This window comes from Streptomyces sp. 2A115 (assembly GCF_052245575.1).
Lineage (GTDB): Bacteria > Actinomycetota > Actinomycetes > Streptomycetales > Streptomycetaceae > Streptomyces.
This window is the reverse complement of the sequence record NZ_JBQQCG010000021.1, coordinates 1-56,915: the sequence shown is the minus strand read 5'-3', so window position 1 is coordinate 56,915 and position 56,915 is coordinate 1. Positions and strand designations below refer to the sequence as shown.

Sequence of the window (56,915 nt, the reverse complement as noted above, 5' to 3'; positions counted from 1 at the left end):
GACTGGCTCCCCTCCGTCGTGCACCCCGACCTGGAGAAGGGGGACCGGCTGGTCACCGGGGAGTCCGGGACGCCGCCGGTCAAGGCCCTCGACCGGGACGGCGGCGAGCTGACCGCCGCCAAGTACCCCTCGCTGGGCACGGTCCTGGACGGCCTGCGGGAGAAGTACGGCAAGAAGGCGGGCGGCAAGGCCGGGATCGAGCTGCGGGTGATCCGTGCGGGGTCGTCGGCCGGGACCGACTCCTCCGCGTCCCCCTCGTCCTCCGCCGAGGACGGCGACAACGAGAAGAACCCCGACAAGACCCTGCTGGAGCTGAGCAAGGGCACCCCGGGCACGGTCCGTACGACGCTCAGCCCGGGCCTCCAGGCCGCCGCCGAGCAGGAGGTGGGCAAGAAGTCCAAGGCGTCGGCGGTCGTCATCAGACCCTCGAGCGGCGAGATCCTGGCCGTGGCGAACTCCGGCCACGGTTTCAACATCGCCTTCCAGGGCTCGCTGGCCCCCGGCTCGACGATGAAGATCGTGACGGCGTCCATGCTCATCGACAAGGGGCTCGCGTCGGTGAACAAGGAACACCCGTGCCCCAAGTACTCGACGTACGGCGGCTGGAAGTTCCAGAACGACGACAAGTTCCAGATCAAGAACGGCACGTTCAAGGCGAGCTTCGCGCGCTCCTGCAACACGGCCTTCATCAGCCAGGCCAAGGAGCTCGGCGACGGCGACCTGACCGAGCAGGCGCAGCAGGTGTTCGGGCTCGGCCTGAACAACTGGGCCATCGGGGTGCCGAGTTTCGACGGCGCGGTGCCGGTGCAGTCGGATGCCCAGAAGGCGGCCTCACTGATCGGCCAGGGCGGGGTCCGGATGAACCCGCTGAACATGGCGTCGGTCGTGGCCACGGCCAAGACGGGCACCTTCAAGCAGCCCTACCTGGTGGCTCCGACGGTCGACGACCGCACCCTGGCCAAGGGGTCCCGCTCCCTGTCCGCCTCCACCCAGTCCCAGCTCCGCGAACTCCTCCAGTACACGGCGGCGTACGGCACGGCGGCCGAGGCCATGGCCGGCCTGGGCCCCGACTTCGGTGCCAAGACCGGCTCGGCGGAGGTCGACGGCCAGAAGAAGCCCAACGGCTGGTTCACGGCGTGGAAGGGCGACCTGGCGGCGGCGGGCGTCGTACAAGAGGGCGGTCACGGCAGCGAGTCGTCCGGGCCGATCGTGGCGGCGCTCCTGAAGGCGGGCAGCTGAAGGGCCTGTTTCTGAACCCCCGCCTGCGCTCTGACGGCCCGGTCGGTCAGTGGGTCACGGGGGCGGCGGCCATGTACGTACGCCGCAGGAAGCGGATCAGGGCCTTCGAGTCGAACTGCACGACCTCGACGCCGTTCGGCGAGTGGAACTCCATGACGGCCTGGACGCGGCCGCACGGCCAGATGTGTACGTCACCCGCGGTGACCGGGACCCGCAGCCCCTCTTCGAGGAGGTCGCGGGCGAAGACCCACTCGTGGTGGCCGGGCAGGGTGATGTGGACCTCACGGGGATCGGCCTCGGGGTCATAGCGCAGCGCGACCGGGACTGCGGGTGGATCCTCCGCTGCGTCCGTGACGATGTGGGCGCGCGCGTACTGCTCGACGGCGGACATCGGTGGCTCCTTCGCCTGTGGCACCCGTTGCGGACCCGTACCCATGGATGGCCCATGGGGAACCTTTTGAGAACTCTTTGAGCTCCTACCTCTCCAATGTCGCATATTTTCCGGAATGCGCCCCCGAGTCCCCCTCGGGGTCTATTCATGGCCAACTCGCTCTTGCGAACGGTTCGCAACAAGGCACTATCATCGTCGGGTGCATGTGCCTGACGGATTTATCAACGCCCCTGTCTCCGTGGCCTCCGGAGCGGTCGCCGCGGCGGCCGTCGCGGTGAGCCTGCGCGGTGCCCGGCGCGAACTGGACGAGCGCACCGCACCACTCGCGGGCCTGGTCGCCGCCTTCATCTTCGCCGTGCAGATGCTGAACTTCCCGGTGGCGGCCGGGACCAGTGGGCATCTGTTGGGGGGTGCGCTGGCCGCGATACTCGTGGGCCCTTATACCGGGGTCCTGTGCGTCTCGGTCGTCCTCCTCATGCAGGGCATCCTCTTCGCGGACGGCGGCCTCACCGCACTCGGCGTGAACATCACCGTCATGGCGGTGGTCACGACGGTCGTGGCGTACGCCGTCTTCCGGAGCCTTGTAAAACTCCTGCCCAAGAAGCGCCGTTCCATTACCGTCTCCGCCTTCGTCGCCGCCGTGCTCTCCGTGCCGGCGGCCGCCGCGGCCTTCACGCTCGTCTACGCGATCGGCGGCACCACGGACGTCCCCATCGGCCAGGTCCTCACCGCGATGGTCGGCGTCCACGTCCTCATCGGCATCGGCGAGGCCGCGATCACCGCGCTGACGGTCGGCGCGGTCATCGCCGTACGGCCGGACCTCGTGTACGGGGCCCGCGGCCTGACCGTGCCGCTCAAGCTGCGCGTGCACGGAGAGCTGGTCGACGCCCCGGCCGCCGAGCCCGTCCCGGCCGCCGCGCGTTCGCACCGGAAGGTCTGGCTGACCGGCCTCGCCGCCTCCCTCGTCCTCGCGGGTTTCGTCAGCTTCTACGCCTCCGCGAACCCCGACGGCCTGGAGAAGGTCGCCGCCGACAAGGGCATCGACGCCAAGGTCGAGGACCACGCGGCCGCCGACTCCCCGCTGGCCGACTACAGCATCGAGGGCCTCACCGACGCCCGGATCTCCGGCGGCCTCGCGGGCGTGATCGGCGTGGGCGTCACGGTCGTCGCGGGGACGGGCGTCTTCTGGGCCGTACGCAGGCGCCGTACGAGCGAGACGTCCCCGTCGTCCGTGGCCGACGTCGCCGAGAACGCCTGACATGGGCGCCGGCCACGCGCACAGGCTCTACCGCCACGGGCACTCACCCGTGCACGCCCTGCCGCCGCACACCAAGCTCGCGGCCGTCTTCGCCTTCGTGCTCGTCGTGGTGTCGACCCCGCGCGAGGCGGTGTGGGCGTTCGGCCTGTACGCGCTGCTGCTGGCGACGGTCGCCTACGCGGCCCGGATCCCGGCGGGCTTCCTGCTGAAGCGGTTGCTGATCGAGGTGCCGTTCGTGGCCTTCGCGGTGCTGATGCCGTTCGTGGCGCAGGGCGAGCGGGTCGAAGTACTCGGCCTTTCGTTGAGCGTGAACGGACTGTGGGGCGCCTGGAACGTGCTGGCCAAGGGCACCCTCGGCGTCGCCGCGTCCGTACTGCTCGCCTCGACGACCGAGCTGCGCGAACTGCTCCTGGGGCTCCAGCGGTTGAAGCTGCCGCCGCTCCTCGTGCAGATCGCGTCCTTCATGATCCGCTACGGGGACGTCATCACGGACGAGATGCGGCGCATGAAGATCGCGCGGGACTCGCGCGGCTTCGAGGCCCGTGGAGTCCGTTCGTGGGGCGTCCTCGCCAAGTCCGCCGGTGCCCTCTTCATCCGCTCGTACGAGCGCGGGGAGCGGGTGCATCTCGCCATGGTCAGCCGGGGGTACGCCGGTTCGATGCCGGTCATCGACGAGGTGACCGCGTCCCGGGCGCAGTGGTCGTACGCCTTCGCCCTGCCGTTCGCGGCTCTCGTCGTATGCCTGTTGGGATGGATGTTGTGACACATTCGCCGGAAGTGACACATTCGCTGGGCGACACCCCCTCGCTGGAGGTCTCCGGCCTCGCCTTCGCGTACCCGGACGGGCATCAGGCGCTCTTCGGCGTGGACTTCACCATCGGGCGCGGCGAGCGAGTCGCCCTGCTCGGGCCGAACGGCGCCGGCAAGACCACGCTCGTGCTGCACCTCAACGGCATCCTGACCGGCGGTGCGGGGACCGTGACCGTCGCCGGGCTGCCCGTCGGCAAGAAGCACATGGCGGAGATCCGGCGGAAGGTCGGCATCGTCTTCCAGGACCCCGACGACCAGCTGTTCATGCCGACCGTGCGCGAGGACGTGGCCTTCGGGCCCGCGGCCGCCGGGCTGAAGGGGCCGGAGCTGGAGACGCGGGTGCGTACGGCGCTGGAGCGCGTCGGCATGGAGGCCTTCGCCGACCGACCGCCGCACCACCTCTCCTTCGGGCAGCGGCGCCGGGTGGCGGTCGCGACGGTCCTGGCGATGGAGCCGGAGATCCTGGTCCTCGACGAGCCGTCCTCCAACCTCGACCCGGCCTCGCGGCGCGAACTCGCCGACATCCTGCGGTCGTTGGACGTGACGGTGCTCATGGTGACGCACGACCTGCCGTACGCCCTCGAACTGTGCCCCCGCGCCCTGATCCTCAGCGAGGGCGTGATCGCCGCGGACGGCAAAACCGGCGAACTGCTCTCGGACGAGGAGCTCATGCAGGAGCACCGTCTGGAGTTGCCCTTCGGCTTCGACCCGCGCTCCGTGACAATGGGCGCGTGACGAACGTAGAGGACTCAGATTCGCCGGCCGGGTCGCTGCTGCTCGACGAGCAGCTGTGCTTCGCGCTGTACGCGGCCCAGCGCGCCGTGACGGCCGCGTACCGTCCGCACCTCGATGCGCTCGGGCTCACCTATCCGCAGTACCTGGTCATGCTGGTCCTCTGGGAGCGCGGCGAGCTCACCGTCAAGGAGCTGGCCGGAGCCCTGCGGCTCGACTACGGAACGATGTCGCCGCTGCTCAAGCGCCTGGAGTCGGCCGGGCTCCTGCGCCGGGAGCGCTCCGCGCGGGACGAGCGGTCGGTGCTGGTCGCGCTCACCGGGCGGGGTGAGGAGCTGCGGGAGCGGGCGGAGTGCGTGCCGTCCGCGCTGCTGGCCGGTACGCGGCTGACGGGGGCCGAGGTGGAGCGGCTGCGAGAGGATCTGCGGCGGCTGGCGGCGCGGGTGCAGGCCTGAGCTTGGGTTACCCGCGGTTTCTACCCCCGGGTAATAACCGACCGGAATCCGCAGATACATTGTGTGCGATGTTCTTGTGCACTCTGTTTCCATCGGCGTTTCCGTCTGCCCGGGGGTGAGGCGATCCATGACCCACACTGTTGAGCTCGACAGCCGTCCCACGAAGATCATGTACGTGGCGGAGGCCACCGCGCACGGGGGCCGCGAGGGCTACGTCACCAGCCAGGACGGCCAGCTGGATCTCAAAGTGGCGATGCCTCCCGCGCTCGGCGGAGACGGCAACGGCACGAACCCGGAGCAGCTCTTCGCCGCCGGCTACAGCTCGTGCTTCCACAACGCGCTGGTCCTCGTCGGCCGCCGCGCCGGCTACGACCTGACCGGTTCGACGGTCGCCGCGAAGGTGGGTATCGGGCCCAACGCACACCAGGGGTACGGCCTTGCGGTGGCCCTGAGCGTCTCGCTCCCCATCCTCGACCAGGACATCGCGTCGAAGCTCGTGGACGCGGCCCATCAGGTGTGCCCGTACTCGAACGCGACCCGGGGCAACATCGACGTGTCGATCCTGCTGGGCTAGGAATCCTCGGTGGTGGGTGCGTGTTGCACCCACTGTCGTGGGTGCGCGAGACAGGAGTACGGGCGTGGACGTGAACGGCACAGTGGCGGAGGGCTTCGAGCCGGTCAGGGACGCGTTCGTGCGGAACTTCGAGACGCTCGGGGAGCTGGGCGCGGCCGTCGCCGTGTACCGGGACGGGCGCAAGGTCGTGGATCTGTGGGGCGGAATCCGGGACGTCGACGGCACAGCGGATTCGGCTCCCTGGGAGCGGGACACCGCGCATGTCGTGCACTCGGCGACGAAGGGCGTCGGAGCGGCTGTACTCCTCCTGCTCCATGAGCGAGGGCAGCTGGACCTGGACGCTCCGGTGGCGGAGTACTGGCCCGAGTTCAAGGCCCGGGGCAAGGAGCGGCTGCTGGTCCGGCACGTGCTGTCGCACCGCGCCGGCGTACCCGTGGTGGACCGTCCGCTGACCCCGGCCGAGGCCGCGGACCCGGACCGTACGGCCGACGCCATCGCGGCGCAGGCCCCGATCTGGGAGCCGGGGACGGACCACGGCTACCACCCGCACACGTTCGGCTGGATCCTCGGCGAACTCGTCCGCCGCGTCACGGGCGGCCGGGGCACAGGCGAGTGGATCGCAACCGAGATCTCCGCCCCGCTGGGCCTTGACCTGTGGGTCGGCCTGCCGGAGACGGAGGCCCACCGGGTGGGCCGCGCGGGCAGGATCAGCCCTCCGGAGTCGGGGAGCTCACTGCGCACCCGCCCGAAGCGGGCGGTGGCCGAGGCCTACAAGGACCCGTCCTCCACGACCTCCCGCGCCTTCGCCGCGATCAGTCCGCCCCCCGACGACAACGACCCCGCCTACCGCGCGGCGGCCCTGCCCTCCTCCAACGGCATCTCGACGGCGGACGGGCTGGCCCGCTTCTACGCCTCCCTGACCGGTGAAGTGGACGGTGGCGAGGGCGAGTTGGGCGGCACGCGCCTGTGGACCCCGGCCACGGTGGACCTGGCCCGGGCCGAGGAATCCGCGGGCCCGGACCGCACCCTGGTCGTCAGCACCCGCTTCGGCCTCGGCTACATGCTCCACGGCTCGGCTTCCCCCCTCCTGGGCCCGACGTCCTTCGGCCACCCCGGTCGCGGCGGGCCGCTGGGCTTCGCGGACCCCGAGTCGGGCATCGCCTTCGGTTACGTCACGAACGGCTTCCGCAAGACGGTGACGGCGGATCCGCGGGCGCAGGCGCTGGTACGGGCGGTGCGGGCCTCGCTGTGAACCTGTCGCTGTGAACCGTCAGCCTCAACCGGCGTGCAGCTCTTCTTTTCTTTCTCGATTTTAGGGAAGTAAGGCCTCATGGAACAAATCTGAGTGAATAGACGCCTTGATCTCCACAAGCAAAGAGAATGGACCCGTCGGGGGACCAGCAGTAGTCCAAGAGGCGCCCTTCTGTTCGCATAATGGTTACAAGGCTACCTTCCATCCAACTCCATACCTGAAGAATGCGCGCCTCATTCAACGTTGCCAACCATTCTCCGTTCGGCGAAAGTGCCGGTCGTCTTGATGTCGCACCGAATGCAGCAAAGATTTGTCCGCTACTGATTTCCGCCATCTTCACTTGACTATCGGTAAGGCTGACGAGCCAGGCGCCATCCGGGGTGACACTCAAATCCTGTGCCGGGTACGCAAACTGTCGGGTAAGAGCCACAGAATCAGAATCAATGTGCCAGATCTTGACGTCCTGATTAGTACCAGTGGCGAACCAGGCGCCATCCGGCGCGAATGCGATAGCGTGCACAGTTTTGTCGCCTGTAATGTTATGGAGCAGCATACCGAGTCGGTTCCAAGCGTATATGCCACCCCCTTCTTTGCCAGCCAGAACCTTTATTCCGTCTGGACTGATAGCTACGGCGCGAAAGTCACTTGCCTGAGTAAGAGTTTCAAGCAGGACGCCCGAGGTGTCCCAAAGATGGACACCATCCTCGCCTACTGTAGCTAGCCATGTACCATCCGGAGAAAATACTAAATCTTCGATCATCGCCGAATGCCCGAGCCGCACAGTCCGCTCTCCGGTGGATTGCATCCTTATCTCCACCTGCCCATTTGCGTCAATGGTGGCGAGGGTACCTCCGGTCGGCGCCGCTATTACACGCTGTATCGAGACTGGCGAGTTCGGCGCGGCCTGTGGTTCGATCTGGGAAGCGTGCTCCCAAATTCGGATTGCATTCCCGCCAGTTGCAAGCCAAGTACCGTCAGGCGCAACAGCTGCCGCACCTATAAAGTCTTGATACCCCGTCAGGTAGGTCCTCAGGTCCCCCGTTGCAGCATCGAATATGCGTGCCAGTGCATCGTTGCTCGTGATGGCAAGCCAAGTGCTATCGGTAGAAATAACTACGCTATGCGTTGCCCCGAGGTCTTGAGTAAGAGTCGCACTGAATTCGCTACTTCCCGTATTCCAGATTTGCACTCCATCGCCGCTAGCAGCGGCAGACCAGTTGCCGTTGGGTGCGATCGCGACGGAACGTATCACGCCCCGTCGCCTGGGAAGTGTACGGGTGGTCGATCTAGTGGCCGTATCCCAGACCTGAATATCACCATCTGCATTTCCCGTAACTATCCAGGAGCCATCCGGCGAAATCGCAAGGCACATCGTCCAATTGCAGCGCAGTAGCGCATCAACGGAGGAGGAATTAATGTCAACGATTCGGACACCGTCGTCGTATGCGGCAGCAAGCCATACCCCGTTGGGACCGACACGAATGTCTCGGATATCGAGGCTTGTGCCGCAATCAATAATCGCGAGTTCTCCGCTTATAGGGTTCCATGTTCTGACAGCTGCCCCGTCCGCGATGGCTATACGCGATCCGTCAGGGAAAATATCAAGCGCGACTATATTAGGGGTGTCAAGTTGGGCAAGGAGCTTTCCGGATGCGACCTCCCATACTTCCACTTTTCCGCTGCCGATTGCGGCTAGCCATCTACCATCCGGCGCAGAGGCCATCGCGATGGTGCCGCCAGTATTTTCGGTCAGAGTCCGCAAGAGGTCCGGGTTAGGCAGGTCCGGCGGCGGCCACCCGTTGAGTAGTTTTGGCTCGCTGGATTGTTCCTCTTGTCTCACGACGACTTGGTCATGCCATTCGTCAATGGCTTCGAGTCTGCTGCAAAGTACGTAAAGGAGGGCAGACGAGGGATCCGTTGGTTGCAACAGATGTGCTATTCGCGCCAGATCTCGTGCACGGGTAGTGGCCGCGGCAGTCGGAATCATCGCAAGGTCGGACCAGGGCGCTGTAGGGCCTCGCTGGAGTAGACGTGCTTCGATCCAGCGGAGGTTACTAGCGAGGGTCTCGGCTTGTAGGACTCTCCCTGCCGCAAGAAGGTGGTCTATTGTGTGGTCAAGCATGTAGCTGTCGGTTTGTTCCCACCATGCCACAATGGCGTCGGATGACACAGTCGCGACCGAGTAACAAGGAAGCCTTGTCGCGATCCCGTTGAGAAATACGTCGTTGACCTCGGTCAGGTGCTGAGCACCCATTTCGCTTCTCATGTAGTCGCGCAGGACATCATGGATTTTCACTTGACCGCCATTCTCCGGATTAAGGGAGACAAGAGAAAGCCCATTTAGTGTGTGGCACAGGCCTCTCGAATCCGACTCGGTGAGACTGTCGGTGGCGCGCCAAAGATCAGACACCAAATTTACGGGTATGTCTTCATCTTCCGAAAAAACGCCTAGCTCCAGGAACCGCGCATAGCCGCCAGGGGGCAGTAACTGCGTTGCGGCTTCTACGGTTGCACGTACGGCTGTACTTCGGCGCTTTGGATCGTCCAGGTCCACCGGTGCAGTTGGGTCGTCAACTCCGGTTGGCCCCTCACTTTGTATGCGCTGCGCCGTGCTGGACGCTGCTAAATTTGGGTCCATCCCACTAGCAATTTGGGCAGCAATAATGCGGTTCGTCAGGCGCAACAGCAGCGCCCAGCGGCCGGTGAGTGCCAGAAGTTGATCTTTGACCTCGGGTGACAGTTCCGGCAGATTGCCCGTCAGTACAGCGTCGGCCTGCACTGAAGGCATCTGATCCACCTGGATCCGCTCGGCATCGACTGGTAGAACGGCGGGAATGCGTGTTGTGATAAGGCGTACGCACTGTGCTCCGCCCAGCAGGAATGGAGCGAGTTGTTCTGGTTCCCAAATGTCGTCCAGAACCAACAAGGTGCGCGGGCGCTGGTCTAGCAGTCGGCCAAGGTGTGCGCCAGCAAGCTCTGGATCGTCGAACGGTGTCGTATCGCCTGTAATATATCTTGTTACTTCCGCTACTTTTGCGGAAATTGCTGCTCGATCGCGTACGCTGCGGCCCACAGTCACAAAGTAGATGCGGCCCTGGAATCGCTTTTTCACCTTTGGGCTTGCGCAGACAATCGTTGCCAGGGTTGTTTTGCCGAATCCCCCAGCGCCTTCCAGGGCCGTTGTGAGGCCTACGGAGCCCGCTGAGCGTCGTCGTGTACACACGAAATTAATTGCGCGGTCAGCCTCTGAACGTCCAACAACCCAGCCGGGTACCTCTGCCACCGGCGGGGACGGAGGGTCACCCATGATCGGGGCTTGAGATCCCGATCCGCCCAGTCCCGCGAGCCAAGCAAGGACGCCGACTGCGGCTCCGATGACGCTCGCAATGGGATTCGCCGCATCGAATCCTCCACGCAACACGACCACGCACAGCCACGACAGGCCAGCAACGCCTACCCCGAAAGCGGCAGCCCTCTTCCATCTCCCCCCGGACCTCATGACGTCAGATGTTACGAGCGGTCTCGCCGTGATGCCATGTCCAGGGAGGATCGACACCGCGGCAAGTTGGTCGGCTTTGCTCGAACGCCGGACGACTCATCCATGAGCTCAGGCGCGGGACGAGGCCAGGGTGTATCGGAACAACCTCATCCAGCCCCCTGGCCGGCAAGGTTATTACCGCATGAGCACGACTTGACTGAGGACTCGCGAAGGGCCGCGATGGGGGCGAGTTTCGGCGCGGGGCTGGGCCCAGAAGACCAGGCCGTACGCCGCCACGGACAGGGCCGCGCCAAGGAGGCCGAGGGTCGCGAACGGGCGGAGGACGGTGACGAGTTGGCCGCGCCAGCGGTACACGGCGTACGCCGGGATCGTCACGCCCTCCATCGCCATCAGCCAGGCGATGTAGCCGAGCGCCGAGCCGGAGGCGCGCACCCCGAGCCCGTCGACGACGGTGTACGCAGCGATGGACAGGCCCGTCGCCAACGCTGCCCCGATCGCCGCCCAGTTGGGCCGGTGTCTGCTCAGCCCCCACAGGGCGACCCCGGTGAACCCGGCACAGGACAGTGCGATGCCCGCCGCCGCCCAACCGTTGGGGACCTCGTGCGCGAAGACGGCCGCGAGCGCGGTGACGACGAGGGGCGCGGTGCCGCGCGCGATCGGGTACGCCTGCCCGAAGTCCCCGAGCCGGAACGACCGCATCAGCAGCACGTAGTAGGCGAGGTGGATCACCGCCGAGGCGAGCAGGTACGGCCACGCGGCAGCCTCCGGGAAGACGACGAACGGGGTCATGGCCAGCCCGATCAGCATGCCGCCGCCCGCTATCAGCGTGAAGCCCACCAGCTTGTCGGTGATCTGGTGGGCGATGGCGTTCCAGCTTGCGTGGGTGACCGCGGCGAGCAGGACGGCCGCGGTCACCAGCGGGGTCACGGGTTCTGCTCGCGTACGTCCACCAGGGTGGCGCCAGCGTGGGCGATCAAGGTTTTCGGTTCCATGGGGAAGACGGTGTACGGGGTGCCCGCGGCGGCCCACACCGTGTCGTGGTCCAGCAGCGAACGGTCTGCCAGGACACGGGTCTTGGTGCGGTGCCCGAAGGGCGGGACGCCACCGATCGCGTACCCGGTCGTCTCCCGTACGACGTCGACCTTGGCCCGCGTCACCTTCTCAACGCCGAGTTCCCGCCGCACGAGTTCGAGGTCCACGCGGGAGGCCCCGTCCATCAGCACGAGGACCGGGGTCCCGTCCGCCGCGAAGATCAGCGACTTGCAGATCTGGCTCAACTCGCACCCGATCGCGGCGGCGGCCTCGGCGGCGGTACGGGTCGCGTCCGGGAAGCGGCGGATCTGTGCGTGGAGTTCACCGAGTCCCAGTTCTTCGAGGGCCTCTGCGAAACGGGGATGGGCGCCTGATTCCGAAGGGGTCATGCACGGCAGGTTAGCTGCCGGTTACATGCGTCACGAACGAATTCCAGGTGGTGGGGGCGACGGTGAGGTGGGGGGCGGTGGGGGTTTTGGAGTCGCGGATGTGGATGGTGGCGGGGGCTACGGCTATCTCGACGCAGTCGTCGCCTTCGCTGCTGCTGCTGAAGCTGCTCTTGAACCAGTGGAGTTCCGGGGTGCTCATAGTTCTCCCAGCGCTTTCTCAATGAAGGCGTGTGACTCCCTCGGTGAGAGAGCCTGAGCTCGGATGATGCCATACCGAAGTTCGAGGATCCGGAGCTGCCTGAGGTCCGAGACCGGGCGACCGTTGAACGCGCCATCGGAGCGCCCCACTGCGGATCCGTCCTCGAACTTCAGCAACTCGATCAAGCCGCTCATGCCGGGGTGGCCTTCGTGGCGGGTCGGCATCACCTGGATCTCGACGTTCGGCAACTTGCTTACCTCCAGCAGGCGTTCGAGCTGTCGGCGCAGCACCATTGTCCCGCCGATCGGGCGTTCGAGCGTCACCTGTTCCTGGACAAAGCTGAGTTCAGGAGCAGGCGAGCGCTCGTAGATGGAGTGCCGTCCCATACGCGCCGCAACCATGCGCTCCAACTCGTCCTGCGAGTACGCAGGCCGCCTCACTCCGAGCAACGCCCGCGTGAACTCCTCCGTCTGCAGCAACCCATGAATGTTGTGGTTGCTGTACAACGAGACCTCGACCGCCCGGTCCTCCAACTCCTTCAGCTCGCGCACCTTCTTCGGATACCGAGCCTTCTCCATGTCCTCCCTGAACGCCTTGAGATGCCCGCCCGCGTTCAGGATCTCGTCCGCCCGGTCCAGAAACTCCACCCGGGGAATCCGCCTCCCGCGCTCGATCTTGCGGACCATGTCCTCGCCGTACCGCATGACATCGGCGAACTCGGCCACCCGCATCCCGGCGCCCTCCCGGCAGAACTTGACCAGGCGCCCCACGGCCTCGACCAACGGCGCGCTCTCGTCCCCCGGTTCAAGGTCCCAGTCGGCCTCGTCCACACCTTCGCTGCTGCCCATAGCCACCCACCTCCAACGCGCACCCGTACCCGTACGACACCCGAGACAGCCAAGACAGAACGAGACAAAGCCCGGACAGTCTCCATACGCACAGGCGTCATCGCAGGTCAGCGTAAGCAGCATCCGCCACGCTGTGTGACATGAATCAGCGAACCGCCCAGGCCGAACCGGAACTCGACTGCACCGTCAGCAACTTCAGCGTGCTGCTGTCCCCCACGCCATGCGGCGCCCACCTCGCGCGCCTGCTCGCCGCCGAGCAACTCCGCACCTGGGAACTCCCGTTGGACGCCGCGAGCCACATCGTGGCCGAGCTGGCGGCCAACGCCGCGACGCACGGGCGGGTTTCGGGCCGCAGCTTCCGGCTGGCGCTGTACGTGGTCGGTGACACGCTCCGTATCGAGGTCACGGACACCCGCGGTGACCGTCTACCCCGGCTCGGCTCACTGCAGCCGGACACCGAGTCGGGCCGCGGCCTCCTCCTTGTGGAGGCCCTCGCCGACCGCTGGGGCGTGACATCGGGATCGGCACCGCGCAAGACGGTCTGGGCCGAGATCACCCTCGTACCCGAAGCGGCTCCCACCGGATCGCGATCCGACCGGTCTCGGTGAGCCGAGCGGCGGGCCTCCACGTGATCAAGGATTTAAATCCCCCGGGGAAATCCCCCCACCAACCCCCTCCAGCCTCCCGTGAGCGCCCGTCACTCGCATGGGTGACATTTGCCAACTTGACTGGAATTTCCGGAGGTTGGCAGCCCTATGCTCGCCGCGGCAAGACAGGCACGACAACCTCAGAAAATGCATCGGCCCCCGGCCGGGACTAGCGATCCCGATCGAGGGCCTGACCACCAAGGAAGAAAGCCCCTTCCCGATGGATACCCAGCACCCTAGCGCGCCCTCGTGCGCGCCGCCCGCCAATCCGCGCGGCGTCACCCACATCAACGTCCGCCAGACGACGCGCTACACGGTCGTCGGCAACCACCTCGCCCAGCACCGGCAGTTGAGCCTTCTGGCGATCGGACTCGCCGTCCACATCCAGTCGCTGCCGTCCAGCGCCCGCGTCGACATCAAGACGCTCGCCGCCCGCTTCCCGGAGGGCGAGACCCGCATCGCGGCAGCCCTGCGGGAGCTGGAGACCCACGGCTACCTGGCGCGTAGCCGCGAACGGCTCCCCAGCGGGCGTGTGGTCACGCGAACCGTGTCGTACAACCAGCCCCGGGCCGAGCCCCAGGCGGGCGGCGCCCCCATCGACGTACGGCGAGACGTACGACCAGACGCACAACGGGACGAACAAGAAGCAGCCCCGGAACCCGCCGCTCCCGCTCCCTCTCCCAAGCCACCCCTGCCACCGCCTCCCATTCCTGAGCCCGAGGTCCACGACCTGGAGAGCCATCGCATCGCCACCGACCTGCTCGCGGCCCTGCACCGCGACGATCCCCGCCTCCTGCTCGCCGAGCGCGACGTACGCCGCCTCGCGCCCGGCGTCGCCGCCTGGCTGGAACGCGGGGCCGCGCCCGAGGCCGTACGCCGGACGCTGACCGCGAACCTCCCCCAGGAACCGTTGCGACACCCGGCCGCGCTCCTCGCCCACCGCCTCATCGAGCTGCTGCCGCCGCCTGTTCCCGTCGTGCGGGAGACGCCCCGCCCGCACCCCTTCCAGACCTGCGAGGACTGCGACCGTGCCTTCCGCGCCCCGGAGCCGGGCCGCTGCCGCGACTGCCGATCCGATCAGAAGGAGGCCGCCTAGCATGGACGTGACGATCCTTGCCCCTGGGCACAGACTACGAGGAGCGAGCGCCATGACCATCGCCCCGGACAACGCACGGCCAGACAATCACCACCGTTACCAGGCGATGCGTGAGTTCCTTGAGTCGATGGACGACACGCTTCCCGGCAAATTCGAGATCACCAGGGAAGGGATCGTCCACGACATGATGGCGCCCATCGGCCCGCACGAGATGACCACACTGCACCTCCGGAAGCGCCTCGAGAAGGTCATGCCGGAAGAGCTGGTCGCTCATACAGGCACGCCCGACGTGGAAGCCGAACCCGAGGGCATCATGCGCCACCCCGACGTCATGGTGATCGCCATGACGGACATGGATGTCCCGGGTTCCTTCGATCCACGCACGCTGATCGCCGCCATCGAAGTCGTATCCCGCTCGAACCCGGACAACGACTGGGTGGGCAAGGTGCGCGACTATCCCCTGCTCGGTATCCCCGTCTACGTGATCTTCGACCCTCGCACCGGAGACGGCGCCGTTCTCTCGGACATCCACGCAACCCCGGACGGCCCGCGCTACGCCACTCGCAAGGACTTCGTGTACGGCGAGGACGTCACCATCGGCGAGTGGACGATCTCGACCGAAGGCCTGCCGCGCTACACGAAGCGGTAGCGCGGCAGGCCGGTCAGGTGAGGATGCTCCTCAGATCAAGCGAGGGCTCAGACGCGAACCAGCTCCCGGTCCTCGTCCGGGTCCACGTTCTCGCTGTCGTGGGCCCGCAGTCCCTCACCCTCGACGTCCACGTTCGGCAGCGCCCGGTCCAGCCACTTCGGCAGCCACCAGGCCTTGTCGCCGAGCAGGGCCAGGACCGCCGGGACGATGGCCATGCGCACCACGAACGCGTCGAAGAAGACGGCGATCGCGAGGCCGAAGCCGATCATCTTGATCATCGAGTCGCCGGCGCCGATGAAGCCGCCGAAGACGGCCATCATGATGATCGCGGCGGCGACCACGACCCGGGCACTGTGCCGGAAGCCGGTCACGATGGCCTGGCTCGGCGTCTCGCCGTGGACGTACGCCTCCCGCATGCGGGTCACGAGGAACACCTCGTAGTCCATCGCGAGACCGAAGACCACGCCCACCATGAAGATCGGCATCATCGACATGATCGGGCCGGTCTCCTCGACGCCGATCAGACCGGCGAGCCAGCCCCACTGGAAGACCGCGACCACGGCACCGAGCGCGGCGAGCACGCTCAGCAGGAAGCCGAGGGCCGCCTTCAGCGGGACCAGGATGGAGCGGAAGACCACGATGAGGAGGAGGAAGGCGAGGCCCACCACCAGGGCCAGGTACGGGACCAGCGCGTCGTTGAGCTTCTGCGAGAAGTCGATGTTCATCGCGGTGGTGCCGGTGACCAGTACCTCCGCGCCCGTGTCGGCCTTGACGTCGGCGCCCTGGTCACGGATGGCGTGCACCAGGTCCTCGGTCTGCGTCGAGGACGGCTTGGAGTCCGGGATCACGGTGATCGTCGCGGTGTCGCCGGCCTTGTTGAACGCCGCCGGGCTCACCGTCACGACGTCGTCGAGGCCCTTGATCCTGTCGACCACCGTAGTGGCGGCCGCCTGGGGCTCGTCGCTGTTCTTGGCGTCGACCACGAGCATCAGGGGGCCGTTGAACCCGGGACCGAAGCCCTCCGACAGCAGGTCGTACGCCCGGCGCTGCGTCGTGGAGGTCGGCTGCGCGCCGTCGTCGGGCAGGCCCAGCTCCAGCTGGGTGGCCGGGACGGCGATCACACCCAGGCCGACCACACCGAGCAGCAGCACGGCGGCCGGACGGCGGATGACGAAGTTCGCCCAGCGGGTGCCCATATTGGGCCTGGTCTGCTGCTTCTCGGACTTGTTGGCGTCGGCCGGCTTGCGCTTCACACCCGTCGGGCGGATCTTCTTGCCCGCGTACCCGAGCAGCGCCGGGATCATGGTCAGCGCGATGAGGACGGCGACCACGACCGTGCCCGCCGCCGCGAGGCCCATCTTGGTCAGCATCGGGACGTTGACGACCGCGAGGCCCGCCAGCGCGATCACGACCGTGAGGCCGGCGAAGACCACCGCCGAGCCGGCGGTGCCGGTGGCGCGGCCTGCCGCCTCCTCGCGGTCGCGGCCCTCGGCCAGTTCGGCCCGGTAGCGGGAGACGATGAACAGCGCGTAGTCGATGCCGACCGCGAGACCGATCATCAGGGCGAGCGTGGAGGTGGTGTCGCCGAGGTCGAGCGCGTTGGCGAGGGCGGTGATGGTGGAGACACCGATGCCGACCCCGATGATCGCCGTCAGCAGCGGCAGTCCGGCCGCGACCAGCGAGCCCAGGGTGATGACGAGGACGACCGCGGCGATGGCCAGGCCGATGATCTCGCCGATCGCCCCCATCTCGGCCCCGGCCTCGAGCGCGTCACCTCCGACGTCGACGGTCAGCCCGGTGGCCCGGGCCTCGTCCCCGGCCTTCTCCAGGGCGTCCCTGGTCGAGTCCGCCAGCTCCATGCCGGGGACTTCGTACTTCACCGACGTGTAGGCGACCGTGCCGTCCTTGCTCACGGCATTCGTCGTGAACGGGTCGGTGACGGAGACGACTTCGGAGCCGTCGCCCAGTTCCTTGACGGTCTTCTCGACGGTCGCCTTGTTGTCGGCGTCCGTCATCTTCTCGCCGTCGGGCGCCTTGAAGACGATGCGCCCGGTCGCTCCGTCGGCGCTGCCGCCGGGGAAGCGCTGCTCCAGCAGGTCGAAGGCCTTCTGCGCCTCGGTGCCGGGGATCGAGAAGGAGGTGGTTCCGGCGGCGGGCGCGCTTGCCGCGCCGACGCCCGCGAGGGTCAGCAGGGCCACCCATATCAGGACGGCGAAGTGCCGTCGCCGAAAGGCGAGTCGGCCGAGTTTGTAGAGGAACGTGGCCACGAGGGCGTACTCCCGGTCAGGTCGGTGATGGCATCAGGGCAGGGGTCATCAGCCCGACGACGTGAGCGATCGCGTCAGGTGGAACTGGGGACTTGCTTGGGGAGGGCCCTCGAAGGGGTTGTCGAGGAAGGGGAGGGGAGGATCAGGCGCTGAGGGCGGGGAGGATCACAGCGTCGATGTACGAGCGGAGGAACTCCTGCGTCGGCGGCTGGTCGTCGATCATCGTGCGAGCCGCGAAGCCGCCGATCATCATGTGCAGCACGTAGTCGATCGCCGGGTTGTCCGGACGGACCTCGCCCCGGTCGATGCCGCGCTGCACCACCTGGCGGATTTCTTCCATCTCCGGCTCGATGAGCAGTTCCCGGAACGCCCGTAGGAGATCCGGGTTCGCGTGGATCGCCACGGACACGCCCCGCATCAGCGCGGAGTTCTGCTCCATGGCGCAGTCGTCCTGGCGGAGCACCACCGCATGCATGTCGCCCCGCAGGGACCCGGTGTCGACGTCCGCGGTGCTGCCCGGCTTCATGTGCCGCATCGCCTTCACGACCAGCTCAGGCTTGCCGCCCCACTGGCGGTAGAGGGTGGCCTTGCTGGACTTGGTGCGGGCCGCCACGGCGTCCATGGTCAGGGCGTCGTAACCGACCTCCCGGAGCAGGTCGAGCACGGCCCCGTACAACTCGGCCTCACGCTCGGGCGTGATCCGGCTGCGACGCACCGTTGCTGCCTCAGCCATCCCACTCACCACTCCCGCTACTCCGGCAACTCGGGGCCGACTCGACTCCGAACGAAACGTTCTCGTACGTCTACTAAGGTACCCCATGGACGCTTCGAAACGAAACTGTTTCGTACGTGGCTTGGGTCACGCACTTTTTCGGCTGGGCCAGGCACCTTTTCGGACCACGAGTTGCCGGTCCCCAGCCACCGTAAAAGCATGGGTGGGTGACTGACCAGTACGAGTACGAGACCGCGACCGACACCGCGACCGGAGACGACAGCACCGCCGCCTACCTGCGCTTCCCGCACCTCAGCGGCGACCGCCTCTGCTTCGCGGCCGAGGACGACCTCTGGGTGACCCGCCTGGACGGCCCGGGCCGCGCCCGGCGGCTGACCGTCGACCGTACGAAGGTGAGCCACCCGCGTTTCTCGCCCGACGGCCGTCACATCGCGTACACGACCTGGCGCAGCCTCGACCCGGAGATCCATCTGGCGCCGGTGGGCGGTGGCCCGGCCCGGCGGCTCACCTACTGGGGCAACGCCGACACCCAGGTCTGCGGCTGGTCACCCCCCGACCAGGAAGGAAACAGCGACATCCTCGCCGTCGCCTCGCACGGCGAGCCCTTCTCGTACTTCACCTGGGCCTACAGCGTGCCGGTCAACGGCGACCCCGGCCGCAAGCTCCCCTGGGGCCCGGTCTCCCACATCGCGGTCGCCGACTTCGACGGCGAGCGAAGAACTCTGCTGCTCACCGGCACGCCGCCGCACGAGCCCGCCGCCTGGAAGCGCTACCGCGGCGGCGCCACCGGCCGGCTCTGGCTGCACGGGCAGCGGATCCTCGCCGACCTCGACGGGCACCTGGACGCGCCGATGTTCGTCGGCGAGCGGATCGCCTTCCTCTCCGACCACGAGGGCATCGGCAACCTCTACTCCTGCCTGCACGACGGCTCCGACCTGCGCCGCCACACCGACCACGACGCGTTCTACGCCCGGCACGCGTCGAGTGACGGCACCCGGGTCGTCTACCAGTGCGCGGGCGACCTGTGGATCGTCGACGACCTGACCGCGGACTCGTCGGATTCGCTGCCCCGCCGTCTCGACGTGCGCCTCGGCGGGCCGCGCGCGGGACGGCGTACGTACCAGGTGCCGGCGGCGCAGAACGTCGACGGGATCTCCGTGGACGAGACGGGCCGGGCCAGCGCCGTCGTCGTACGCGGCAGCCTGTACTGGCTCACGCACCGGGACGGCCCCGCGCGCACGATCGCGGACACCCCGGGCGTACGGGTCCGGCTGCCGGAGATGCTCGGCTCGGGCGGGCAGGTGGCGTACGTGACGGACGCGGAGGGCGAGGACGCCGTCGAGATCGCGTACCTGCCGCGTGCGACCGGCGAGCGCGAGCCGCGCCGGCTGGCCTCCGGCGAGCTGGGCCGCGTACTGGAACTCGTCTCGGACCCGCAGGGCGAGCGGCTCGCGATCGCTTCGAACGACGGGCGGCTGTTGCTCATCGACGCGACGGAGGACTCCGGGGGCACCTCCCGGACGGAATCCGGGGGAAGCCAGGTCACGGAGCTCATCCAGTCCGTCAACGGCCCGGTGCGGGACCTCGCCTTCTCCCCCGACGGCGCCTGGCTGACCTGGTCCCACCCGGGCATCGGCCGCACCCTCCGGCAGATCAAGATGGCGCGGATCGAGGGCCCGGGAGCGCGCACGATCGTCGACGTCACCAACGGCCGCTTCGAGGACGAGAACCCGGTCTTCACCCGCGACGGGCGCTTCCTCGCCTTCCTCTCCTGGCGCGGCTTCGACCCGGTGTACGACGTGCACACCGGTGACCTGTCCTTCCCGCTGGGCTGCCGCCCGTACCTCGTGCCCCTGTCCTCCGCGACGCCCTCGCCCTTCGCTCTGACCCCGGAGGGACGGCCGGCGGCCGGCGGCCTGGACCCGGTCGAGGACGACACGGGCGACGGCGACGGCACGGTGACGAGCGTGGAGATCGAGGGCCTGGAGAGCCGCGTGACCCCGTTCCCGGTCACGGCCTCCAAGTACTCGGCACTGCACCCGGTGGCGGGCGGCGGTCTGGTCTGGCTGCGCTGGCCGATCTCCGGCGCGCTCGGGGAAACCTTCGCCAACCCCGATGACACGTCGGGCCGTCCGACCCTCGAGTACTTCAACATCACCAAGGCGAAGAAGTCCGAACTCGTCGAGCATCTGGACTGGTTCGCGCTCAGCGGCGACGGCAGCCGGCTCGTGGTCGTGGACGAGGGCGACCTGCGCGCCGTCCCCTCCACCGAGTCCGGCGACCTCGACACGACGGTCTGGATCGACCTGCGCCGCATCATGCACGAGGCCGACCCGGGCGCCGAGTGGCGGCAGGCGTACGCCGAGGCGGGCCGCCTCATCCGCGCCTACTTCTGGGCGCCCGACATGTGCGGTATCGACTGGGACGGGATCCTGGACCAGTACCGTCCGCTGGTCGAACGGGTCGCGTCCCCCGACGAGTTCGCGGATCTGCTCCGCGAGGTACTGGGCGAACTGGGCACCTCACACGCGTACGTCTCCGCCGCGCGCCGCAACGAGGGGCCACCGCACTATCAGCGCCCGCAGGGCCTCCTGGGCGCCAACTTCGTCCGGCGCGGCGGCCGTTGGATGGTCAAGCGCATCCTGCCCGGCGACTCCTCCGACTCCAAGGCGCGTTCCCCACTGGCCGGTACGGGGATCCGCGAGTGCGCGGTGCTCACCCACGTGGACGGCCGCCCGGTGGACCCGGTCACGGGGCCGTACCCGCTGCTCGCGGGCGCGGGCGGTACGACGGTGGAGCTGACCTTCACCCCGGCGGAGGGCGGGGGCCGCTCGCGCCGCGTGGCGGTGGTCCCCCTCGTGGACGAACGCCCCCTGCGCTACCAGGACTGGGTGGCCAAACGCCGCGAGGTCGTACGCGAGTTGAGCGGCGGCCGCTGCGGCTACCTCCACATCCCCGACATGGGCGGCTCTGGCTGGGCCCAGTTCAACCGCGACCTGCGCATGGAGGTGTCGAGGCCCGCCCTCATCGTCGACGTACGGGGCAACGCGGGCGGCCACATCAGCGAACTGGTCGTCGAGAAGCTCACCCGTACGATCCTCGGCTGGGACCTGACCCGCAACGCCCAGCCGGTGTCGTACGCCTCCAACGCCCCCCGTGGCCCGGTAGTCGCCCTCGCCGACGAAATGACCTCCTCGGACGGCGACATGATCACGGCGGCGTTCAAGCTGCTGAAGCTCGGCCCGGTGGTCGGCCAGCGCACCTGGGGCGGCGTGGTCGGCATGACCGGCCGCCACCGCCTCGGCGACGGCACCGTCATCACGGTCCCCATGAACGCGGCCTGGTTCGACGCGTACGGCTGGACCGTCGAAAACCATGGCGTCACCCCCGACCTGGAGATCCTCCGCACCCCGCTGGACTGGGCGGAGGGCCGCCACGCCCAACTCACCGACGCGGTACACCTGGCCCTGAACCTCCTGACCACCCACCCAGCCGCAACCCCTCCAACCCACGACCACACCCCCAACAGATCCCGCCCAAAACTCCCGCCAAGGTGATGTGAACCCGCGGGCCGGTGGGGGCTGGTCGCGCAGTTCCCCGCGCCCCCTACGGGGCGCGGTACCGCACGCGCTCAGGGAGCGCGGGGAACTGCGCGTTCTTCCAGGGGCGCGGGGAACTGCGCAGTCTTTTGGGGGCGAGGGGAACTGCGCGACCAGCCACGATCAACCCGCACCCGACAACCAACCACCAGCACGCCCAACACAAACGTGGGGTGCCCTCAACAGCAAGGGCACCCCACGCTCGCTCATCGGCCAAGCCAAGCGGAGCTACATGTCGTAGTCCTGGTCGAACCGGTCCTGCTCTTCCCGCATAGCCCGCTCCGTCTCGTCCGGCGTCTGCCGCCCCCCACGCTGCGGCTCCTCACGACGCCGCTGCCCCCCTTGCTCACGCTCACGCTGGATCCGCTCACGCTCCTGCGGAGTCTGCGGAGTCCCCGGCGACTTCTGCCCGCGCTCACGCCCAGGCTCCCGCTCACGCCCGGGCTCACGCCCCGACTCCCGCCCGCGCTCGCTCATCGCGTCCTGAGCCTCGCCGAACTTCTTCTTCGCGTTCTGCTGAAGCTGCTCGTTCTTCTCCTGGAACTGGTCCTTCATGCCCATGAGGTTCACTCCTGTTGTGGGTGAGGGGATCGGGCCTCGACCAGACTGACACGCAGGAACAAAGCGCGCATTTCATACAGTTACGGTCAGTTACGCAACGTGCTCCGCGCCTGCTCATCGGCCTCCCCACCGGCCCCGACAAGCCCCGTCCGAACCCGCCCCACCCGTGGAGCGACCCGCCTCATCTCCCGCTGCCCGACCGCCCCGATGATCCCCGGCAGATACCCCCGTACGCCCTGCATCCCCCGCAGCCACCACTGCCCGTAGACATGACCGGCCCGCCGCTCGATCCCGGCGACGATCCGGTCGACGGCCGGCCCCAGCGGATACGTCTTGCCGGCCGGCCACGGCAACCGCTGCCGCAACTCCCGCATGACGTCGTCCTGATCGGCGCCGCGCACCATGTCGGTATCGGTCCAGGACAGATACCCGACCCCGACGCGCACCCCCTTGTACCCGATCTCGGCGCGCAGGCTGTGCGCGTACGCCTCCACGCCTGCCTTGGACGCGCAGTACGCGGTCATCATCGGTGCGGGCGTGATCGCGGCGAGCGAGGCGATCTGCAGCAGATACCCCCGGCTCTCCGTCAGCGCGGGAAGGAACGCCCGCGCCGTCACCGCCGACCCGATGAGGTTGACCTCGACGACCCGCCGCCAGGCCACGGGATCGGAGTCCACGAACGGCCCGCCGTTCGCGACACCGGCGTTGGCGACGACGATGTCGACCTTCCCGAACCGCTCCTTCACCTCCGCCGCGACCCGCGCCATGGCCTCGTGGTCGGTGACGTCGGCGTACCAGTGCCCGCTCTCGCCGTGCAGCCGCTCGGCGACCCCCTTCAGCGCGTCCGGCTCGAGGCCGACGAGCGCGAGTTTCGCACCGCGGGCGGAGAGCTTGCGGGCGAGGAGTTCCCCAACTCCCCGCGCGGCCCCGGTGACGACGGCGACCTGTCCTTCCAGGCTGACCCTGCTCACGCGACTCACGCGCCTTCCTTGAGTCCGAGCCGTACGTACGTGGCGACGAGGTCCCGGATCTGCTCGACGACCAGCTCCGGCGCCTCCACCGGGGTCATGTGCCCGAGCCCGGGCAGCTCGGCGGAACCCACGCAGTTCGGCAGCGAGGCGACGAGGCTCCGCGCGTGGATCACGGGTGTCATACGGTCGGCGGCGCCCACGACGACCACGGTCGGCACGGTCAACTCCCGTACGGCGTGGTCGAGATCGAGCGTGTCGAACACCCGCGACCAGGCGTACCGCACTCCCCGCGGACACGCGTGCACGATCCGCGCGCACGCCTCGACCATGCCGGGCGCCGAACCAGGCCCCATCGTCGCGTACTTGAGGATCCGCCGGGCGAGCGGCGTGACCGGCCCGAGCGGCGCCCGCGATCCGAGGAGCTTCCTGGTCAGCCAGGTCCGCGCCCGCCCGGCCCGCAACGGCACCACCAGCGACTCGGCGACCAGCCGCGAACTGCCCGTACTGCACAGCAGCACGGCCCCCGCGTGCTCCCGGAACCCGGCCCGCCCGGCCGCGGCCATCAGCGTCATCCCGCCCATGGAGTGCCCGGCCAGCACGGCCTTCTCACCGGGCGCGAGTGTCGCGGCGAGCACCGCCTCCAGATCGTCGGCGAGCACGTCCGCGGTGCACGCGGGGCTCGCCGGACTGCGGCCGTGCCCCCGCTGGTCGTACGCGATCACCCGGTGATCGACGGCGAGGTCCCGTATCTGCGCCGCCCAGAAGGCGGTCGAACACGTCCAGCCATGCGCCAGCACCACGGCCGGCGCCACCGTACTGTCGGCGGGGCCGTGCACCTCGACGTGCAGCCGCGCGCCGTCGGCGGAGACGGCGGTCAGCTCACGCGCGGGCACGGGCGGGGCGTAGGGCCCGCTCACCACATGCATCAGTCGGCTCACGCTCCGGCCTCCACATTCTTCTGCGCGTTCTGCTGCGCGTTCTTCTGCGTGCTTTGCTGCGCGTTGTTCGTACGACGCTCGCGTGCCGTTTCCGGTACGGGCGCCCGGAGGACGTCGTACTCCCCCAGATCGACGCGCCGTGTGGCGGCGCGGAACTCGCTCGTCGTGCCCGGCCAGATGGTCGTGTTGACGCCGTTGGCGTCGAGGTACCAGCTGGTGCAGCCGCCGGTACTCCAGACCGTGCGCTTCATCCGCTCCTGGACCCGGTGGTTCCATGCCTCGACCGCACCGGACCGCGCGTCGAGGGCGGCCCGCCCGCCGAGCACGTCCAACTGCCGTACGTAGTCCGCCATGTAGTTCAGCTGGGACTCGATCATCAGGATCATGGAGGATGTCCCGAGACCGGTGTTGGGCCCGATGATCGCCATCCAGTTGGGGAACCCGGTCGCGGTCGCGCCCCGCAGCGACTTCATGCCGCCGGACCCCCACACCTCGGCGAGGGTCCTGCCCTCCGCGCCCACGACCTGCTCGGCGATCGGCAGGTCGGTGACATGGAATCCCGTACCGAAGACGATCGCGTCGACCTCGGCCTCGCTCCCGTCGGCGGCGACGAGGGTGGAACCGCGGACCTCGCTCAGCCCGCTCGCGACCACGTCCACATTGGGCCGGGTGAGGGCCGGGTAGTACTCGCTGGACAGCAGGATCCGCTTGCAGCCCATGCGGTACGCCGGGGTCAACTTGGCCCGGAGGACAGGGTCCTTGACGGACCGGGCCATGTTCCGCTTGGCCAACTGCTCGACGAGGCCGAGCTCGTCGGGACGCTTGGTGAACGCCTGGATCTGCAACTCCCGCATGCCCCACAGGAGCCCGCGCCGGGCCTGCGCCGTGAACGGCAGCTGTCGGTGCAGCCACCGCTCGGGCCCGCTGATGGCCCGGTCGACGCGCGGCAGCACCCAGGGCGGAGTGCGCTGGAAGAGGGTGAGCTTCGCGACCTCCGGCTGGATGGCCGGCACGATCTGGATGGCCGAGGCGCCGGTGCCGATCACCGCGACCCGCTTGCCGCGCAGGGCGTAGTCGTGGTCCCAGCGGGCGGAGTGGAACACCTTGCCGGGGAAGGTGTCGAGCCCCGGAACGTCCGGGACCTTGGGGTCGGAGAGCGGCCCCGCCGCGGAGACGACGACGTCCGCGGTGAGGGTCCCGCTACTGGTCTCGATCTCCCAGCGCAGCCGCTCACCGTCCCAGGTCATCCGCTTCACCTCGGTGTTGAAGCGGAGGTGCGACCTCAGCCGGAAGACGTCGGTGACGTGCTCCAGGTACTCGCGGATGTACTCCTGCCCGGAAAACGTACGCGGCCAGTCGGGATTCGGCGCGAACGAGAAAGAGTAGAGATGTGACGGCACGTCACAGGCGCACCCGGGATAGCTGTTGTCCCGCCACGTCCCGCCAACGCTGCCGGCCCGCTCCAGGACGACGAAGTCGGTGACACCCTCCCGGCGCAACCGCACGGCGGCTCCGAGCCCGCCGAATCCGGATCCGATCACCGCCACCCGCACATGCTCGTACTCGGTCATCCCGACGCCTCCGTGCCTCGTACGACTCCGCTCAATGCCGCCAGTGAACACTGGCGCAATGGGGAGAGTAGGGCAGCTCCATACCGATGGGTAGGGGTCGGGGAAAAGAAAGTTACCGGCGGTACAACATAGGCTGACCGGATGGCGGACAAGCGGGAGTACCGGATGGAGGAGCTGGCCAGAAAGGCCGGCATCACCGTGCGCACGCTGCGCTTCTACCGTGAGCGCAAGCTGATCCCGCCACCTCGCCGTGAGGGCCGGATCGCCTGGTACGACGACGACCATCTGGCCCGCCTGCGCACGATCGCCGCGCTCCTGGAACGCGGCCACACCCTCAACGGCATCGCCGAGCTCGCCGAGGCCTTCGACCACGGCCGCGACGTAGGCGAACTGCTCGGTCTCGGCGGGCCCACCGAGGAGACCCCGGTCCGCCTCTCCCCAGAGGATCTGGCCGACGTGTTCGCGGGCCAGGACACCCCGGAGAACCTCGCCGCGGCCCTCGACCTCGGCTACCTCGCCACCGATGGCACCGATCTCGTACACATCAGCCGCCGCCTCCTCGACACCTCGGCGGCCCTGGTCAACGAGGGCATCCCCCTCGCGGACATCCTGGCCACCGCCCGCCGCGTACGCGAACACGCGGACGCCCTCGCCGAGTTGTTCACCAACCTGGTCCTCACCACGGGCGACCGCACCCCCGAGGACCTCCAACGCCTGCGCCCACTGGCGAAGAGCGTGGTGGAGGCGGAACTGTCGATGGCGTTGGACCGGCTCGTCAGCCGACGGCCGGAGGCCTGACCGTCTTCACCGTTCACCGTCACACAGGGTCCAGCGACCGTCAGACGGGGCCATCCCCGGGTAGAGCCGCCCGCCCCGTCAGGAGCCGTAGACCACGGTCACCGGCGCGTGGTCCGACCACCGCTCCGCATGCGTCGCCGCCCGCTCGACAGTCCCCTTGACCGCCCTGGCCGCGAGCCCGGGTGTGGCGACCTGATAGTCGATCCTCCATCCCGCGTCACCATCGAAAGCCCGGCCGCGGTACGACCACCACGTGTACGGGCCGGCCACGTCCGGATGCAGGCCGCGTACGACATCGACGTACCCGCCCTCCGCCTCGTCGAAGACGCGCCCGAGCCACTCGCGTTCCTCCGGCAGGAATCCGGAGCTCTTCTGGTTCCCCCGCCAGTTCTTGAGGTCGGCCTGCTGGTGGGCGATGTTCCAGTCGCCGCACACCACAACCTCCCGGCCGTCGGCGGCGGCCCGCTCGCGCAGCGCCTTCAGATGGGCGAGGAACTCCCCCATGAAACGGATCTTCTCGTCCTGCCGCTCGGTCCCGACCTCGCCGGAGGGCAGATACAGGCTGGCGACGGTGACGCCGGGAAGGTCGACCTCCACGTACCGTCCGCTTCCGTCGAACTCGGCGGACCCGAACCCGACCTGGATTCGGTCGGGTTCGCGGCGCGTATAGAGGGAGACACCGGCACGGCCCTTCGCGGCGGCGGGCGCGTGCACTACATGCCACCCCTCAGGCTGCCGTACGCCCTCCGGAAGCTGCTGGGGCTCGGCCCGCACCTCCTGAAGGCAGAGCACATCCGCGGACGTGCCGGCCAGCCACTCCACGAAGCCCTTCTTGGCGGCGGCCCGCAGTCCGTTCACATTCACAGAGGTCACTGTCAGCAAAGCACTCTCCTCGACATCACAGGCGACCCCATCGGCAGGACCCGTTGTCGGAGGTCACAGTGAGCACCCGCGCACGATACCGGCACACTGGACGAGCACACCGTGGGCCTCCCCGCCAGGGCGCGCATAGATGTACGATCCTCGGCATGAATATACGCCGGGTCTCCTTCGACCACCCCGACGCCGTCAAGCTCAACGACCAGGTACAGGCCGAGTACGCCGCGCGCTACGAGGACGAGGGCGATGTCACCCCCCTCGACGCCGCCATGTTCGAGCCGCCGCTCGGCCTGTTCCTGATCGCTTACGACGCGGAGGACCGCCCGGTGGCCACGGGCGGTTGGCGCTCCCAGGAGAAGAACGAGGAGGGCTACTCGGACGGCGACGCGGAACTGAAGCGCATGTACGTGATCGAGGAGGCCCGCGGCAACGGCCTCGCCCGCCGCATCCTGGCGGCCCTGGAGGACGACGCCCGCGCGGCGGGCCGGGTCCGCATGGTGCTGGAGACGGGCGACAGGCAGCCGGAGGCCGTCAGTCTGTACACGTCCAGCGGTTACGAGCCCTCCTCGAAGTTCGGCCACTACCGCTTCCACGAGTCGAGCATGTGCTTCGCGAAGGCCCTCTGAACGGTCAGCCGAGCTACGCCCGGAGGAACGCCAGCACCGCCAGGACCCTGCGATGGGTCTCGTCGGCCGAGGGGAGGCCCAGCTTGGTGAGGATGCTGCCTATGTGCTTGCCGACGGCCCCCTCGGACACCACCACGGGCAGGTGTTCACCAAGGACCAGTGGGCGCGGGCCAGTTACCCCGAGAGCAACCGGACGACCCGGATCGGCTTCCTGCTGGTCCCCGGCATCGCTCTCCTCTACACGGGCATCTCCCTGGCCAACACCATGGTCACGGCGACGCCCGACCGGGTCCGCGATCTGGCCGTGCTGCGCCTGGCCGGAGCGACCAAGGGGCAGGTACTGAGCATCGTCGGTGCCGAGGCGCTGATGATGGTGGCGGTGGGCGGGATACTCGGCCTCCTGGTCACCGGGCTGAACCTGCTGGGCATGTGGAGCGCCCTCTGCATCCTGTCGGTGTGGACGCCCATCGAGATCCCGTGGTCGATGCTCGGCACGGTGGTGGCCGCGTGTGCGGTCCTCGCGGTGGTGTCGACGGTCGTGCCCGCCGGCCTGTCCCTGCGACGCCGGGCCGTGGAACTGGCGGGCGCACGCGATGACCTTCTGAACCGGCGCCGGACCTCCGCCCCCCGTCCGTCCGGCGCCCCGTCCGCACACCTCGGCGCCCGTGACCGGGTGCCGGATGGTGGCGGGCGCACCGTGGAGACGCGGATGCCACCGTCGGCACCCACTCCCAGTGGGCGCCGGTCGGAGCTGCTGTACCACACCGAAGAGCCCCAGCCGGATCACTCCGACTGGGGCTCTGAGCTGCGGTGGACCTGTGGGGATTTGAACCCCAGACCCCCTCGATGCGAACGAGGTGCGCTACCAGACTGCGCCACAGGCCCTTGCAACGAGTGAAACTCTAGCATCCCCGTCAGGGTGCTCGGAAATCCGTTCCGGACACTGTCCCGCTGGTCAGGGGCGGGGCTCAGGAGAGATCCCCGAGAGGCTCCTGAGCCACCGTCACTCGTTGGCGGCGCGCGGCCGGTCGCCGTCCTCGTACTGGTCGAAGAGGGGCGTGCGGCCGCGCTCACGGGCGCGGCGGGCCGAGGCCGCGCGCCGGGCGTCCACGGCGCTGTCCGAGCTGTCGTCCGCGTCGGGCTCGCCCGGCTCCTCCTCCGCCTCGGCCGTGGAGCAGTCTGCGGCCGGCTCAACCGTGTTGGACCGCGCCGAGCTCCACGCGTCGGGTGCGCCCAGGTCGAAGTCGGACGTGGCGCGCGGGGCGACCGGGGCGGTCACGTACGTCGGCAGCGGCACCGGCACGGGGTCCCAGCTGTCGCCGCCGGCAGGCCCGCGTCGGCGCTCGCGCTGCTGGTCGACCCACTCGGCGTGGTCGGTCTGCTCGACGAGCGCGCGGCGGTCCGCGGCGAGCGCGGACAGGCCGGGGCCGGTGTCCGCCTCGGGTCCGTCCTCCGGTTCGTCCGCGCCGCCCGGCTCGGCGGGCGGCCGACGCCGGGGCCCCCGCTCCCGCAGCCGCTGCGCCGCGGCCTCGGCACGACGGCGGTCCATCACGTACGTGAACCGCCGCCGCTCCTGGGAGCGCAGATACGCGATGTAGACGCTCAGCATCACCGCGGGCACCCCGGGCGCCCACAGGAACGCGAGGCCGCCGACGGCCGCCACGATCGCGCCGAGCGTGAAGGCGAGGAAGAGGACGACCGTCGTACGCCGCCGACGCGCGAGTACCTTCGAGCGCCGGGCGCGCGCCGCGGCCTCGGCCGCGGCGGCCCGCCGCGCGGGGGACGACGCGGACGACGAAGGCCTGGCGCCCTGCTGAGGCACGGGCCGCCCGCGGCCCGCCGCACGGCCCGGCTTCGGCACCGGCTTGGCCGCGACCTGGGAGCCCGGCTGCGGCGCCGGCTTGGAGGCTTGCGACGCCTGCTTCGACGCGGGCGGAGCCTGCGCCTCGGACCGCGCGTCACCACGTACGTCCCGTACGTCCCGCGCTTCGTCCCGTGTGTCCCGCCCGACCTCGACGTCGGCCCGCGCCTCGCGCCGCTTCGGAGGCATGGCGAAGGCCCGGACGTCCACCGAGTCGGTGACGCCGTCCGGGTCGGCACGCTGCTCCCCCTCTTCGGTGGAGCGCGCCCGCAGGTCCTTGGCGTATCGGCGCTCCATACCCGCCCGCCCGGACAGGAGCCGGATGGCGGTGCTGAAGCGTTCCGTCGGACGGGCTTCATTCAGCTCGTCCTGCCTACGGAGCCACATTGGCACCAAGTAGGCGGCCCAGGCCCCGACGATGACTGCGTAGATGAGGCCGCTGCTGCTCACGCCTCACACGGTAGAGGGGTTTGCATGAGGCCATCTGCCAATTGAGCCGGTGTGTCGCACGATCTGGCTGATATTTCGAGCTTTTTTTGTGACCGATGCGATCAGCAGGTCACCGGGAGCGCGAATTTAATGTCCCAGGACGGTCGATCACCGATCATTTTCGAACACTTATTTCATTTACGCGGTGTTCCGGGGCGTGTCCCGCGGTGAGTTTTCGGACGCCTTCCGCGTGCGTGTCCGCTGCCAGCGGGCCAGCAGGCCTTCCGGCACCTCTTCGGCCGTGAGGGCGAAGACGAGATGGTCGCGCCAGGCTCCGTCGATGTGAAGATATCGTGGACGAAGGCCTTCCTCGCGGAATCCGAGTTTCTCCACGACCCTGCGACTGGGCCCGTTCTCGGGACGAATACAGACCTCGATACGGTGCAGCCCGACCGCCCGGAAGCAGTGGTCGGATACGAGCGCCACGGCCGTCGGCATCACTCCTCGACCGGCGACCCCCTCGTCCACCCAATACCCGATGTGGCCCGAACACATCGAACCCCAGGTGATTCCGGCGACCGTCAACTGCCCGACGAGCCGCCCCTGGTACTCGATGACGAACGGCAGCATCCGTCCCGCGTTGGCCTCCGCGCGCAGGTGCCTGACCATCTGGCGGTACGTCGGCCGGTGGGCGATCGGCCCGCTGGGCGTGGGCGGCGGAATGGTCGCCTCCCAGGGGCGCAGCCAGTCCCGGTTACGCCGGTTGACCTCGCGCCAGGCGCGCTGGTCGCGCATCCTTATGGGCCGGAGGACGACATCACCGTCCACCAGCTCGACCGGCCACGATGAGCTGTTCAGCTCGCACCCCCACTGCCGTTGGGTCTGGGGTGGTCGCCGCCGCGGATCTGGTCGACGGCGTGGATCAGCAGGGGCTCCAGGACGGCGAGACCGTCCCGGACCCCTCCGGTGGAACCCGGCAGGTTGACGATCAGCGTCCGTTCCGCGACGCCGGCGAGCCCGCGGGACAGCGCCGCCGTCGGCACCTTCTCCCTTCCGAACGCCCTGATGGCCTCCGGAATGCCCGGCACCGTGTAGTCGATGACGCGCAGGGTGGCCTCGGGTGTGCGGTCGGTGGGCGAGATGCCGGTGCCGCCGGTGGTCACGATGACGTCGTACCCGGCCTCGACGCCGCCGCGCAGCGCGGTCTCCACGGGATCCCCGTCGGACACCACCCGCGGTCCGTCCACCTCGAAGCCGTACGAGACCAGACCCTCGGCGATCAGCGGGCCGCCCTTGTCCTCGTACACGCCGGCGGCGGCCCGGTTGGAGGCCGTCACCACAAGAGCGCGGTAGGTCATGGCCGGCTCCAGTCACCCGACTTGCCGCCCGTCTTCTCCTCAACCCTTACGTCCGTGATGACCGCCCCCTTGTCGACCGCCTTGACCATGTCGATCACGGTGAGAGCCGCCACGCTGACCGCGGTGAGGGCCTCCATCTCGACGCCCGTGCGGTCGGTGGTCTTCACAGTGGCCAGGATCTCGACGGCGTCGTCCGCGACCGACAGATCAAGCTTGACACCCGACACTGACAGCGGGTGACAGAGCGGGATGAGATCCGGTGTCCGCTTGGCTCCCATGATGCCCGCGATGCGCGCGGTGGCGAGGGCGTCGCCCTTGGGCACCCCCTCGCCGCGCAGCAGCTCGATCACTCGGGGCGAGACCAGGACCCGGCCGCTCGCGCGGGCGGTGCGGGCGGTCACGTCCTTCTCGGACACGTCGACCATGCGGGCGGCGCCCGCCTCGTCGATGTGGGTCAGTCGGTCCTGCGCAGGGGGTCCGGGGGTCTCCCCCCGGGAAGATACGGTCATAAGGCTGCGGCGCTCCCGGTCGGGCCTGTTGTCCGCGACAGGGTACGCCCAAGACGGGGAGCTCAGCCGAGCAGTACCACGTCGACCTCGGCGCCGGGCTCCACGGACTCCGCGGACTCCGGGACCACGATCAGCGCGTCGGCGTGCGCGAGGGCCGCGATCAGATGTGATCCGGCGCCGCCGACGGGGGTCACTTCCCCGTCCGCGTACCGCCCGCGCAGGAATTGACGGCGTCCGGCGGGCGAGGTGAGCGCCTTGTCCGTGCGCAGGACCGCCCTGGTCGTGGGCCGGTGGATGTCGTCCACGCCCATCAGGGTGCGGATCGCCGGGCGGACGAACAGCTCGAAGGAGACGTACGACGACACGGGGTTGCCCGGGAGCGCGAGCAGCGGGGTGTGGTCGGGGCCGATGGAGCCGAAGCCCTGGGGCTTGCCCGGCTGCATGGCGAGCTTGCGGAACTCGATGCCGCTGCCCGCCTCGTCCTCGTCGCCGACGTGGGAGAGGGCCTCCTTGACGACGTCGTACGCGCCGACGCTGACGCCGCCCGTGGTAACCAGAAGGTCGGCGCGGATCAACTGGTCCTCGATGGTGGAGCGGAGCGTCTCGGCGTCGTCGGCGACCGCGCCCACCCGGTAGGCGATCGCGCCGGCGTCGCGGGCGGCGGCGCACAGGGAGAAGCTGTTGGAGTCGTAGATCTGGCCGGGGCCCAACTCCTCGTCGGGCTGGACGAGTTCGCTGCCGGTGGACAGGACGACCACGCGCGGGCGCGGGCGTACGCGGACGGTGGCTCGGCCGATCGCGGCGAGCAGGCCGATCTGCGGCGGGCCGAGGACGGTGCCCGCCGAGAGGGCACGGTCTCCGGCCTTCACGTCGCTGCCCTCCGCGCGCACGTGCGCGCGTGCCTGCGCCGGGCGGTGGACCTGCACCTGACCGGAGGCGGCCTCGGGGGACGCGCTGTGGGCGCGCATCCCCGAGACGGGGCCCTCGCCGAGGCCGCCGTCGGTCCACTCCACGGGGACGACGGCTTCGGCGCCGGGCGGCAGCGGGGCGCCCGTCATGATGCGGGCGGCCTGGCCGGGACCCACGTGGAGCAGCTCGGACTGACCCGCGGCGACGTCCCCGAGGACCGTGAGGACGGCCGGGTACTCCTCGCTCGCGCCGGCGACATCCGCGACCCGGACCGCGTACCCGTCCATCGAGCTGTTGTCGAACGGCGGCAGAGAGACCGGCACCGTGACGTCCTCGACCAGGACGCAGCCCTGGGCGTCGAGGAGTTGCAGTTCGATGGGTTCGAGGGGGCGGACCGTGGCGAGGATGTCCTCCAGGTGCTCGGACACCGACCAGAGGTGGTCCTGGCCGGTGACGCGGGTAGCGGCGCTGCTCAAGTTGCTACATCTCCTCGGTGACGTAACTGCGAAGCCAGGTCCGGAAGTCCGGGCCCAGGTCTTCACGTTCGCACGCGAGTCGGACAATGGCACGCAGGTAGTCGCCGCGGTCGCCGGTGTCATAGCGGCGGCCCTTGAAGACGACGCCGTGCACGGGGCCGCCGACCTTCTCGTCGTCGGCGAGCTGCTGGAGGGCGTCGGTGAGCTGGATCTCGCCGCCGCGGCCCGGCTCGGTCTTGCGCAGTATGTCGAAGATGTGCGGATCGAGGACGTAGCGGCCGATGATCGCGTAGTTGCTGGGAGCGTCCGCCGGGGCGGGCTTCTCGACGAGGCCGTTCACCTTGACGACGTCGCCGTCCGGGGTGGTCTCGACGGCCGCGCAGCCGTAGAGGTGGATCTGCGAAGGCTCGACCTCCATGAGCGCGATGACGCTGCCGCCGTACTGCGCGTGGACGTCGACCATGCGCTTGAGCAGCGCGTCGCGCGGGTCGATCAGGTCGTCGCCGAGGAGCACGGCGAAGGGCTCGTGGCCGACGTGCGGGGCAGCGCACAGCACTGCGTGGCCGAGGCCCTTGGGGTCGCCCTGGCGGACGTAGTGCATGGTGGCCAGGTCACTGGACTCCTGCACCTTGGCGAGCCGGTCGGCGTCGCCCTTCTTCTGAAGGGCTGATTCCAGCTCGTAGTTGCGGTCGAAGTGGTCCTCGAGAGGGCGCTTGTTGCGGCCCGTGATCATGAGGACGTCGTCGAGGCCGGCTGATGCGGCCTCCTCGACCACGTACTGGATCGCCGGCTTGTCAACGACGGGCAGCATCTCTTTGGGAGTGGCCTTGGTGGCCGGCAGGAACCGGGTACCGAGGCCGGCTGCGGGGATGACAGCCTTGCTGATCCTGGGGTGCGACTGAGTCATGCTCGACACCATATCCGGTGCCTTGGTGGGGAATCTGACACTCCGGTTAAATCATTCTCATATGAGCGCATTGTCAAGGATACGGAACAAGCCTATGAGCCGTCTGGGACCGGGAGCAGAGTCTGACAAGCGATTGTTGCGGCGAGAGTTCCTCACGGTGAGAAGCGGGTTGACGGCCGGTGACGTGCGGAAAGCGGAGGCCGCACTCGCCGCCCGCGCCCTGGAGCTGCCCGAGTTGGCACACGCGCGCACCGTGGCAGCGTACGTCTCCGTGGGGAGTGAGCCGGGCACGCGAGCGCTCCTCGACGCCCTCCACGCGCTCGGGGTGCGTGTCCTGCTGCCGGCGCTGCTGGCGGACAACGACCTGGACTGGGGCGCGTACGACGGCGAGGGCTCGCTCGTCCGCGTACAACACGGGGGAAAGATGGTCCTCTTGGAGCCCGCGGGCGATCGTCTCGGGCCGGACGCCGTACTCACGGCCGACGCCGTACTGCTGCCGGGCCTGGCCGTGGACGCGCGCGGGATGCGGCTCGGCCGCGGCGGCGGCTCGTACGACCGGGTGCTCGCGCGGCTGGAGCGCGCGGGCGCGGATCCGGCGCTGGTGGTGCTGCTGTACGACTCCGAAGCGGTCGATCGTGTCCCCGCGGAGCCGCACGACCGGCCGGTGCACGCGGCGGTGACCCCTTCGGGAGTACATCGCTTCCGCTCAGCCCCTACGTAGTCGCCGACAAGTCCCCTGCACGCGAAATTGCCCTCCACGCGTGCGTGGAGGGCAATTTCGCGTGTTTTCTCAGGGCTTCAGAACCAGCGTGTCCGACGTGGCCTTGTCGACCGCCCGCTCCGTGGAGGGCCAGGGCAGCAGTTCGCCGTTGACCCACTTGCTCGTCTGGTCGGTGTAGTGGGCGCTGTAGGCGTGCCCGGAGGCGCCGGTGAGGTTGATCCACTTCGACTTGTCCATGTCGTCGAGGTTCACCACCATCCGCATCGACGGCACCCAGACCACCGTGTAGCCGCCCGCGGCGTTCCAGCCCGTGGCGTTCACCGCCGCCTCGCCGCCGCTCATGTTGTACGGGCCGCGATTGAGCATGTACTGCAGGAAGCCGGGGCCCTCGGTGCCCAGGGTCTGGTTCTTCAGGTAGAGCCGGTGCAGACGGCCCCAGCTCCAGGTGTCGATGCCCTTGCCGAGCTTGGCGGTCAGCTCCCAGCGGGCGTCCGTCAGGGCCCGCTTGAAGAGCTCGTCACGGGTGTCGACGGCCTTGTCGAGGCGCGTACTGGGCGCCGACCACCAGTCGTTGTCCTCGTCGTCGAGGATCTCGCGGACCACCTCGAACCAGCGGTCACCGCCGTCCGGCTGCGCGCTGTCCGCCTCACGCTGGCCGCACTCGCGCACCTTGTCGTCCTCGTCGTCGACGGGACCGGTGGAGTCGGCCGGCTCGACGGACAGGCACTGGCCCTTGACCCGCAGCTCCTTGGGCAGCTTGTTGCCGAAGGCGAGCTTCAGGATGTTGCGCCAGGTCGCGTTGAAGTACGCGGCCGCCGCCGAGTCGGCCTCCTGGGTGTAGTTCCAGCCCTCCAGGAGCTTCTGCGCCTCGCGGACGTCCTTGTCGGCGACGTCGATCTTGAGCAGTTTGGGCACCAGGAGCTTGGCGATCTCGCTGCTGTTGTCGAGCTGCATCTGACGCATGTCGTCGGTCGAGATCTTGCCGTCGCCCTTGATCTTCGACTCGATGAGGTCGGAGATCCGCTGGCTGCGCGTGCCGTAGCCCCAGTCCGTGGTGAGCGTGTACCGGTACTTGTCCTTGTCGACGACGGCCTGGTTGGCGGTGACGATGTAGCCGCGCTTCGGGTTGTACTCGTAGGGCAGCTCGGCCTGCTTGATGAAGCCTGTCCACTCGTACTTGGAGTCCCAGCCGGGTGACGGGAGCGAGCCGTCGCCCTCGCCGCGGATCGGGATCCTGCCGGGCAGCTGGTAGCCGATGTTGTTCTCGGTGTCGGCGTAGACCAGGTTCTGCGAGGGCACGTCGAAGAGGGCGGCCGCCTTGCGGAAGTCCGTCCAGCCGGCGGCCTTGTTCATCGCGAAGACGGCGTCCATCGAGGTGCCGGGGTCCAGGGCGGTCCAGCGCAGCGCGATGGCGTAGCCGTCGCCGCGGTCGGGTGCCGCGTTGTCGACGGCTGCCTTCTTGCCGACCTTCACGAGTTCGTCGTCGCGGTCGGACAGCAGCGGTCCGTTGTTGGTCTCCCGGACGACGATGCTCTGGCTCTTGCCGCCCGCGACGTTGATCTTCTCCGTGCGGGTGGTGAAGGACCGCACCTCGTCGTCGTACTCGTAGCCGTCCCCGGTGAGCTTCTCCAGGTACAGGTCGGTGACGTCGGCGCCGGAGTTGGTCATGCCCCAGGCGATGTTCTCGTTGTGGCCTATGACGACGCCCGGCATGCCCGCGAAGGTGTAGCCGGAGACGTCGTACTGGCACTTCTCGGAGATGCTCGTGCAGTGCAGGCCCATCTGGTACCAGACCGACGGCAGCGAGGGCGACAGGTGCGGGTCGTTGGCGAGCAGCGGCTTGCCGCTGATGGTGTGCTCGCCGGCGACGACCCAGGAGTTGGAGCCGATGCCGTTGCCGTTCACACCGACGGCCGTGGGCACGTCGTCCAGCACGTCGTAGAGACCCGAGAGCTGGCCCTGCAGCCCGGAGGGTGCCGTGGCGTCGTTCGTGAGCCCGGTGCCGGCCGCGGACTGCGTACCGACGGCGGTGCCGCGCTGCTCGTACTCCTCGGTGACGCTGTTGTACTCGCCCTCCTGCACGATCGGCTTGTTCCGGTCGTACGGGTACTCCGGGTAAAGGTCGGCGATCTCTTTCGGGCTGAGGCGGCTGGTCATCAGGGAGCGGTCGATCTCGTCCTGCATGTTGCCGCGCAGGTCCCAGGCCATCGCCTTGAGCCAGGCCACGGAGTCGACCGGAGTCCACTCCGTGGGCTTGTAGTCGTTGGTGAAACCGAGGGCCGCGTACTCCAGGGAGATGTCCTCGCCGTCCTTGCCCTTCAGGTAGGCGTTGACTCCCTTGGCGTAGGCCTGGAGGTACCTCTTCGTCCCGGCCGACAGCTTGGTCTTGTACTCCTCCTCCGCGACCCGGTCCCAGCCGAGCGTGCGCAGGAACTCGTCGTTGTCGACCTGGTCCTCGCCGAACATCTCGGAGAGCCTGCCGGCCGTCATGTGACGGCGTACGTCCATCTCGTAGAACCGGTCCTGCGCCTGGACGTAGCCCTGCGCCATGAACAGGTCCTCGTCGGTGGAGGCGTAGATCTGCGGGATCCCGTAGCCGTCCCGCTTGACGTCCACGGGGCCCGACAGCCCGTCGAGCGTGATCGAGCCCTTGGTCTGCGGGAAGGAGGCCCGCACGGTACTGACACTCCAGTACGACCCGTAGGCAACGCCGCCGACTATGGCCAAAACCAGGACAATCAGGAACAGACGGGCTCTGCGCCCCTTCTTCCTGCCGGACTTGCCGGGCTTCCGGCCGGAAGAGGCGGTGGTAGTAGGGGGCATCGCTGTCCTTGCTGTCCTAACGCGAGCGGCAGACCGGGCTGTGCTTTTGACTGAACGATGGAGCAACCATAGGCGCAGGGCCGACTCACACTTGACGCGGAGTCGGGAACCAGACGTATGGGAGTTCGATCTTGGCCGGTGAATGGTCAAGAAAGCGTCAAGAGTTAGGTAAGGTAACGAAGTAGTTGACTCACCGAAGTAGTTGAACTGATCAAACTGATCCACTCGGAACGGCGCGAAGGGAACAGCCGCTGACTGTCCACGACCTCAACCAGCTCCTGCTCGTGTGCTCGCTCGTTCTGCTCGTCGCGGTGGCAGCGGTTCGGATCTCCTCGCGCAGCGGGCTCCCCAGCCTGCTCGTCTACCTGGGCATCGGCGTCACCATGGGCCAGGACGGCATCGGCGACATCCACTTCAACAACGCCGAACTGACGCAGGTCATCGGGTACGCGGCCCTGGTCGTGATCCTGGCCGAGGGCGGTCTCGGCACGAAGTGGAAGGAGATCAAGCCGGCACTCCCGGCCGCCTCCGTACTGTCGACCGTCGGCGTCGCGGTGAGCGTCGGAGTCACGGCCACGGCGGCGCACTACCTGATCGGGCTGGAATGGCGCCAGGCGCTCATCATCGGCGCGGTGGTGTCCTCGACGGACGCGGCGGCGGTCTTCTCGGTGCTCCGGAAAGTGCCCCTCCCCGCGCGCGTGACGGGCATTCTGGAGGCCGAGTCGGGCTTCAACGACGCCCCTGTGGTCATCCTCGTTGTGGCGTTCTCCACAGCCGGTCCTGTGGAGCACTGGTACGTGCTGATCGGCGAGATCACCCTGGAGCTGGTCATCGGCGCGGCCATCGGTCTCGCGGTGGGCTTCCTCGGTTCGTTCGGGCTGCGGCACGTGGCGCTGCCCGCGTCCGGCCTCTACCCGATCGCCGTCATGGCGATCGCTGTCACGGCGTACGCGGCCGGGGCGCTGGCCCACGGCAGTGGCTTCCTCGCCGTGTATCTGGCATCGGTGGTGCTCGGCAACGCGAAACTGCCCCACTGGCCCGCCACCCGCGGCTTCGCCGACGGGCTCGGTTGGATCGCCCAGATCGGCATGTTCGTGCTGCTCGGGCTGCTGGTGACGCCGCACGAGATGGGAGACGACATCTGGCCCGCGATCCTCATCGGGCTGGTGCTGACCATGGTGGCGCGACCGCTGAGCGTCGTACTCGCGCTGCTGCCCTTCCGTATGCGGTGGCAGGAACAGGCCCTGATGTCCTGGGCCGGGCTGCGCGGCGCCGTGCCGGTCATCCTGGCCACGATCCCGATGGTGAACGGCGTCGAGGACAGCCGACGGATCTTCAACCTCGTCTTCGTGCTGGTTGTCGTCTACACCCTCGTCCAGGGGCCCACCCTCCCTTGGCTGGCCCGGAAGCTGCACCTGGGCAAGTCCGCCACGGAGGCCGCCGACCTCGGGATCGAGTCGGCGCCGCTGGAGCGGCTGCGCGGACATCTGCTGTCCGTCGCGATCCCGGAGGGATCGAAGATGCACGGCGTCGAGGTAGCCGAGCTGCGGCTGCCCGCCGGCGCCGCGGTCACTCTGATCGTGCGCGACGGTGAATCGTTCGTCCCGCTGCCCACGACGGTGCTGCGCCGGGACGACGAACTCCTCGTGGTGGCCACAGACCCGGTCAAGGACGCGGCCGAGCGGCGGCTGCGGGCGGTCGGCCGGGGCGGCAAGCTGGCGGGCTGGCTGGGGACGAGCGGGAACGGGCCGGAGGACTGAGCCCGACGGGGGCGGGGCTCGGTCCTCCGGAACGGAAGATTGAGCCCGGGCGCACAATCACAGGCATCTATAAAGAAGGTGCTGGTTTTCACAGGAGCAGAATCGTTCAGCCCTGTATCATCAAGGCGCATCTTTGATTGAACCAACTCTGCCTGACGCAGAGCTGGCGCGACCGTATGGCGGCCGCGGTGCCCCTCCCAGTGGGCGGCCCGGCATCTACCGCAGTTCCGCGCAAGAGGACAGCTCTCGGCGCCCGAGCCCCGTGAAGGGGTCGCGCTACCAGGCGGCAGAAAGGCACGGGCCGTGGCATCCACGGTCACTTCGGAGTCCGCCCGGACTCCGGTCTCCTCCCGCCCGGGCTACGGACAGCTGCTGCGTACGCGCGGCGCCTGGACCTTCCTGCTCCCAGGCTTCGCCGCGCGACAGCCGTTCGCGATGCTGACCATCTCCATCGTGCTGCTCGTGCAGCACACCACCGGCTCGTACGGGACCGCCGGCGCCGTCGCCGCCGTGACCGGTGTCTCCATGGCACTGTTCGCGCCCCTCACCGGCCGTCTCGCCGACCGCCACGGCCAGCGCGCCGTGCTGCTGCCGGGCGTCCTCGTGCACACCCTGGCCGTCCTCTCCCTGACCGTGTTGGCACTCGCGGGCGCTCCCCTGTGGGCACTGTTCGCGGCCGCCGTGCCGACCGGCGCCTCGATACCGCAGATCGGGCCCATGGTGCGCGCCCGCTGGGGCGTCAAGCTTCAGGACTCGCCCCTGATGACGACGGCGGCGGCCTTCGAGTCCGTCACGGACGAGCTGACCTTCGTGTTCGGACCGCTCCTCGCCACCGCGCTGTGCACCGCCGTGGACCCGGCCGCGGGCCTGCTCACCGAGGCCGCGCTCACCCTCCTCGGCGGTCTGCTCTTCGCGGCCCAGAGGAGCACACAGCCCTCTGCCGCTTTCGACGGGCACGCACGCGTGGAGCACGCCTCGGCTCTGTCGGTCCCCGGAGTACGCGTTCTGATCGCGGCCTTCCTGGGCATCGGCGCCGTCTTCGGCGGCATGCAGGTCTCCCTCGCCGCGTTCAGCGAGTCGATCGGCCGGCCCGGCCTGAACGGCGTCCTGTACGGGACCTTCGCCGCGGGCAACATGCTCTCCGGCATCGTCTGCGGCGCGATCGCCTGGAAGGTGGCCCCGAGGCGCCGTCTCGTCATCGGGTACGCGGCTCTGGCCGTGGCCGCCTCCGGACTGTGGGCCGCACAGTCCGTGGTCGTCCTCGCCGGAATCGGGCTCCTGGTGGGCATGTGCATCGCACCCGCCCTGATCACCGGCTACACACTGGTCGACGGCCTGGTGCCGACGGGCGCCCGCACAGAGGCCTTCACCTGGCTGACCGGAGCCGTCGCGCTCGGGCAGGCGGCCGCCGTCACGGTCGCCGGACAGCTGGAGGACCGCCTGTGGGACGGCGCCGGATTCCTCGTACCGATGGGCGGCACCCTGCTCGCCCTGGCGACCCTCCTGGCCCTGCGCTCACGGCTCGCGCCCCGGTCGGTGAGCCGGACCGTCGCACGTGGCGTCGGTCACCGAGTGCCGCTGGCAGTGGACTGATCTCTCGGAATACGTCACTATGGACCGTCGTTAGCACTCACTGAGTGAGAGTGCCAGGAGGAAGACAAAGTGCCGACCTACCAATACCAGTGCACCGCGTGCGGCGAGGGCCTCGAGGCGGTGCAGAAGTTCACCGACGACGCCCTTACCGAGTGCCCCAGCTGCGATGGCCGCCTTAAGAAGGTGTACTCAGCAGTCGGCATCGTCTTCAAGGGCTCCGGCTTCTACCGCAACGACAGCCGCGGCTCGTCGTCGAGCAGCAGCCCCGCCCCGGCCTCGGCCTCGAAGTCGTCGAGTTCGTCGTCCGACTCGACGTCGTCGTCTTCGTCGGAATCGAAGTCCTCCTCGGACTCGAAGCCGTCGTCCACGAGCTCGTCCTCCTCCGGCAGCAGCAACGCCGCGTAGGGCCTTCTCGCGCAGAGCTTTCTTACGGAACCCTGTCGTCGTACGACGGCAGGGTCTTCGGCGTTTCCGGGCCGGGCTAGGGTGCCGTTCATGGCGAACACGGAGAACGTCGAGATCGGCGTCATTGGCGGCTCGGGCTTCTACTCCTTCCTCGACGACGTGACCGAGATACAGGTGGACACCCCGTACGGGCCACCCAGCGACTCCCTGTTCCTCGGCGAGCTCGCCGGGCGGCGGGTCGCCTTCCTCCCCCGCCACGGCCGCGGCCACCATCTGCCGCCGCACCGCATCAACTACCGTGCCAACCTGTGGGCGCTGCGCTCCGTCGGGGCACGCCAGGTACTCGGGCCGTGCGCGGTGGGCGGGCTGCGCCCCGAGTACGGGCCGGGGACGCTGCTCGTGCCGGACCAGTTCGTGGACCGTACGCAGACCCGGACGCCGACGTACTTCGACGGGCTGCCGCTGCCCGGGGGCGACGTGCCGAACGTGGTGCACGTGTCGCTGGCCGACCCCTACTGCCCCGTCGGACGCGAGGTCGCACTGGAGGCGGCACGCGGGCGGGACTGGGAGCCGGTGGACGGCGGGACACTCGTGGTGGTCGAAGGACCACGGTTCTCGACCCGCGCGGAGTCGCTGTGGTACCAGGCGCAGGGCTGGTCGGTGGTGGGCATGACCGGGCATCCCGAGGCGGCGCTTGCCCGTGAACTGGAGCTCTGCTACACGTCGTTGACCCTGGTCACCGACCTCGACGCGGGCGCCGAGAGCGGGGAGGGCGTCTCGCACGAGGAAGTGCTGAAGGTGTTCGCGGCGAATGTGGACCGGATGCGCGGGGTGCTCTTCGACGCGGTGGCGGGGCTGCCGGGGAACGGGACGCGCGACTGCCTGTGCGCGACAGCGCTGGGCGGGATGGATCCGGGATTCGAGCTGCCGTAGAGGTGACGGGCGTTGCCGCCCTGGGTGGTGTGAGCGAGTGAGCAGTGCGGGAGATGTGGGCGATGCACGCTTCGGCGGGACGGAACTTCCCCTTCGAGTGAGCCAGTTGTCCACAACCAGGCGGTAGTCCACGGGCGTCGGCGGGATTCGGCGCGAGGCCGCAGTCTGGGGTCGCAAGCCGATCTCCCGACCGCAGGCGGTGGTACCCGTGTCACACCTCTCTTCCTTCCCCTCTTCTCTCCCGTCCTCCTTCCCGCGTCCGTTGGGCACGGACGCCCCTGTCACATGCGAGGTGCCGCACTTCGCTCCCGTGCGGGTGCGCGGCGGTCGGTACCAGCTCCGCCGGCTCGCACGGCACCGGAGGCGGGCGGTGGCCGCGGGGCTCGCGGTGACGGCGGCGGCGCTGGTCGCGGCGGGGCCTCGGGACACCGGGCCACCCGACACGGGGCCGCCGCATGCCCGTCCGGTGGCTGATCCGATGCGGGAGCGGCGGCCGGTCGAAATGGTGACGGCGCCGGTGCGGATCGCCGACGGCGCGACGGTGCGGCTGCTCCGGCCCGGAGACCGGGTCGACGTCGTCGCGGCGGCGGAGTCGGCGGCAGGCGCGGGCGACGCACAGGTGGTCGCGCGCGGGGCGCGGGTGACGAAGGTGCCCGAGTCCCCCGACAGCGCGGAAAGCGTGGCCGAGGGCGGGGCGCTGGTCGTACTGTCCGTGCCACGGAGGACTGCGACGCGTCTGGCCGGCGCGGGCGCGACCTCACGGCTGGCGGTGACTTTGTGCTGAGCCTGCTCAGAAAGATCACAAAATGGCTGTCAAGTCCCTCGTTGGAGCTGGGGAATTGGACAGGGCAGCCGCGCCCTGACGTAGGTTGCGGAGCTGTTCGTTCCACGACTTGCGCGGCTGAAGAGGGGCTCCCTGGTGAGCGAGAAGAAGAAGGATCCGAGCGTCTGGGAGGGCTTCAAAGCCTTCCTGATGCGCGGGAACGTCGTCGATCTGGCTGTCGCGGTGGTCATCGGCGCCGCCTTCACCAACATCGTCAATTCCTTGGTGAAGGGCGTGATCAACCCGCTGGTCGGCGCCTTCGGTACCAAGGACCTCGACAGGTACAGCTCGTGTCTGAAGGACCCCTGCGACTTCGACGAGGCGACGGGGACCGCGACGAGCGGCATCCCCATCATGTGGGGTTCCGTCCTCAGCGCCACGCTGACCTTCGTGATCACCGCAGCCGTCGTCTACTTCCTGATGGTGCTGCCGATGTCCAAGTACCTGGCCAAGCAAGTGGCCCGCCAGAAGGCGAAGGAGGGCACGCACGAAGTGATCGAGGTGACCGAGCTGGAGGTCCTGAAGGAGATCCGCGACGCCCTGGTCGCGCAGCGCGGCTCGGGGCACAACGACCAGTAACGGGCGTTGTCCGGTGGCCGCGCGGAGCGACTGCCGCCCAGTGGGCGCGCGGAGCGACCGCTGTCCGGTGGGCCCGCGGGGTTCAGAGGTGGTGGGGAGGCTTCTCGTCGAGGAAGCGGGCCAGGTCCGCGGCGCTGTCACCGCTGGGCCGCTCGCCCCACCCGTGGTCCGTGTCGTCCGCGGAGGGCCGGCTCAGCGGGTCGTCGAAGACCAGTGCGGCCTTGGGGTCGGGTGACTCGGGTTCGGGGGCGGTACTCATGCGTCCAGGGTACGGGGGCGGGGCAGGTCCGGGCCGCAACCCCGGAAGCTTGGCGCCCCCGCACAGCGCTCTGGCCTCCCGCCCCGGTCGCACACAGCGGTCCCGCCCCCTCCCACCTCACCTGATCTGCCTGTTCTCGTGGTCCCTCGGGTCTCGACGTGCCCCTGAATTCTTGGCTGATTTCTGCTGTGCTTGGGCACATGATGTCGTCCAGTCCCGCTTCCGAATCCGCCCCGCGCCCCTCCGAAGCCCCTGCCGCCCGCGGTCCGCTGCGCAGAATGACCGCACGCGGACGCGACGAGGAGCACAGGGCCGCGTCGCCGCTGGAGCTCTTCTTCGATCTGTGCTTCGTCGTGGCCATCGCGCAGGCGGGAGTGCAGCTGGTGCACTCCGTCGCCGAGGCGCACGCGGCCGAGGGCATCCTGAACTACGCGATGGTGTTCTTCGCCATCTGGTGGGCGTGGATGAACTTCACCTGGTTCGCGTCGGCGTACGACAACGACGACGCGCTGTACCGGGTGATCACGCTGGTCCAGATCGCCGGGGTGCTGGTGCTGGCCGCCGGGGTGTCCCGGGCCTTCGAGGACCGCGAGTTCCTGTTCGTCCTGCTGGGTTACGTGATCATGCGGCTGGCGCTGATCACGCAGTGGCTGCGAGCGTCCCGGTCCGCCGAGGGTGCCGAGCGACGGATGACAATGAGGTACGCGGGCGGGGTGATGCTCTGTCAGGTCGGCTGGCTGGGGCTGCTGCTCCTGCCGGAGGCGGGCCGGCCGTGGGTGTTCCTGGTGATGGCGATCGCCGAGATGTGCGTCCCGCTGTACGCGGAGAAGGAGACCAACACCTCCTGGCATCCCCACCACATCTCCGAGCGGTACGGGCTGTTCACCATCATCGTTCTGGGCGAGACGATCGCCGCGGCCACGATCGCCGTGAAGTCGGGCGTGGACGAGAACGACGCGTTGGGCGAGCTCCTCCCGATCGCCTCGGGCGGGCTGCTGATCATCTTCGCCGCGTGGTGGATCTACTTCGTCGTGCCGATCCACGGCCATCTCGTTTCCAGCAGAAGGGCGTTCCTGTGGGGGTACGGCCATTACCTGATCTTCGCGTCGGCGGCGGCGATCGGTGCCGGACTGGAGGTCGCGGTGGAGCAGGCGGTCGGGAAGGCGCACATCTCCACGCTCGCCGCGTCGGCCGCGGTGACGCTGCCGACAGCGCTGTTCCTCCTCACGGTCTGGGCGCTGCACGCCCGCCACTTCAAGGTGGGCACGGTTCAGCAACTCGTGTTGCCCACGACGGCGTTGGCGGTGCTCGTGTGCACGTTCCTGGGTGACTGGGCGGTGCTCACGGCGGGGATCGTATCGGCGCTGTCGGTGGCCGTGGGAGTGGCTCTGACCGCCCGGATGGCCGCGCGGGAGCAAGTGGGGGCTTCGGATGCGGATACGGATGCGGATGCGGGGGCTTCGGTCGCGTGAGGTGGCGTGCGGTGGGTCGACACTGGGCTCATGACAGTTGACGCTCTGACGGATGTGGCCGGGCTGCGTGTGGGACACGCCACGCGGACCGGCGACGGTTGGCTCACCGGCACCACGGTCGTCCTCGCCCCGGAAGGCGGCGCCGTCGCGGCCGTGGACGTACGCGGCGGCGGGCCTGGCACCAAGGAGACCGACGCGCTCGATCCGCGCAACGTGGTGCGGAGGGTCGAGGCGCTCGTTCTGACCGGCGGCAGCGCGTACGGGCTGGACTCGGCGGCGGGCGTGATGGCCTGGCTGGAGGAGCGGGGGCGCGGGGTGCGGGTCGGGCCCGATCCACACCAGGTGGTGCCGGTCGTGCCCGCGGCCTGCGTCTTCGATCTGGGCCGCGGCGGTGACTTCCGGGCCAGGCCCGACGCGGCGACCGGCCGTGAGGCGGTGGAGGCCGCCGCGGCGAGCGAGCCGGGCGCGCCCGTGCGGGAGGGATGCGTGGGGGCCGGGACCGGGGCGGCCGTCGGGATGATGAAGGGCGGGGTCGGCACCGCGAGTGCCGTGCTCGACTCGGGTGTCACGGTGGCGGCGCTCGTCGTGGCCAACGCGGCGGGTTCGGTGGTGGAGCCGGGGACGGGGGCGTTGTACGGGGAGTTGGTCCAGGGGCGTATGAGCTGTCCGGCCAAGGAGGTTCACGAGGCGGCGCGGGCGCGGCTCGCCGAGGCCGCGGCGAGGAACAACATGCCCCCGCTGAACACCACGCTCGCCGTGGTCGCCACCGACGCGGAGTTGTCGAAGGCACAGGCCCAGAAGCTCGCGGGCACGGCCCACGACGGCATCGCACGCGCCGTGCGGCCGGTGCACCTGCTCAACGACGGCGACACGGTCTTCGCGCTCGCCACGGGAGCGCGTCCGCTGGCGGAGGAGAACCCGCTCGCCCTGAACGAGATCCTCGCGGCGGGTGCGGATCTCGTGACGCGGGCGATCGTGCGGGCGGTACGGGCCGCCGAGTCGGTGGAGGGGCCGGGCGGGGTCTGGCCGGCGTATGGGGAGTTGTACGGGAGGGGATAGGCGAGGAGTTGTCCAGGAGCCCATAGGCGGGCGGGGATGTGCGTGGCCGTGCCGGCGGCGGGCGCGGATGGGCGGGCCGCGCCGGTGGGGCCGGTGGGGCGTATGGGCGGGCCGCGCCGGTGGGGCCGGTGGGGCGTATGGGCGGGCCGCGCCGGTGGGGCCGGTGGGGCGTATGGGCGGGCCGCGCCGGTGGGGCCGGTGGGGCGTACCCGCACGGGTGGGTGCGGATGGACGTACCCGCACCGGCGGGCGCGGATAGGCGTACCCGCACCGCCGGGCGCGGATGGACGTACCCGCACCGGCGGGACCGGTGGGGCGGGCAGTCGCGCCGGAGGCGGCCGGCAGGCGAGCGTGCGGGGGCCGTAGGGCCGGGGATTGTCCCGGGTCTGTCACGTGATGGCGTTCACGGCGGGGTGCGGGAACCTGGGCGGTCCGAGTTCTCCTCTTTCTCCACGGACCTTCTCCACGGAACGGCGCAGATCACTCACATCCCGAGAACTTGGAGCAGCCCGTGACAACGCCGGACATAGCAGCGAGGCGCGCGCTGGTGGCCTGTGCCGCCCTGGTGGTCGGCGCCCTGGCCCTCACCGCGTGCGGCGGCGACGCGAAGGCCGAAGGCTCGGACGACAAGGACGGCCGGGCCAGGTCATCGACGGCGGAGATCACCATCTCCGCGGAGGACGGTTCGACGGGGGCGTCGATCAACTCGACCGGGGTGAAGGTCAGCGACGGGAAGCTGACCGGGGTGAGGTTGACGGAGTCGGCCACGGGAGCGGCCGTACCGGGGTCGATCACGGCGGACGGGAAGAGCTGGAAGCCGAAGGAGCAGCTGGAGCGGGGGACGAAGTATCAGATCTCGGCCACCGCCAAGGACGGCGACGGGAAGACGGCGGCGGCCAACTCGGTCTTCACGACGGTGTCTTCGAGCAACAGCTTCATCGGGACGTACACGCCCGACGGAGGTACCACGGTCGGGGTCGGGATGCCGGTGTCGTTCACGTTCGACAAGGCGATCAGCGACAAGAAGGCCGTGCAGTCGAACATCGAGGTCACGTCGAGCAGCGGGCAGGAGGTGGTGGGGCACTGGTTCGGTACGCAGCGGCTGGACTTCCGGCCGCGGGAGTACTGGAAGGCCGGTTCCGAGGTCACGATGAAGATCGGCCTGGATGGGGTCGAGGGCGCCAACGGCGTCTACGGCGTGCAGGACAAGACGGTCACCTTCACCGTCGGGCGCTCCCAGGTGTCCACGGTCGACGTCAACACCCAGACCATGACGGTCGTGCGCGACGGGAAGACCGTCAAGAGCGTTCCGATCTCGGCGGGCAGCCCGGAGCACACGACGTACAACGGGCAGATGGTGATCTCCGAGAAGTCCAGGCAGACGCGGATGAACGGGTCGACGGTCGGCTACGGCGGGGAGTACGACATCGCGGACGTGCCGAACGCGATGCGGCTGACGACGTCGGGGACCTTCATCCACGGCAACTACTGGTACAACAAGGGCAATCCGCCCTTCGGGAAGCAGGGCACCAGCCACGGCTGCGTGGGGCTCGCGGACGCGCAGGGCGCGAAGGGGGACACGATGGCCAAGTGGTTCTTCGACAACTCACTCGTCGGGGACGTCGTGACGGTCAAGAACTCCCCCGACAGCACGGTCGCACCGGACAACGGGCTCAACGGCTGGAACATGGCATGGAGTGCCTGGACCGCCGGAAGTGCCCTCTGACCAAGGGTTTTCGAAGGTCGGCGAGGCCGTGGGGGAACTCCTCACACCGCCTCCACGTTTTCTGTGCGTACGTTTTCTCGGTTCCCGGACATGATGTCCGACCGAGGGGCTACGGTATGCACCCACAAGGTGACATGCAGCAACGCCGGGAGAAGCCTTGAGCGTTCCGTACGAGACGGCAGCGTACGAGCCACCCGAGTCGCCCGAGTCTCCGGAGGAGCATCTCGAGCGACTCCTCGGCCGCGCCCTGAACTCCTTCGAGCTGGCCGACGAGACGATACGGCGACTCGACCGGGCGCTGGCCCACGACAGTTCTCTGCACTCCGCGCACCACAGCGCGGGGCTGCACCGCGAGACGTATCGGCATACTTGGCTGCTCGCCGATGGGAGCGCGCTCACGCTCTGGGAGCTCGTCCACAACACCGCGCATGACTGCGTCACGCAGCATGAGGTGTACGAGGACGCGGAGGAGCTGCGCGCCGCGACCTCGCGACTGCCACTGCCGCCGGACGCGCCGGACTTCGAACTGCCCGTCATGGTGCGGCTGTCCCCGATCCCCGATCCCCGCCACGCGTACGTTCCGGACGACTCGGCGGACCACGGCCGACGGCTGCTGCGCCGCGCCGAGAACACGGACCGGCCGGGCGAGGACATGGCCGGGCTGCTGCGGACGGCGTTCGCGCACCAGATCACGCAGGCCTTCGGGCCGCCGTGCCGGGCGGGTGAGATGGGGCTGTGCTTCTCGCTCTACGAGCACGCGTTCCTGCTCCGCGACGGGCGCGAGCTGTCCCTGTGGGAGGTCGAGCACACGGCCACGCCCGATGGGCGGCACATGTGCGAGGTGTATCCGTCGGAGAAGGACGCGCGGGAGGCCATGGAGCGGCGGGCTTCCGGCGGTTGAGCGGGACGCCTCCGGCGGTTGAGCGGCGGGCTTCCCGCGGTTGAGCGGGACGCCTCCGGCGGTTGAGCGGCGGGCTTCCCGCGGTTGAGCGGGACGCCTCCGGCGGTTGAGCGGCGGGCTTCCCGCGGTTGAGCGGGACGCCTCCGGCGGTTGAGCGGCGCGCCTCCGGCGGTTGCTCGGTGTGCGGGGTCTGTGGGCGCAGTCTGCGAGTCCGCGGGTTGCCGTGGGCTGGTCGCGCCCCGCGGCGGAGCCGCAAATGTCACAGCCCCGCGCCCCTTGCGGGGGCGACGATGTGGCCCGGGACTTGAAAGTCCCGGGCCACGACTTTTCTCGCTCTCGGCGGAGACTCAGGCCGCTACCGGCTCCTTCGTCTGGCTCGTGGCCGGTGCCTCGGGCGCCTTCGCCACACCCTCAGGGGTCGTCTTGCGCATGCCCTTCAGGACGATGACCAGGCCGGCCGTGACCGCCGTGCCGACCGCGATGGCCAGCAGGTAGAGGAAGGGCTTGCCGATCAGGAAGGTGACCCAGATGCCGCCGTGCGGGGCGCGCAGGGTCGAGCCGAAGGCCATGGTCAGGGCACCGGTGACCGCGCCGCCCGCCATCGAGGCCGGGATGACCCGCAGCGGGTCGGCGGCCGCGAACGGGATCGCGCCCTCGGAGATGAACGAGGCTCCAAGCACCCAGGCCGCCTTGCCGTTCTCCTGCTCTGCCTTGGTGAACAGCTTCTTGCGGATGGTCGTCGCGAGCGCCATGCCCAGCGGCGGGACCATACCGGCGGCCATCACAGCCGCCATGATCTTCATCGCGGAGTCGCTGGGCGCCGCGACCGAGATGCCGGCCGTCGCGAAGGTGTAGGCGACCTTGTTGACCGGACCGCCCAGGTCGAAGCACATCATCAGGCCGAGCAGCACGCCGAGCAGGATGGCGTTGGTGCCGCTGAGGCCGTTCAGCCAGTCGGTCAGCGCGTCCTGCGCCGAGGCGATCGGCTTGCCGATCACCACGAACATCAGGAAGCCGACGACGATCGAGGAGACCAGTGGGATCACCACCACCGGCATGACGCCGCGCAACGGCGCCGGGATGTTCACCCGCTGGATTCCGAGGACGACACCACCGGCGATCAGACCGGCCACCAGACCGCCGAGGAAACCCGCGCCGATCGTGATGGAGATCGCGCCGCCGACGAAGCCGGGGACGAGACCTGGTCGGTCCGCCATGCCGTACGCGATGTAGCCGGCGAGAACCGGGACGAGGAACCCGAAGGCCGCTGCGCCGATCTGGAAGAGCAGGGCTCCCCAGCTGTCGACCTGACCCCAGTCGAAGTGCTCGGTGACCGACTTGGCCTCGTTGATCTGGTAGCCGCCGATCGCGAACCCGAGGGCGATCAGCAGACCGCCCGCCGCGACGAACGGCACCATGTAGCTGACGCCGGTCATCAGCCACTTGCGGAGCTTCGTGCCGTAGCCCTCGCCGGGCTCGCCGGCCCGCTCGACCGGTGTACCGCCGCCCTTCGCGGCCGCGGTCACCTCGCCGGGCTCGGCCTTCGCGCGGACCTCGGCGATCAGCTCGGCGGGCCGGTTGATGCCCGCCTTCACGCCGACGTCCACGGTGGGCTTCCCGGCGAACCGGTCCTTCTCCCGTACGGGGACGTCGTGCGCGAAGATCACGCCGTCGGCGGCGGCGATGACGGCCGGGTCGAGCCGGTTGAAGCCCGCCGAGCCCTGCGGCTCGACGACGACCTCGATGTCGGCGTTCTCCCGGCCCGCGTTCTCCAGGGCTTCGGCCGCCATGTAGGTGTGCGCGATGCCGGTGGGGCAGGAGGTGACGGCGACGATACGGAAGGGCCGGCCGCCGCCCTTCGCGTCAGAGGTGCCGTCAGGGGCACCGTCGGTGGCACCCGGCGCCGGGGCGGAGCTGTTCCCGACCGCACCCGGCACCGGGGCCGTACTGTCCGCGGCGGCATCGGTGGAGGCCGTCCCCGACACCGCCGCGGAGTCCTCGGAGACGGGTGACGCGGGGGCGGCCGTCGGGGACTCGTCCCCGCGGATGAGCGCGGCCGCGCCCGCCGCGTCGTCCACGGACCGCAGCGCGGAGGTGAACTCGGCGTTCATCAGCTGGCGGGCCAGCGACGACAGGATCGTGAGGTGGGCGTCGTCGGCGCCCGCCGGGGCGGCGATCAGGAAGATCAGGTCGGCGGGCCCGTCCGGGGCGCCGAAGTCGATCCCGGCCGCGCTGCGTCCGAAGCCCAGCGTCGGCTCGGTGACGTGTTCGCTGCGGCAGTGCGGGATGCCGATGCCGCCGTCGAGGCCGGTCGGCATCTGCGCCTCGCGGGCGGCGACGTCGGCGAGGAAGCCCTCCAGGTCGGTCACCCGGCCAAGGGACACCATGCGCTCGGCGAGGGCGCGCGCCGCCGCTTCCTTCGTATCGGCGGACAGGTCGAGGTCGACCAGATCCGCGGTGATCATCTCGCTCATCGCGGGCTCCTTCGCACGCGTATCGCCCGGGGAGATTTGTGGGCGAGGGTGGGGACGGGGGTGCCGCGGTCAGGGACTGCGGCGGCTATGGGGACTGCTGTGGGGACCAGGGGGAGCGCTGAGGCGGGGCGGGGGGAACCCCGCCTCAGTGCGGCTGCGGCGGGTAAGGGGTGGCCCCACCGCTTCAGGGCCGGTTCAGTGGCCGTACGGGAGGCGACCGTACGGAGAGCCGTACGAGAGGTCGTACAGGCGATCGTGGGGAGAATCCGGCGGGGGCTCATGACACCGGCTCCGTCAGTGCACGGTCCACGGGGACCTCCGATGTGACGGTCACCGCGGAGGGGTCGAGGTCTGCCGGGCTCGGCATGACGCTGCCCGGCAGCTGGACGGCGGCGGCGCCATGGGCCACGGCGGAGGCGAGCGCGTCGGGCCCGCTGCCGCCGGCGATGAGGAACCCGGCGAGCGAGGAGTCTCCGGCGCCCACGTTGCTGCGTACGGTGTCGACACGCGCGCTCGCGAACCACGCGCCCTCCTCGCTGACGAGCAGCTGCCCGTCCGCGCCGAGGGAGGCGAGCACGGCCCGCGCGCCCATCTGCCGCAGTTCCTCCGCGGCCTTGACCGCGTCGCCGACCGTGGCGAGGGGGCGGCCGACCGCCTCGGCGAGCTCCTCGGCGTTCGGCTTGACGACGTCGGGCCCTTCACGGAGGGCCGCGAGCAGCGCCGGGCCGGAGGTGTCGAGCGCGATCCGGACGCCCGCCGCGTGAGCGCGGGCGACCAACGCGGCGTACCAGGACGGCGCGAGGCCGCGCGGCAGGCTGCCGCAGCAGGCGATCCAGTCGGCGTCGCTGGACTGCTGCCGGACGGTCTCGAGGAGCAACTCCTCCTCGGCGGAGGAGAGTTCGGGCCCGGGCGCGTTGATCTTCGTCAGGACCCCGTCCGCCTCGGCGAGCGCGATGTTCGAGCGGGTCGCCCCGGCCACCGGGACCGGCGCGACCTCGATGCCCTGCGCGTCGAGCAGGTCGGCGACGAGCGCGCCCGGCGCACCGCCGAGCGGCAGCACGGCCACCGTGCGCTGTCCGGCCGCGGCGACCGCCCGCGAGACGTTGACGCCCTTGCCACCGGGATCCATGCGTTCGCCGGTGGCCCGTATGACCTCGCCACGGTCGAGCGACGGGACCTCGTACGTACGGTCCAGGGACGGGTTCGGGGTGACGGTGAGGATCATGTACGCACTACTTCCGTGCCGGCGCGCTCGATCGCGGTGGCGTCTTCTGGGCTCAGCCCGCTGTCGGTGATCAGCAGGTCCACCTCGCCGAGGTCGCCGAAGCGGGCGAAGTGCTCCTGGCCGTGCTTGGCCGAGTCCGCGAGCAGCACGACGCGTCGCGCGGCGGTGAGAGCCGCGCGTTTCACGGCGGCCTCGGCGAGGTCGGGGGTGGTCAGGCCGTGCTTGGCGGAGAAGCCGTTCGCGGCGAGGAAGACGACGTCCGCGCGGATCTCTCCGTACGCCCGCAGCGCCCACGCGTCGACGGCCGCGCGCGTACGGTGCCGGACGCGGCCTCCCACGAGGTGGAGCTGGATGCCGGGGTGGTCGGCGAGGCGGGCCGCGATGGGCAGGCTGTGCGTCACGACGGTGAGGGTCGTCTCCAGCGGGAGGGCCCCGGCGAGGCGGGCGGTCGTCGTGCCCGCGTCGAGGATCATCGTGCCCTCGCCCGGCAGCTCGGCCAGGGCCGCCTTCGCGATGCGGTCCTTCTCGTCGGCGGCGGTCGTCTCCCGCTCGGCGAGGTCGGGCTCGAAGTCGAGGCGCCCGGCGGGGATGGCACCGCCGTGCACCCGGCGCAGGAGTCCCGCCCGGTCGAGGGCCTTCAGGTCGCGCCGGATCGTCTCGGCCGTGACCTGGAACTCCTCGGCCAGCGACACCACGTCCACACGTCCGCCATCACGCGCGAGCCGGAGAATCTCTTGCTGCCGCTCCGGTGCGTACATGTCCGTTCGCCTCCGCCCTGTGCCCGAACCTGTGGTTTCAGCGTGAGGCTACGCCCATATTTCCGCAAAGTAAACAGGTTCGGGCGTTGATATGGGCATGAACGGACATTGAGCCGTCGGTGAGCGGCATCGAGCCGTCGGTGAGCGGCGGCATGCCGCGAGGCCCGGCCCATTCGAGGGCCGGGCCACAGGCCTCGGTTCCGGTGAACCGCCGTTGTCAGCCGACGAGTTCGGGCTCCTTGGCGGGCATGGCCTCGGTGGCCTCCGCGCCCTCCACCTGCTGGGCCGGACGCTTCGGAAGAGCGAACATCAGCAGGAAGATGACCGTCATGACCACGGCCACCCAGACCATCGCGTGCTGGAAGGCGTCGACGAAGGCGGGGCCCGTCTCGGCCGGGCGCAGTCGGTCGGACATCGTGCCGAAGAAGACGACGGAGACCAGGCCGAGGCCGAGCGCGTTGCCCATCTGCTGGACCGTGTTGATGAGGCCGGACGCCGAGCCGGAGTGCTCGCGCGGGACCTCGGAGAGGATCGCGTCCGTCAGAGGGGCCACGATCAGGCCCATGCCGACGCCCATGACGACCAGCGGGAGAGCCATCTGCCAGGAGGCGATGGCCATGCCGTACCGCTCGGACTCCCAGATGTAGATCAGCACACCGAGGCCCATGATCAGCGCGCCCGCCTGGAGCACCTTCCGACCGAACCGGGGCGTCAGCTTCTGCACCGACAGACCGGCCGCCAGGGACACCGCGATCGAGAAGGGGACGCCCGTCAGGCCCGCCCGCAGCAGGCCCCAGCCGAGGCCCATCTGCATGTAGAGCGTCCAGACCAGGAAGAAGATCCCGAGAGCGATCCCGAAGACCGTCTGCACGGCGATACCCGCCGCGAAGCTCTTCACCTTGAAGAGGGAGAGCTCGACGAGAGGAGAACCGTCGCGTGCCGTCTTCCGCTTCTCGTACGCCACCAGCACCGCGAAGACCACGAGGGAACCGCCCATCGACACGTATCCCCACACCGGCCAGTCCAGCTCGCGCCCGCGGATGAGCGGGTAGAGCAGCATCAGCAGACCGAGCGTGGCGAGCGCGACGCCGACGAGGTCGAGCTTCAGGGCGTGCGGGGCCTTGGACTCGGTGATGAATTTGCCGCCCAGGACGAGGCCCGCGATGCCGACCGGCAGGTTGATGAGGAAGATCGGCCGCCACTCCAGGCCGAACAGGTTCCATTCGGTCAGCAGGGCGCCCAGCAGCGGACCGAGCACCGCCCCGAGCCCGACGACCGCCCCGAACAGCCCGAACACCTTCCCGCGCTCGTGCGCCGGGAACGTGGCGTGCACGATCGACAGGACCTGCGGCACCATCAGCGCGGCCATGCCGCCCTGGAGGATGCGGGACGCGACGAGCATGTCCGGGTTCACCGCGAAGCCGCACAGCGCGGACGCGAGCGTGAATCCGCCGATGCCGATCAGGAACAGCCGCTTGCGGCCGTGGATGTCGCCGAGCCGCCCGCCGGTGATCAGGCCCGCGGCGAAGGCCAGCGCGTACCCGGCCGTAATCCACTGGATCTGGCTGAAGGAGGCGCCCGCGTCCTCCTGGATCGACGGGATCGCGATGTTGACGATCGTGACGTCGACCAGGTCCATGAAGGCCGCGGTCATGACGATGGCCAGCGCGAACCAGCGCCGCCGGTCGGCCTCCGGCCGGGGGGACTCGGGGGTGCTGCTGGAAGAGGTCATGTCGTGAAGGTAGGAGGCATATAGGTCAGATCATGTCCTACTTATGGGGCATGCTCGGAGATAGTGGAAACGGCGGCGGTGCGCTTGGGGAGTGCCGGTGCGTCGTGGCTGGTCGCGCCCCGCGGCGGAGCCGCTGATGTCACAGCCCCGCGCCCCTAAAAGACTGCGCAGTTCCCCGCCCCCCTATCGGGGCTTACGTAGAGGGAGATGGATCCCATGAGCACCGACACCCCGGCCCGGCTCCTTCAGTTGCTTTCGTTGCTTCAGACCCCGCGCGAGTGGCCCGGCGGGGAGCTCGCCGACCGGCTCGGGGTCTCGCGGCGAACTGTGCGGCGGGATGTCGACCGGCTGCGGGAACTGGGGTATCCGGTGGAGGCGTCGAAGGGCGCGGACGGCGGATACCGGCTGGTCGCCGGGAAGGCCATGCCGCCGCTGGTCCTCGACGACGAGGAGGCCGTGGCGATCGCGGTCGGGTTGCGGGCCGGCGCCGGGCACGCCGTCGAGGGCGTCGACGAGGCCTCCGTACGGGCGCTGGCCAAGCTCGAACAGGTCCTGCCGAGCCGCCTGCGGCACCGCGTCTCCACTCTCCAAGCCGCCACCACTCCCCTGACCAGCGGCGACGGCGCCAGCATCGCGCCCGAGACGCTGACCGTGATGGCCTCGACGATCGCGGGGCAGGAGCGGCTGCGGTTCGCGTACCGCGCCAGGGACGGGACGGAGAGCCGACGCCGGACCGAGCCGTACCGGCTCGTGTCCACCGGGCGCCGCTGGTATCTGGTCGCGTACGACCTCGACCGTGAGGACTGGCGTACGTTCCGCGTCGACCGGGTGGCCGACCCGTTCGCCACCGGGGCCCGCTTCGCGCCGCGCGAGCTGCCGACGGGGAGCGCGGCCGAGTTCCTGCGGCAGTCGATGTACCGGCGGCAGGAGACGTACGAGTTCGACGTGACGTTCGCCGTGCCCGCGGAGTTCGTCGGGGCCCGGCTGCCCCGATGGCTCGGGGCGCCCGAGCCGATCGACGACCACAGCTGCCGCTTGCGTGCCTCCGTCGGTGACGCGGTGGAGTGGCTGGCGGTGCGGCTCGCGATGCTGGACTGCGAGTTCACTGTGCATGAGCCGACGGAACTGGTGGAGTGCGTGAGGGAGTTGGGCGGCCGGCTGATGCGGGCGGCCGGGCGGTAGCCGCCTTGGGCGCGTGGGTGGGGGTCGC

Annotated in this window: 49 protein-coding genes, 1 tRNA gene and 3 pseudogenes (1 of these 53 running past the window's edge); 26 read left to right on the top strand and 27 right to left on the bottom strand. The window is 69.3% G+C overall.

Annotation, left to right across the window (positions count from 1 at the left end):
* On the top strand, positions 1 to 1,239 hold the 3' portion of the coding sequence (locus tag ACTWQR_RS20045; RefSeq protein WP_443228476.1) for a penicillin-binding transpeptidase domain-containing protein. Its footprint begins 477 nt before the window's first position; only the last 1,239 of its 1,716 coding nucleotides appear in the window; its start codon lies beyond the left edge, outside the window; it ends in the stop codon at positions 1,237 to 1,239.
* A gap of 46 nt (positions 1,240 to 1,285) precedes the next feature.
* Here ACTWQR_RS20045 and ACTWQR_RS20040 read toward each other — a convergent pair whose 3' ends face one another.
* Positions 1,286 to 1,630 (bottom strand): SsgA family sporulation/cell division regulator, encoded by a 345-nt coding sequence (locus tag ACTWQR_RS20040; protein ID WP_443228475.1) that lies wholly within the window; start codon positions 1,628 to 1,630, stop codon positions 1,286 to 1,288.
* A 199-nt stretch (positions 1,631 to 1,829) separates the two neighbouring features.
* Between ACTWQR_RS20040 and ACTWQR_RS20035 the strand changes: the two genes are divergently transcribed.
* From ACTWQR_RS20035 to ACTWQR_RS20010, 6 genes are all read left to right on the top strand, one after another.
* Positions 1,830 to 2,888, top strand: a complete 1,059-nt coding sequence (locus ACTWQR_RS20035; RefSeq protein WP_443228474.1) for an energy-coupling factor ABC transporter permease — start codon at positions 1,830 to 1,832, stop codon at positions 2,886 to 2,888.
* Between the two features lies 1 nt (position 2,889).
* Positions 2,890 to 3,651 carry a cobalt ECF transporter T component CbiQ gene (gene cbiQ / locus ACTWQR_RS20030; RefSeq protein ID WP_443228473.1) on the top strand — a complete coding sequence of 254 codons (762 nt, stop codon included), beginning with the start codon at positions 2,890 to 2,892 and terminating at the stop codon, positions 3,649 to 3,651.
* Positions 3,627 to 4,433: an energy-coupling factor ABC transporter ATP-binding protein gene (locus ACTWQR_RS20025; protein WP_443228472.1), complete on the top strand. Its 807-nt coding sequence runs from the start codon at positions 3,627 to 3,629 to the stop codon at positions 4,431 to 4,433. The genes cbiQ and ACTWQR_RS20025 overlap by 25 nt, the downstream gene beginning before the upstream one ends.
* Positions 4,430 to 4,885, top strand: coding sequence for a MarR family winged helix-turn-helix transcriptional regulator (locus ACTWQR_RS20020; RefSeq protein ID WP_443228471.1), 456 nt, complete (start codon positions 4,430 to 4,432; stop codon positions 4,883 to 4,885). The genes ACTWQR_RS20025 and ACTWQR_RS20020 overlap by 4 nt, the downstream gene beginning before the upstream one ends.
* Before the next feature lie 127 nt (positions 4,886 to 5,012).
* The gene (locus ACTWQR_RS20015) at positions 5,013 to 5,459 is read left to right on the top strand and encodes an organic hydroperoxide resistance protein (protein ID WP_443228470.1); all 447 of its coding nucleotides are present in this window, start codon (positions 5,013 to 5,015) and stop codon (positions 5,457 to 5,459) included.
* A gap of 64 nt (positions 5,460 to 5,523) precedes the next feature.
* The gene (locus tag ACTWQR_RS20010; protein WP_443228469.1) at positions 5,524 to 6,711 is read left to right on the top strand and encodes a serine hydrolase domain-containing protein; all 1,188 of its coding nucleotides are present in this window, start codon (positions 5,524 to 5,526) and stop codon (positions 6,709 to 6,711) included.
* A 76-nt stretch (positions 6,712 to 6,787) separates the two neighbouring features.
* Here ACTWQR_RS20010 and ACTWQR_RS20005 read toward each other — a convergent pair whose 3' ends face one another.
* From ACTWQR_RS20005 to ACTWQR_RS19985, 5 genes and pseudogenes are all read right to left on the bottom strand, one after another.
* Positions 6,788 to 10,018, bottom strand: coding sequence for an NB-ARC domain-containing protein (locus tag ACTWQR_RS20005; protein ID WP_443228468.1), 3,231 nt, complete (start codon positions 10,016 to 10,018; stop codon positions 6,788 to 6,790).
* Between the two features lie 338 nt (positions 10,019 to 10,356).
* Positions 10,357 to 11,137, bottom strand: a pseudogene (locus ACTWQR_RS20000) (EamA family transporter).
* Positions 11,134 to 11,631: a YbaK/EbsC family protein gene (locus ACTWQR_RS19995; RefSeq protein ID WP_443228467.1), complete on the bottom strand. Its 498-nt coding sequence runs from the start codon at positions 11,629 to 11,631 to the stop codon at positions 11,134 to 11,136. Before ACTWQR_RS19995 ends, ACTWQR_RS20000 begins: the two are co-directional and overlap by 4 nt.
* Before the next feature lie 10 nt (positions 11,632 to 11,641).
* Positions 11,642 to 11,830: a DUF397 domain-containing protein gene (locus ACTWQR_RS19990; protein WP_443228466.1), complete on the bottom strand. Its 189-nt coding sequence runs from the start codon at positions 11,828 to 11,830 to the stop codon at positions 11,642 to 11,644.
* Positions 11,827 to 12,678, bottom strand: coding sequence for a helix-turn-helix domain-containing protein (locus tag ACTWQR_RS19985; protein ID WP_443228538.1), 852 nt, complete (start codon positions 12,676 to 12,678; stop codon positions 11,827 to 11,829). The genes ACTWQR_RS19990 and ACTWQR_RS19985 overlap by 4 nt, the downstream gene beginning before the upstream one ends.
* Positions 12,679 to 12,818: 140 nt before the next feature.
* Between ACTWQR_RS19985 and ACTWQR_RS19980 the strand changes: the two genes are divergently transcribed.
* The 3 genes from ACTWQR_RS19980 (at position 12,819) to ACTWQR_RS19970 (ending at position 15,070) form a co-directional block, all read left to right on the top strand.
* Complete coding sequence (locus ACTWQR_RS19980) at positions 12,819 to 13,286, top strand: ATP-binding protein (protein WP_443228465.1); 468 nt, start codon at positions 12,819 to 12,821, stop codon at positions 13,284 to 13,286.
* A gap of 259 nt (positions 13,287 to 13,545) precedes the next feature.
* Positions 13,546 to 14,421, top strand: coding sequence for a helix-turn-helix domain-containing protein (locus ACTWQR_RS19975; protein WP_443228464.1), 876 nt, complete (start codon positions 13,546 to 13,548; stop codon positions 14,419 to 14,421).
* 52 nt (positions 14,422 to 14,473) lie between these two features.
* Complete coding sequence (locus tag ACTWQR_RS19970; protein WP_443228463.1) at positions 14,474 to 15,070, top strand: Uma2 family endonuclease; 597 nt, start codon at positions 14,474 to 14,476, stop codon at positions 15,068 to 15,070.
* A 47-nt stretch (positions 15,071 to 15,117) separates the two neighbouring features.
* On the opposite strand, the gene ACTWQR_RS19965 is transcribed toward ACTWQR_RS19970, so the two are convergent.
* Positions 15,118 to 17,337 carry an MMPL family transporter gene (locus ACTWQR_RS19965; protein ID WP_443228462.1) on the bottom strand — a complete coding sequence of 740 codons (2,220 nt, stop codon included), beginning with the start codon at positions 17,335 to 17,337 and terminating at the stop codon, positions 15,118 to 15,120.
* 142 nt (positions 17,338 to 17,479) lie between these two features.
* Positions 17,480 to 18,070: a TetR/AcrR family transcriptional regulator gene (locus ACTWQR_RS19960; protein WP_443228461.1), complete on the bottom strand. Its 591-nt coding sequence runs from the start codon at positions 18,068 to 18,070 to the stop codon at positions 17,480 to 17,482.
* Positions 18,071 to 18,345: 275 nt separating this feature from the next.
* Here ACTWQR_RS19960 and ACTWQR_RS19955 point away from each other — a divergent pair, with 275 nt between their 5' ends.
* Positions 18,346 to 21,627 (top strand): S41 family peptidase, encoded by a 3,282-nt coding sequence (locus tag ACTWQR_RS19955; RefSeq protein WP_443228537.1) that lies wholly within the window; start codon positions 18,346 to 18,348, stop codon positions 21,625 to 21,627.
* Between the two features lie 270 nt (positions 21,628 to 21,897).
* On the opposite strand, the gene ACTWQR_RS19950 is transcribed toward ACTWQR_RS19955, so the two are convergent.
* The 4 genes from ACTWQR_RS19950 to ACTWQR_RS19935 all read right to left on the bottom strand — a co-directional run bounded on the left by ACTWQR_RS19950 (position 21,898) and on the right by ACTWQR_RS19935 (position 25,710).
* A complete protein-coding gene (locus ACTWQR_RS19950) occupies positions 21,898 to 22,230 on the bottom strand; it encodes a hypothetical protein (RefSeq protein WP_443228460.1) in 333 nt (110 codons plus the stop codon).
* Positions 22,231 to 22,316: 86 nt separating this feature from the next.
* Positions 22,317 to 23,201 carry an SDR family oxidoreductase gene (locus ACTWQR_RS19945; RefSeq protein WP_443228536.1) on the bottom strand — a complete coding sequence of 295 codons (885 nt, stop codon included), beginning with the start codon at positions 23,199 to 23,201 and terminating at the stop codon, positions 22,317 to 22,319.
* A gap of 5 nt (positions 23,202 to 23,206) precedes the next feature.
* Complete coding sequence (locus ACTWQR_RS19940) at positions 23,207 to 24,139, bottom strand: alpha/beta fold hydrolase (RefSeq protein WP_443228459.1); 933 nt, start codon at positions 24,137 to 24,139, stop codon at positions 23,207 to 23,209.
* Entirely contained in the window at positions 24,136 to 25,710 is a 1,575-nt protein-coding gene (locus ACTWQR_RS19935; RefSeq protein ID WP_443228458.1) for a flavin-containing monooxygenase, read from the bottom strand. The genes ACTWQR_RS19940 and ACTWQR_RS19935 overlap by 4 nt, the downstream gene beginning before the upstream one ends.
* Positions 25,711 to 25,851: 141 nt before the next feature.
* Here ACTWQR_RS19935 and ACTWQR_RS19930 point away from each other — a divergent pair, with 141 nt between their 5' ends.
* Complete coding sequence (locus tag ACTWQR_RS19930; protein WP_443228457.1) at positions 25,852 to 26,508, top strand: MerR family transcriptional regulator; 657 nt, start codon at positions 25,852 to 25,854, stop codon at positions 26,506 to 26,508.
* A 78-nt stretch (positions 26,509 to 26,586) separates the two neighbouring features.
* Here ACTWQR_RS19930 and ACTWQR_RS19925 read toward each other — a convergent pair whose 3' ends face one another.
* Entirely contained in the window at positions 26,587 to 27,390 is an 804-nt protein-coding gene (locus ACTWQR_RS19925) for an exodeoxyribonuclease III (RefSeq protein ID WP_443228456.1), read from the bottom strand.
* Between the two features lie 146 nt (positions 27,391 to 27,536).
* Here ACTWQR_RS19925 and ACTWQR_RS19920 point away from each other — a divergent pair, with 146 nt between their 5' ends.
* Complete coding sequence (locus ACTWQR_RS19920; protein ID WP_443228455.1) at positions 27,537 to 28,013, top strand: GNAT family N-acetyltransferase; 477 nt, start codon at positions 27,537 to 27,539, stop codon at positions 28,011 to 28,013.
* A gap of 13 nt (positions 28,014 to 28,026) precedes the next feature.
* On the opposite strand, the pseudogene ACTWQR_RS19915 reads toward ACTWQR_RS19920, so the two are convergent.
* A pseudogene (locus ACTWQR_RS19915) lies at positions 28,027 to 28,149 on the bottom strand (DNA-binding response regulator); the annotation flags it as partial.
* Here ACTWQR_RS19915 and ACTWQR_RS19910 point away from each other — a divergent pair.
* Positions 28,150 to 28,608: pseudogene (locus ACTWQR_RS19910) on the top strand (FtsX-like permease family protein); the annotation flags it as partial. It lies immediately after the preceding pseudogene.
* Between the two features lie 216 nt (positions 28,609 to 28,824).
* On the opposite strand, the gene ACTWQR_RS19905 reads toward ACTWQR_RS19910, so the two are convergent.
* The 7 genes from ACTWQR_RS19905 to galU form a co-directional block, all read right to left on the bottom strand.
* A tRNA-Ala gene (locus tag ACTWQR_RS19905) sits at positions 28,825 to 28,898 on the bottom strand.
* Between the two features lie 118 nt (positions 28,899 to 29,016).
* Positions 29,017 to 30,324 (bottom strand): hypothetical protein, encoded by a 1,308-nt coding sequence (locus ACTWQR_RS19900; protein WP_443228454.1) that lies wholly within the window; start codon positions 30,322 to 30,324, stop codon positions 29,017 to 29,019.
* Positions 30,325 to 30,501: 177 nt separating this feature from the next.
* A complete protein-coding gene (locus tag ACTWQR_RS19895; RefSeq protein ID WP_443228453.1) occupies positions 30,502 to 31,131 on the bottom strand; it encodes a GNAT family N-acetyltransferase in 630 nt (209 codons plus the stop codon).
* Positions 31,132 to 31,157: 26 nt separating this feature from the next.
* Positions 31,158 to 31,661, bottom strand: coding sequence for a MogA/MoaB family molybdenum cofactor biosynthesis protein (locus ACTWQR_RS19890; RefSeq protein ID WP_443228452.1), 504 nt, complete (start codon positions 31,659 to 31,661; stop codon positions 31,158 to 31,160).
* Entirely contained in the window at positions 31,658 to 32,170 is a 513-nt protein-coding gene (moaC, locus tag ACTWQR_RS19885; protein WP_443228451.1) for a cyclic pyranopterin monophosphate synthase MoaC, read from the bottom strand. Before moaC ends, ACTWQR_RS19890 begins: the two co-directional genes overlap by 4 nt.
* 62 nt (positions 32,171 to 32,232) lie before the next feature.
* On the bottom strand, positions 32,233 to 33,555 hold the full coding sequence (glp, locus tag ACTWQR_RS19880; RefSeq protein ID WP_443228450.1) for a molybdotransferase-like divisome protein Glp: 1,323 nt from the start codon (positions 33,553 to 33,555) through the stop codon (positions 32,233 to 32,235).
* A gap of 4 nt (positions 33,556 to 33,559) precedes the next feature.
* Positions 33,560 to 34,462: a UTP--glucose-1-phosphate uridylyltransferase GalU gene (galU, locus tag ACTWQR_RS19875; protein WP_443228449.1), complete on the bottom strand. Its 903-nt coding sequence runs from the start codon at positions 34,460 to 34,462 to the stop codon at positions 33,560 to 33,562.
* Between the two features lie 94 nt (positions 34,463 to 34,556).
* Between galU and ACTWQR_RS19870 the strand changes: the two genes are divergently transcribed.
* A complete protein-coding gene (locus ACTWQR_RS19870; RefSeq protein WP_443228448.1) occupies positions 34,557 to 35,183 on the top strand; it encodes a 5-formyltetrahydrofolate cyclo-ligase in 627 nt (208 codons plus the stop codon).
* Between the two features lie 69 nt (positions 35,184 to 35,252).
* Here the strand turns inward: ACTWQR_RS19870 and ACTWQR_RS19865 are convergent, their stop codons facing one another.
* Positions 35,253 to 38,006, bottom strand: coding sequence for a penicillin acylase family protein (locus tag ACTWQR_RS19865; protein WP_443228447.1), 2,754 nt, complete (start codon positions 38,004 to 38,006; stop codon positions 35,253 to 35,255).
* 284 nt (positions 38,007 to 38,290) lie between these two features.
* On the opposite strand from ACTWQR_RS19865, the gene ACTWQR_RS19860 reads away from it, so the two are divergent.
* From ACTWQR_RS19860 to mscL, 6 genes are all read left to right on the top strand, one after another.
* Positions 38,291 to 39,766 carry a potassium/proton antiporter gene (locus ACTWQR_RS19860; RefSeq protein WP_443228446.1) on the top strand — a complete coding sequence of 492 codons (1,476 nt, stop codon included), beginning with the start codon at positions 38,291 to 38,293 and terminating at the stop codon, positions 39,764 to 39,766.
* Positions 39,767 to 40,069: 303 nt separating this feature from the next.
* Entirely contained in the window at positions 40,070 to 41,359 is a 1,290-nt protein-coding gene (locus ACTWQR_RS19855) for an MFS transporter (RefSeq protein WP_443228445.1), read from the top strand.
* Between the two features lie 69 nt (positions 41,360 to 41,428).
* Positions 41,429 to 41,764 carry an FmdB family zinc ribbon protein gene (locus ACTWQR_RS19850; protein WP_443228444.1) on the top strand — a complete coding sequence of 112 codons (336 nt, stop codon included), beginning with the start codon at positions 41,429 to 41,431 and terminating at the stop codon, positions 41,762 to 41,764.
* Positions 41,765 to 41,854: 90 nt separating this feature from the next.
* A complete protein-coding gene (locus ACTWQR_RS19845) occupies positions 41,855 to 42,697 on the top strand; it encodes an S-methyl-5'-thioadenosine phosphorylase (RefSeq protein WP_443228443.1) in 843 nt (280 codons plus the stop codon).
* A gap of 181 nt (positions 42,698 to 42,878) precedes the next feature.
* The gene (locus ACTWQR_RS19840; protein WP_443228535.1) at positions 42,879 to 43,481 is read left to right on the top strand and encodes a hypothetical protein; all 603 of its coding nucleotides are present in this window, start codon (positions 42,879 to 42,881) and stop codon (positions 43,479 to 43,481) included.
* 135 nt (positions 43,482 to 43,616) lie between these two features.
* Positions 43,617 to 44,099, top strand: a complete 483-nt coding sequence (gene mscL / locus ACTWQR_RS19835) for a large conductance mechanosensitive channel protein MscL (RefSeq protein WP_443228442.1) — start codon at positions 43,617 to 43,619, stop codon at positions 44,097 to 44,099.
* Positions 44,100 to 44,181: 82 nt separating this feature from the next.
* Here the strand turns inward: mscL and ACTWQR_RS19830 are convergent, their stop codons facing one another.
* A complete protein-coding gene (locus ACTWQR_RS19830; RefSeq protein WP_443228441.1) occupies positions 44,182 to 44,358 on the bottom strand; it encodes a hypothetical protein in 177 nt (58 codons plus the stop codon).
* Positions 44,359 to 44,558: 200 nt separating this feature from the next.
* On the opposite strand from ACTWQR_RS19830, the gene ACTWQR_RS19825 reads away from it, so the two are divergent.
* The 4 genes from ACTWQR_RS19825 to ACTWQR_RS19810 all read left to right on the top strand — a co-directional run bounded on the left by ACTWQR_RS19825 (position 44,559) and on the right by ACTWQR_RS19810 (position 49,516).
* Positions 44,559 to 45,830, top strand: coding sequence for a low temperature requirement protein A (locus ACTWQR_RS19825; protein ID WP_443228440.1), 1,272 nt, complete (start codon positions 44,559 to 44,561; stop codon positions 45,828 to 45,830).
* Positions 45,831 to 45,860: 30 nt separating this feature from the next.
* Entirely contained in the window at positions 45,861 to 46,889 is a 1,029-nt protein-coding gene (locus tag ACTWQR_RS19820; RefSeq protein WP_443228439.1) for a P1 family peptidase, read from the top strand.
* Positions 46,890 to 47,400: 511 nt separating this feature from the next.
* Positions 47,401 to 48,615 carry a L,D-transpeptidase gene (locus ACTWQR_RS19815; protein WP_443228438.1) on the top strand — a complete coding sequence of 405 codons (1,215 nt, stop codon included), beginning with the start codon at positions 47,401 to 47,403 and terminating at the stop codon, positions 48,613 to 48,615.
* Positions 48,616 to 48,772: 157 nt separating this feature from the next.
* Complete coding sequence (locus tag ACTWQR_RS19810) at positions 48,773 to 49,516, top strand: DUF6227 family protein (protein ID WP_443228437.1); 744 nt, start codon at positions 48,773 to 48,775, stop codon at positions 49,514 to 49,516.
* Between the two features lie 347 nt (positions 49,517 to 49,863).
* Here the strand turns inward: ACTWQR_RS19810 and ACTWQR_RS19805 are convergent, their stop codons facing one another.
* The 4 genes from ACTWQR_RS19805 to ACTWQR_RS19790 all read right to left on the bottom strand — a co-directional run bounded on the left by ACTWQR_RS19805 (position 49,864) and on the right by ACTWQR_RS19790 (position 55,705).
* On the bottom strand, positions 49,864 to 51,990 hold the full coding sequence (locus ACTWQR_RS19805) for a fructose-specific PTS transporter subunit EIIC (RefSeq protein ID WP_443228436.1): 2,127 nt from the start codon (positions 51,988 to 51,990) through the stop codon (positions 49,864 to 49,866).
* Positions 51,991 to 52,267: 277 nt separating this feature from the next.
* A complete protein-coding gene (gene pfkB / locus ACTWQR_RS19800) occupies positions 52,268 to 53,215 on the bottom strand; it encodes a 1-phosphofructokinase (protein WP_443228435.1) in 948 nt (315 codons plus the stop codon).
* Positions 53,212 to 53,973 (bottom strand): DeoR/GlpR family DNA-binding transcription regulator, encoded by a 762-nt coding sequence (locus ACTWQR_RS19795; RefSeq protein WP_443228434.1) that lies wholly within the window; start codon positions 53,971 to 53,973, stop codon positions 53,212 to 53,214. Before ACTWQR_RS19795 ends, pfkB begins: the two co-directional genes overlap by 4 nt.
* A gap of 217 nt (positions 53,974 to 54,190) precedes the next feature.
* Positions 54,191 to 55,705, bottom strand: coding sequence for an MFS transporter (locus tag ACTWQR_RS19790; protein ID WP_443228433.1), 1,515 nt, complete (start codon positions 55,703 to 55,705; stop codon positions 54,191 to 54,193).
* Between the two features lie 216 nt (positions 55,706 to 55,921).
* Between ACTWQR_RS19790 and ACTWQR_RS19785 the strand changes: the two genes are divergently transcribed.
* Positions 55,922 to 56,887: a helix-turn-helix transcriptional regulator gene (locus ACTWQR_RS19785; protein ID WP_443228432.1), complete on the top strand. Its 966-nt coding sequence runs from the start codon at positions 55,922 to 55,924 to the stop codon at positions 56,885 to 56,887.
* Positions 56,888 to 56,915: the final 28 nt, after the last annotated feature.

Bases quoted from the DNA above. Each gene is read 5' to 3' on its own strand.
- ACTWQR_RS19785 (WP_443228432.1), top strand. From the start codon at position 55,922: ATGAGCACCGACACCCCGGCCCGGCTCCTTCAGTTGCTTTCGTTGCTT.
- ACTWQR_RS19920 (WP_443228455.1), top strand. From the start codon at position 27,537: ATGAATATACGCCGGGTCTCCTTCGACCACCCCGACGCCGTCAAGCTC.
- ACTWQR_RS19890 (WP_443228452.1), bottom strand. From the start codon at position 31,661: ATGACCTACCGCGCTCTTGTGGTGACGGCCTCCAACCGGGCCGCCGCC.
- ACTWQR_RS19930 (WP_443228457.1), top strand. From the start codon at position 25,852: ATGGCGGACAAGCGGGAGTACCGGATGGAGGAGCTGGCCAGAAAGGCC.
- ACTWQR_RS19960 (WP_443228461.1), bottom strand. From the start codon at position 18,070: ATGGCTGAGGCAGCAACGGTGCGTCGCAGCCGGATCACGCCCGAGCGT.
- ACTWQR_RS19790 (WP_443228433.1), bottom strand. From the start codon at position 55,705: ATGACCTCTTCCAGCAGCACCCCCGAGTCCCCCCGGCCGGAGGCCGAC.
- ACTWQR_RS19870 (WP_443228448.1), top strand. From the start codon at position 34,557: ATGAGCCGTCTGGGACCGGGAGCAGAGTCTGACAAGCGATTGTTGCGG.
- ACTWQR_RS19995 (WP_443228467.1), bottom strand. From the start codon at position 11,631: ATGACCCCTTCGGAATCAGGCGCCCATCCCCGTTTCGCAGAGGCCCTC.
- galU (WP_443228449.1), bottom strand. From the start codon at position 34,462: ATGACTCAGTCGCACCCCAGGATCAGCAAGGCTGTCATCCCCGCAGCC.
- ACTWQR_RS19865 (WP_443228447.1), bottom strand. From the start codon at position 38,006: ATGCCCCCTACTACCACCGCCTCTTCCGGCCGGAAGCCCGGCAAGTCC.
- ACTWQR_RS20025 (WP_443228472.1), top strand. From the start codon at position 3,627: ATGCCTGTTGGGATGGATGTTGTGACACATTCGCCGGAAGTGACACAT.
- ACTWQR_RS19845 (WP_443228443.1), top strand. From the start codon at position 41,855: ATGGCGAACACGGAGAACGTCGAGATCGGCGTCATTGGCGGCTCGGGC.
- ACTWQR_RS20040 (WP_443228475.1), bottom strand. From the start codon at position 1,630: ATGTCCGCCGTCGAGCAGTACGCGCGCGCCCACATCGTCACGGACGCA.
- moaC (WP_443228451.1), bottom strand. From the start codon at position 32,170: ATGACCGTATCTTCCCGGGGGGAGACCCCCGGACCCCCTGCGCAGGAC.
- ACTWQR_RS19935 (WP_443228458.1), bottom strand. From the start codon at position 25,710: ATGACCGAGTACGAGCATGTGCGGGTGGCGGTGATCGGATCCGGATTC.
- ACTWQR_RS19975 (WP_443228464.1), top strand. From the start codon at position 13,546: ATGGATACCCAGCACCCTAGCGCGCCCTCGTGCGCGCCGCCCGCCAAT.
- ACTWQR_RS19825 (WP_443228440.1), top strand. From the start codon at position 44,559: ATGATGTCGTCCAGTCCCGCTTCCGAATCCGCCCCGCGCCCCTCCGAA.
- ACTWQR_RS19805 (WP_443228436.1), bottom strand. From the start codon at position 51,990: ATGAGCGAGATGATCACCGCGGATCTGGTCGACCTCGACCTGTCCGCC.
- pfkB (WP_443228435.1), bottom strand. From the start codon at position 53,215: ATGATCCTCACCGTCACCCCGAACCCGTCCCTGGACCGTACGTACGAG.
- ACTWQR_RS19970 (WP_443228463.1), top strand. From the start codon at position 14,474: ATGACCATCGCCCCGGACAACGCACGGCCAGACAATCACCACCGTTAC.
- ACTWQR_RS19795 (WP_443228434.1), bottom strand. From the start codon at position 53,973: ATGTACGCACCGGAGCGGCAGCAAGAGATTCTCCGGCTCGCGCGTGAT.
- ACTWQR_RS19950 (WP_443228460.1), bottom strand. From the start codon at position 22,230: ATGGGCATGAAGGACCAGTTCCAGGAGAAGAACGAGCAGCTTCAGCAG.
- ACTWQR_RS19980 (WP_443228465.1), top strand. From the start codon at position 12,819: ATGAATCAGCGAACCGCCCAGGCCGAACCGGAACTCGACTGCACCGTC.
- cbiQ (WP_443228473.1), top strand. From the start codon at position 2,890: ATGGGCGCCGGCCACGCGCACAGGCTCTACCGCCACGGGCACTCACCC.
- ACTWQR_RS19985 (WP_443228538.1), bottom strand. From the start codon at position 12,678: ATGGGCAGCAGCGAAGGTGTGGACGAGGCCGACTGGGACCTTGAACCG.
- ACTWQR_RS19820 (WP_443228439.1), top strand. From the start codon at position 45,861: ATGACAGTTGACGCTCTGACGGATGTGGCCGGGCTGCGTGTGGGACAC.
- ACTWQR_RS20015 (WP_443228470.1), top strand. From the start codon at position 5,013: ATGACCCACACTGTTGAGCTCGACAGCCGTCCCACGAAGATCATGTAC.
- ACTWQR_RS19830 (WP_443228441.1), bottom strand. From the start codon at position 44,358: ATGAGTACCGCCCCCGAACCCGAGTCACCCGACCCCAAGGCCGCACTG.
- ACTWQR_RS19990 (WP_443228466.1), bottom strand. From the start codon at position 11,830: ATGAGCACCCCGGAACTCCACTGGTTCAAGAGCAGCTTCAGCAGCAGC.
- ACTWQR_RS20005 (WP_443228468.1), bottom strand. From the start codon at position 10,018: ATGGGTGACCCTCCGTCCCCGCCGGTGGCAGAGGTACCCGGCTGGGTT.